The organism is Pseudarthrobacter sp. GQ63 (assembly GCF_059758765.1).
The window spans coordinates 1-51,901 of record NZ_JCAXEF010000020.1; the positions used below are offsets into that span (position 1 = coordinate 1).

42 protein-coding genes and 6 pseudogenes are annotated in these 51,901 nt (G+C 60.4%); 28 read left to right on the plus strand and 20 right to left on the minus strand.

Annotated elements, in window-relative coordinates; all coding sequences use genetic code 11:
- Nucleotides 1-528: 528 nt before the first annotated feature.
- The 5 genes from AC6CHP_RS19755 to AC6CHP_RS19775 all read right to left on the minus strand — a co-directional run bounded on the left by AC6CHP_RS19755 (nt 529) and on the right by AC6CHP_RS19775 (nt 5,386).
- Nucleotides 529-1,482: a zinc-dependent alcohol dehydrogenase gene (locus AC6CHP_RS19755; protein WP_498231759.1), complete on the minus strand. Its 954-nt coding sequence runs from the start codon at nt 1,480-1,482 to the stop codon at nt 529-531.
- A gap of 151 nt (nt 1,483-1,633) precedes the next feature.
- The gene (locus tag AC6CHP_RS19760; protein ID WP_498231761.1) at nt 1,634-2,953 is read right to left on the minus strand and encodes a glycine cleavage T C-terminal barrel domain-containing protein; all 1,320 of its coding nucleotides are present in this window, start codon (nt 2,951-2,953) and stop codon (nt 1,634-1,636) included.
- Nucleotides 2,954-3,023: 70 nt separating this feature from the next.
- On the minus strand, nt 3,024-3,878 hold the full coding sequence (locus AC6CHP_RS19765) for an EthD domain-containing protein (protein WP_498231763.1): 855 nt from the start codon (nt 3,876-3,878) through the stop codon (nt 3,024-3,026).
- Nucleotides 3,879-3,924: 46 nt separating this feature from the next.
- Complete coding sequence (locus tag AC6CHP_RS19770; RefSeq protein WP_498231765.1) at nt 3,925-4,314, minus strand: metal-sulfur cluster assembly factor; 390 nt, start codon at nt 4,312-4,314, stop codon at nt 3,925-3,927.
- Nucleotides 4,307-5,386 carry an amidohydrolase family protein gene (locus AC6CHP_RS19775; protein WP_498231767.1) on the minus strand — a complete coding sequence of 360 codons (1,080 nt, stop codon included), beginning with the start codon at nt 5,384-5,386 and terminating at the stop codon, nt 4,307-4,309. The genes AC6CHP_RS19770 and AC6CHP_RS19775 overlap by 8 nt, the downstream gene beginning before the upstream one ends.
- 120 nt (nt 5,387-5,506) lie before the next feature.
- On the opposite strand from AC6CHP_RS19775, the gene AC6CHP_RS19780 reads away from it, so the two are divergent.
- Nucleotides 5,507-6,409, plus strand: a complete 903-nt coding sequence (locus AC6CHP_RS19780; protein ID WP_498231769.1) for a LysR family transcriptional regulator — start codon at nt 5,507-5,509, stop codon at nt 6,407-6,409.
- 99 nt (nt 6,410-6,508) lie between these two features.
- Here AC6CHP_RS19780 and purU read toward each other — a convergent pair whose 3' ends face one another.
- Nucleotides 6,509-7,381, minus strand: a complete 873-nt coding sequence (gene purU, locus AC6CHP_RS19785; protein ID WP_498231771.1) for a formyltetrahydrofolate deformylase — start codon at nt 7,379-7,381, stop codon at nt 6,509-6,511.
- A 374-nt stretch (nt 7,382-7,755) separates the two neighbouring features.
- On the opposite strand from purU, the pseudogene AC6CHP_RS19790 reads away from it, so the two are divergent.
- Together AC6CHP_RS19790 and AC6CHP_RS19795 are read left to right on the plus strand one after the other, a co-directional pair.
- Nucleotides 7,756-8,112 (plus strand): annotated as a pseudogene (locus AC6CHP_RS19790) (nuclear transport factor 2 family protein); the annotation flags it as partial.
- 317 nt (nt 8,113-8,429) lie between these two features.
- Nucleotides 8,430-9,266 carry an alpha/beta fold hydrolase gene (locus AC6CHP_RS19795; protein WP_498231773.1) on the plus strand — a complete coding sequence of 279 codons (837 nt, stop codon included), beginning with the start codon at nt 8,430-8,432 and terminating at the stop codon, nt 9,264-9,266.
- Between the two features lie 38 nt (nt 9,267-9,304).
- Here the strand turns inward: AC6CHP_RS19795 and AC6CHP_RS19800 are convergent, their stop codons facing one another.
- Complete coding sequence (locus AC6CHP_RS19800; RefSeq protein ID WP_498231775.1) at nt 9,305-10,153, minus strand: IclR family transcriptional regulator domain-containing protein; 849 nt, start codon at nt 10,151-10,153, stop codon at nt 9,305-9,307.
- 81 nt (nt 10,154-10,234) lie between these two features.
- Between AC6CHP_RS19800 and AC6CHP_RS19805 the strand changes: the two genes are divergently transcribed.
- The 4 genes from AC6CHP_RS19805 to AC6CHP_RS19820 are packed head-to-tail and all read left to right on the plus strand — an operon-like array spanning nt 10,235 to nt 13,611.
- Nucleotides 10,235-11,428: a CaiB/BaiF CoA transferase family protein gene (locus AC6CHP_RS19805; RefSeq protein WP_498231777.1), complete on the plus strand. Its 1,194-nt coding sequence runs from the start codon at nt 10,235-10,237 to the stop codon at nt 11,426-11,428.
- Nucleotides 11,429-11,438: 10 nt separating this feature from the next.
- On the plus strand, nt 11,439-12,251 hold the full coding sequence (locus AC6CHP_RS19810; RefSeq protein WP_498231779.1) for a citryl-CoA lyase: 813 nt from the start codon (nt 11,439-11,441) through the stop codon (nt 12,249-12,251).
- A gap of 53 nt (nt 12,252-12,304) precedes the next feature.
- Nucleotides 12,305-13,249 (plus strand): DODA-type extradiol aromatic ring-opening family dioxygenase, encoded by a 945-nt coding sequence (locus AC6CHP_RS19815; protein ID WP_498231781.1) that lies wholly within the window; start codon nt 12,305-12,307, stop codon nt 13,247-13,249.
- On the plus strand, nt 13,246-13,611 hold the full coding sequence (locus AC6CHP_RS19820) for a hypothetical protein (protein WP_498231783.1): 366 nt from the start codon (nt 13,246-13,248) through the stop codon (nt 13,609-13,611). Before AC6CHP_RS19815 ends, AC6CHP_RS19820 begins: the two co-directional genes overlap by 4 nt.
- A gap of 233 nt (nt 13,612-13,844) precedes the next feature.
- Here AC6CHP_RS19820 and AC6CHP_RS19825 read toward each other — a convergent pair whose 3' ends face one another.
- Nucleotides 13,845-15,242: an aspartate ammonia-lyase gene (locus AC6CHP_RS19825; protein ID WP_498231839.1), complete on the minus strand. Its 1,398-nt coding sequence runs from the start codon at nt 15,240-15,242 to the stop codon at nt 13,845-13,847.
- Nucleotides 15,243-15,271: 29 nt separating this feature from the next.
- On the minus strand, nt 15,272-16,447 hold the full coding sequence (locus AC6CHP_RS19830) for an FAD-dependent oxidoreductase (protein ID WP_498231785.1): 1,176 nt from the start codon (nt 16,445-16,447) through the stop codon (nt 15,272-15,274).
- 309 nt (nt 16,448-16,756) lie between these two features.
- Here AC6CHP_RS19830 and AC6CHP_RS19835 point away from each other — a divergent pair, with 309 nt between their 5' ends.
- Nucleotides 16,757-17,488, plus strand: coding sequence for an IclR family transcriptional regulator (locus tag AC6CHP_RS19835; RefSeq protein ID WP_498231787.1), 732 nt, complete (start codon nt 16,757-16,759; stop codon nt 17,486-17,488).
- Between the two features lie 228 nt (nt 17,489-17,716).
- Here AC6CHP_RS19835 and AC6CHP_RS19840 read toward each other — a convergent pair whose 3' ends face one another.
- The 5 genes from AC6CHP_RS19840 to AC6CHP_RS19860 all read right to left on the minus strand — a co-directional run bounded on the left by AC6CHP_RS19840 (nt 17,717) and on the right by AC6CHP_RS19860 (nt 23,583).
- Nucleotides 17,717-18,412 carry an HAD family hydrolase gene (locus AC6CHP_RS19840; RefSeq protein WP_498231789.1) on the minus strand — a complete coding sequence of 232 codons (696 nt, stop codon included), beginning with the start codon at nt 18,410-18,412 and terminating at the stop codon, nt 17,717-17,719.
- 47 nt (nt 18,413-18,459) lie between these two features.
- Nucleotides 18,460-19,980 (minus strand): ABC transporter substrate-binding protein, encoded by a 1,521-nt coding sequence (locus tag AC6CHP_RS19845; protein WP_498231841.1) that lies wholly within the window; start codon nt 19,978-19,980, stop codon nt 18,460-18,462.
- 102 nt (nt 19,981-20,082) lie between these two features.
- Complete coding sequence (locus AC6CHP_RS19850; protein WP_498231791.1) at nt 20,083-21,750, minus strand: dipeptide ABC transporter ATP-binding protein; 1,668 nt, start codon at nt 21,748-21,750, stop codon at nt 20,083-20,085.
- Nucleotides 21,750-22,649, minus strand: a complete 900-nt coding sequence (locus AC6CHP_RS19855; protein ID WP_498231793.1) for an ABC transporter permease — start codon at nt 22,647-22,649, stop codon at nt 21,750-21,752. Before AC6CHP_RS19855 ends, AC6CHP_RS19850 begins: the two co-directional genes overlap by 1 nt.
- Entirely contained in the window at nt 22,642-23,583 is a 942-nt protein-coding gene (locus tag AC6CHP_RS19860; protein WP_498231795.1) for an ABC transporter permease, read from the minus strand. Before AC6CHP_RS19860 ends, AC6CHP_RS19855 begins: the two co-directional genes overlap by 8 nt.
- A 410-nt stretch (nt 23,584-23,993) precedes the next feature.
- On the opposite strand from AC6CHP_RS19860, the gene solA reads away from it, so the two are divergent.
- The 6 genes from solA (at nt 23,994) to AC6CHP_RS19890 (ending at nt 33,758) form a co-directional block, all read left to right on the plus strand.
- Nucleotides 23,994-25,124 carry an N-methyl-L-tryptophan oxidase gene (gene solA / locus AC6CHP_RS19865; protein ID WP_498231797.1) on the plus strand — a complete coding sequence of 377 codons (1,131 nt, stop codon included), beginning with the start codon at nt 23,994-23,996 and terminating at the stop codon, nt 25,122-25,124.
- Nucleotides 25,125-25,160: 36 nt separating this feature from the next.
- Nucleotides 25,161-26,168 carry a succinylglutamate desuccinylase/aspartoacylase family protein gene (locus AC6CHP_RS19870; RefSeq protein WP_498231799.1) on the plus strand — a complete coding sequence of 336 codons (1,008 nt, stop codon included), beginning with the start codon at nt 25,161-25,163 and terminating at the stop codon, nt 26,166-26,168.
- Nucleotides 26,165-27,670 (plus strand): aldehyde dehydrogenase family protein, encoded by a 1,506-nt coding sequence (locus tag AC6CHP_RS19875; protein WP_498231801.1) that lies wholly within the window; start codon nt 26,165-26,167, stop codon nt 27,668-27,670. The genes AC6CHP_RS19870 and AC6CHP_RS19875 overlap by 4 nt, the downstream gene beginning before the upstream one ends.
- Nucleotides 27,671-27,895: 225 nt before the next feature.
- Nucleotides 27,896-29,173, plus strand: coding sequence for an aspartate aminotransferase family protein (locus AC6CHP_RS19880; RefSeq protein WP_498231803.1), 1,278 nt, complete (start codon nt 27,896-27,898; stop codon nt 29,171-29,173).
- An 8-nt stretch (nt 29,174-29,181) separates the two neighbouring features.
- Nucleotides 29,182-32,265 (plus strand): FAD-binding and (Fe-S)-binding domain-containing protein, encoded by a 3,084-nt coding sequence (locus AC6CHP_RS19885; RefSeq protein WP_498231805.1) that lies wholly within the window; start codon nt 29,182-29,184, stop codon nt 32,263-32,265.
- Nucleotides 32,262-33,758 (plus strand): NAD-dependent succinate-semialdehyde dehydrogenase, encoded by a 1,497-nt coding sequence (locus tag AC6CHP_RS19890; protein WP_498231807.1) that lies wholly within the window; start codon nt 32,262-32,264, stop codon nt 33,756-33,758. The genes AC6CHP_RS19885 and AC6CHP_RS19890 overlap by 4 nt, the downstream gene beginning before the upstream one ends.
- Nucleotides 33,759-34,085: 327 nt before the next feature.
- Here AC6CHP_RS19890 and AC6CHP_RS19895 read toward each other — a convergent pair.
- Nucleotides 34,086-34,346: pseudogene (locus tag AC6CHP_RS19895) on the minus strand (helix-turn-helix domain-containing protein); the annotation flags it as partial.
- Between the two features lie 153 nt (nt 34,347-34,499).
- Entirely contained in the window at nt 34,500-35,087 is a 588-nt protein-coding gene (locus tag AC6CHP_RS19900) for a TetR/AcrR family transcriptional regulator (protein ID WP_498231809.1), read from the minus strand.
- A 149-nt stretch (nt 35,088-35,236) separates the two neighbouring features.
- Between AC6CHP_RS19900 and AC6CHP_RS19905 the strand changes: the two genes are divergently transcribed.
- The 4 genes from AC6CHP_RS19905 (at nt 35,237) to AC6CHP_RS19920 (ending at nt 41,629) form a co-directional block, all read left to right on the plus strand.
- Entirely contained in the window at nt 35,237-36,655 is a 1,419-nt protein-coding gene (locus AC6CHP_RS19905) for an MFS transporter (RefSeq protein ID WP_498231811.1), read from the plus strand.
- A 185-nt stretch (nt 36,656-36,840) separates the two neighbouring features.
- Nucleotides 36,841-39,333, plus strand: a complete 2,493-nt coding sequence (locus AC6CHP_RS19910) for a glycoside hydrolase family 2 TIM barrel-domain containing protein (RefSeq protein WP_498231813.1) — start codon at nt 36,841-36,843, stop codon at nt 39,331-39,333.
- Between the two features lie 110 nt (nt 39,334-39,443).
- Complete coding sequence (locus AC6CHP_RS19915; protein ID WP_498231815.1) at nt 39,444-40,655, plus strand: family 1 glycosylhydrolase; 1,212 nt, start codon at nt 39,444-39,446, stop codon at nt 40,653-40,655.
- Complete coding sequence (locus AC6CHP_RS19920; RefSeq protein WP_498231817.1) at nt 40,652-41,629, plus strand: Gfo/Idh/MocA family protein; 978 nt, start codon at nt 40,652-40,654, stop codon at nt 41,627-41,629. The genes AC6CHP_RS19915 and AC6CHP_RS19920 overlap by 4 nt, the downstream gene beginning before the upstream one ends.
- Before the next feature lie 45 nt (nt 41,630-41,674).
- On the opposite strand, the pseudogene AC6CHP_RS19925 reads toward AC6CHP_RS19920, so the two are convergent.
- Nucleotides 41,675-42,154 (minus strand): annotated as a pseudogene (locus tag AC6CHP_RS19925) (SUMF1/EgtB/PvdO family nonheme iron enzyme); the annotation flags it as partial.
- A 527-nt stretch (nt 42,155-42,681) separates the two neighbouring features.
- Nucleotides 42,682-42,963, minus strand: coding sequence for a DUF4862 family protein (locus AC6CHP_RS19930; RefSeq protein WP_498231819.1), 282 nt, complete (start codon nt 42,961-42,963; stop codon nt 42,682-42,684).
- Between AC6CHP_RS19930 and AC6CHP_RS19935 the strand changes: the two are divergent.
- From AC6CHP_RS19935 to AC6CHP_RS19980, 10 genes and pseudogenes are all read left to right on the plus strand, one after another.
- A pseudogene (locus AC6CHP_RS19935) lies at nt 42,881-43,066 on the plus strand (hypothetical protein); the annotation flags it as partial. The gene AC6CHP_RS19930 and the pseudogene AC6CHP_RS19935 overlap by 83 nt on opposite strands.
- A 31-nt stretch (nt 43,067-43,097) precedes the next feature.
- Nucleotides 43,098-43,184, plus strand: a pseudogene (locus AC6CHP_RS19940) (DUF202 domain-containing protein); the annotation flags it as partial.
- 267 nt (nt 43,185-43,451) lie between these two features.
- On the plus strand, nt 43,452-44,483 hold the full coding sequence (locus tag AC6CHP_RS19945) for a LacI family DNA-binding transcriptional regulator (RefSeq protein ID WP_498231821.1): 1,032 nt from the start codon (nt 43,452-43,454) through the stop codon (nt 44,481-44,483).
- A gap of 156 nt (nt 44,484-44,639) precedes the next feature.
- Nucleotides 44,640-45,920 carry an extracellular solute-binding protein gene (locus tag AC6CHP_RS19950; RefSeq protein ID WP_498231823.1) on the plus strand — a complete coding sequence of 427 codons (1,281 nt, stop codon included), beginning with the start codon at nt 44,640-44,642 and terminating at the stop codon, nt 45,918-45,920.
- Nucleotides 45,917-46,858 carry a carbohydrate ABC transporter permease gene (locus AC6CHP_RS19955; protein ID WP_498231825.1) on the plus strand — a complete coding sequence of 314 codons (942 nt, stop codon included), beginning with the start codon at nt 45,917-45,919 and terminating at the stop codon, nt 46,856-46,858. The genes AC6CHP_RS19950 and AC6CHP_RS19955 overlap by 4 nt, the downstream gene beginning before the upstream one ends.
- Complete coding sequence (locus AC6CHP_RS19960) at nt 46,851-47,693, plus strand: carbohydrate ABC transporter permease (protein ID WP_498231827.1); 843 nt, start codon at nt 46,851-46,853, stop codon at nt 47,691-47,693. Before AC6CHP_RS19955 ends, AC6CHP_RS19960 begins: the two co-directional genes overlap by 8 nt.
- Before the next feature lie 31 nt (nt 47,694-47,724).
- The gene (locus AC6CHP_RS19965; RefSeq protein WP_498231829.1) at nt 47,725-49,023 is read left to right on the plus strand and encodes a sulfatase family protein; all 1,299 of its coding nucleotides are present in this window, start codon (nt 47,725-47,727) and stop codon (nt 49,021-49,023) included.
- 277 nt (nt 49,024-49,300) lie between these two features.
- Entirely contained in the window at nt 49,301-49,702 is a 402-nt protein-coding gene (locus AC6CHP_RS19970; RefSeq protein WP_498231831.1) for a YidH family protein, read from the plus strand.
- A gap of 2 nt (nt 49,703-49,704) precedes the next feature.
- Complete coding sequence (locus AC6CHP_RS19975; RefSeq protein WP_498231833.1) at nt 49,705-50,052, plus strand: DUF202 domain-containing protein; 348 nt, start codon at nt 49,705-49,707, stop codon at nt 50,050-50,052.
- Nucleotides 50,053-50,203: 151 nt separating this feature from the next.
- Nucleotides 50,204-50,425, plus strand: a complete 222-nt coding sequence (locus AC6CHP_RS19980; RefSeq protein WP_498231835.1) for a hypothetical protein — start codon at nt 50,204-50,206, stop codon at nt 50,423-50,425.
- A gap of 287 nt (nt 50,426-50,712) precedes the next feature.
- Here the strand turns inward: AC6CHP_RS19980 and AC6CHP_RS19985 are convergent.
- Both AC6CHP_RS19985 and AC6CHP_RS19990 read right to left on the minus strand, forming a co-directional pair.
- Nucleotides 50,713-51,306, minus strand: a pseudogene (locus tag AC6CHP_RS19985) (transposase).
- Nucleotides 51,261-51,779 carry a transposase gene (locus AC6CHP_RS19990; RefSeq protein ID WP_498231837.1) on the minus strand — a complete coding sequence of 173 codons (519 nt, stop codon included), beginning with the start codon at nt 51,777-51,779 and terminating at the stop codon, nt 51,261-51,263. Before AC6CHP_RS19990 ends, AC6CHP_RS19985 begins: the two are co-directional and overlap by 46 nt.
- Between the last annotated feature and the right edge of the window lie 122 nt (nt 51,780-51,901).

Consider the following 51,901-nt stretch of genomic DNA (forward strand, 5'->3'; position numbering starts at 1 on the left):
GGTGGGCGACCCGGCAGCGTCTTCGAGCGGAGGAACTGATAGGGGATGGTGCATTGACGACGTGAGAAGGGCCCACCGTAATCGGTTTTTGTGAGTGGTTCCGAAGGACTGGGGCCGGTGTGGTGACTAACTAACTAACCTGGCCCCTGAGAGCGTATTCTTGATCACGAAGTTGAAGTATGCTCAAGAAGCGCTCTCCAGCTTCGACGCCCACTAACGGCCACTTGACCGGATTCCACCAAGCGCATGGATCGACAATCGTGAATATGGAAGAGTTTCCTTTCATTCAGTTCGTCCCTCAGCCAAATGATGAGTCCATCGTTGGTAGTGCACTCGACTGTTCCGATATAACCACGAGCCGTTGGCACTTCCAGTATCACAATGTCGCCTGGGATAAGACCCTCCCACGTTTGCGGATCACATATCTCTGCCTCATTAGGTGGGAAGTCTTGCATTCGACTTCCCATTAGAGTGACTTGGCGTGTTGATGGTGGTTGTCCCTCCTCCTCGGTGCAGCACTTTTTAGCACTACTCCTTCTTCCATTCGAAGATCGGGGCGGCGTTTGCGCGGCTTCCCGACATTAGCTGCTGATATACCCGGGGGGCTTCCTCGGGTGACTTTGGTGTGGACAAAAGATCCTTCACACTGATGGCGCCGCTGGACGCAAGTCGCAGGAATGTCTCGATATCCCCAGGCGCGCGCTCAAGACGTGCGTTGACGAAGGCGCCTACCAGTTGAAGACCCTTCACGAAAGCGGCACCATAGTCGATTTCGAGCCGGCCTGCGTACCCGGTTGATAAGATAACAGTCCCTAGCGGCGCGGCAATTTGGATAGCCGTGTTGAGTCCGTTTTTGCTCGCGGACAGATCTATGACTTTCCCGATCCCGCCAGTGCTTTGAACAAACCGGGTGAGGTCTTCTTCCGCAGTTGGGTTGAGAGAATCAGTTGCTCCTGCGCGCAGGGCTTCATTCAGCCGGGACGGAAGTAAGTCGAGAGCAACAATTCTTGCAGCACCGGCGGCTTTAGCGACCTGCACAGCGAGGTTTCCAATGGGCCCTTGGCCGACGATTGCGACATCATCTGACAATCGAAGTCCGCACAGTTGAACGACGTGGACTGCGGTTTGTCCTAGGTTGAAAAAAGCAGCCTCTTGGAGCGGAAGGTTGTCGGGAACGCGGTTCAGATTTTTGGCCAGTGAGAGCATGTGTGTTGCATGAGTTCCGTAGGGCCGGCCCAGATTGTTATAGCCCGTGATGACTCGATCGCCCTCATGCCAGCCTTCGACGTCGCGGCCAACGGCCACAATTCTTCCCGCAGCCGCGTAGCCGGGGCGGAAAGGAAACGTGGTGCCGAAGATGAAGTGCGCTTCGTCGCTGCTCAGCCACTCGATTTCGGTACCGGGACTAACCAGTGAGTAGTAGTTTTCAATCAGGACTTCGCCTGCCGCCGGATCCTCTACTTCGAAATCTTCAAGGGTCACTTGGCCGGGGCCAGTCCATAAGACACCGTTTGCTTTCACTTGACTCACTTCTCCATCTGCGTAGTTGATGTTATTGGGTTTGTTCAGAAGCTCTCTGCATCTGAGGCTCTGGAATCACGCCCGATGCTGAGGCAAGAAAATACTGGGTGACTTATGGCAGCGATTCTTGAAGGTCAATTCGCCGAAGCCTGTCATCTGCATAAGGAGCCGCTGCTACTCGCGCCCTAATGCGCTTCTGGCGACCGCCCGGCTCCCCCCAGATGATTTCAACTTCCGTTCCCGGTTCACTTTGACCAACGTCCATGACAGCCAACGACAGCATTTCCCGGAAGTAGTAGCTGTACCCTCGCGATGTGGCCACACCTACTACCTGATTGCCCTGGACGACTTTGTCGTTCCACGCGAACCCGCGCTGGTCCCGGGGCATGTCCATGAAGCGGTACGGTTCTACTTCCCTATTGAAATGGGATTCATACACATCCGCTACATCCCTGGCATCCCACACCAAAGTGCGTATGGTTCGGCGGGGGGATGCCTTCTCCCGCTCGAGCGCGGCGCGTCCGACGAAGTCATGATCAAAATTAACTGTGCGGCCCCAACCCAGTTCAATCGGGCTCCTGTAGTAGTCGGCGATATCGGCGCTCTCGAAACTGCCAGTGAGGTTGAATGTTCGGGAGGCCGGCGGAAGTGATGCCAAGAACGCCTCGCGATACTCTGCCATGTCGTCGCCGAAGATAGCTGGCAAGTAGTCGACAATGATGGTCGGGAAACACGCCTCGAGGTGGTTGATAAAGACCGCACGCCCGCCAAGCTCACGAATGCCAAATTCGTTACCCGCATCCAGCAGCGCTCGACGCACCTCGTGAATATGCTCCCTGGGTCCCTGAAACTCGAAACCAATTGTGCCCGCCATGCCCTGCCGCAGGACACGCACTTCGTGGCCTGCCACCCGGGCGGGAACCGAGTGCATGAACCTAATTTCGCGGAGGCTTTGGCCTGTTGCCCTTTCGGCTGTCTCCAACGCGGTGGGGCCTGACACCTGGAGGACAAAGAGATCCAGCACCTCGGACCGAACATCCATCGAGTTGTCCTTGCTGAGGTAGTGGTCCATAAGAAAGCAGCCACGCCCGAACAACACGAACTCATCCTCGCTGATACGGAGGAGGATGCCCTCGTGAATGACCTTGCCGTCAACATTTGTATGGATTGCGTGCTTAGCCTGGCCGATACTGAATCGTTCGAATGAATTCACTGTGTACTTGGCAAAGAAATCGAGGACATCCTTGCCTGTGTATTTTCGTTCCCACATAAACGACCAATCGCCGATATAGCAGGACTCTTTCCAGGACATGCTTTCGTCAAGCCAGTCGGTATATTCCGGCTCGCCCCACCGCGAGGTGAAGTACCCGATCGGGGTTGTGCGCATGGATGAAACCTGCAAGAGAATCTCCTTCAAGGTGTTCTCACGCATGCCGACAGGGCATGCGCTGGTACGGATATCGCGCCGTCAGAGGCGGCGCAGCTTGAAAACAGTGGAGCCTCTAGATGCTCAGGCTCGGGTCCGTGTTACCGGCCAGAGGGATGTGCCACTCATCCGCCTGGCGCTCGCTGGAGACAACGCGTGATTCAAACGAATCGGGGTCAAAAATGGCCGGCTGCGGACCTGGAATGGTTCGGTCCCACACGATCCGCTCCACCAGAGGCATCGAGAAGCTGGTAGAAGTATCGACGATGCGGCGCAGTGCGGCGTGGGCACCGGCAAACTCATGGCTCGCAAACCGCCTGGCGTCCGCCAAGTTATCGAACCACATCTCCTCAACGCCTGCGTACTGCCCGCAGCCGCCAAGCTCGAACAGGGTTCCACGGAACAGTTCAGGGTTTATGGGTAGTCGAGTGTTCAGCACATACTTCTTGATAATGCCGTCCCCGTCCTCAGCGAGGGTGCGGGCGGCGACCTCGCCGTGCCACTCGCGGACAAATTCGTCGAAGTCCAAGCCGGGCTTTGCTTTGAGGAAACTGACGACCTTAATTCCCCTTTGCAGGTCCGGAGCGTCCTTGGCCACATGCCCTTCCACCAGTTCGATTACGAATTGGGAGTCTCCAAAACTGTGTGGATGCATCCGGCGCATATATTCGGCACTAAACACATCGTTCAAACTCTCGAAGTTCTCAATCCAATGGTCCGACATGCACGACCAGCCCTGGGGCGCGGTGGGGATCCTTAGGTCTTCGTCGGAAGCGCCCGCCAAACTCCGATGTTGGGCGTAGCGATGGAAGGTCCGAACGACCGACTCCGTTGTCAACATGAGTGCAGGGTGTATCACGCCCCACTCGTAGTCGAACATCGCCGGATCCCCGCCCGGCTTCGGTCGGGTCGTGAGCATGAACTTGATCATTTGCGTCTCCTCATTGAGTCGTTCGATGTTTGCGGTAAAGCTGATATCAGTGGGGGGCGGATCGCTGATGCGTTGGGCGGATCAACTGCAGCCGACGTTTGGCGGTCCCTGTCATGTGGGCGGGTGTCCATTCGAACCCGTGATCTGCTGTGCACCTGACGTCATTCACGTCGGGGAGTTGTTGAAGAGCCTCCTGAACCGCCTGCATCATTGGAGCAGCGTTCCAGCAGATTGGTGACGTCAGTCGAAGCTCAACTTCCACAACTCCTGCCCCGGTTCGCTCGGCGCGACGGACCAATCCCATGTGCACCAAACTCAAGGGGGCGCCTGTGGCTGCACTGCAGGGATCGATCACCGTGGAAAGGGCTGCCGCAATGTCAGGCTCGAGGGTAGGGCGGTCGAGATCTTCTCCGTGCCATCGATCGAGGCTATTCATTGTGGCCGGCCGACTGCGTGGTTGAATAAGGCTGGGCCAGGTTGGCCCCCTTCAGTAGGGCGAACTCATCATTTTTGATCCGTTCCATGCGCGTTTCCAGGTCGATTCCAAGCAATCGCGCGTAGTTAAGGCTGAGCACTTTCGCCTTCATCTCCCGCGAGAACTCAGGCAGGCCATAGCGTTCCATGACATCCTGGTCGAACTGGAAGTCCCAGAACCCTTCCAAAAGGGGTTGAGGATGAAATGCCATTGCCCCGGTTCCCCATACAATTTTTTCCACGGCCATGGGTCCACCAACCTGCAGGAGTCCTGCCATAGCGTACTGGAACGCCTTCGGCTTGGAATAGGCCAGAGCGCCGGTGATCTCGAGGTTGACGAACACATTTTGGAATCGGGCAATTTGCCAAGCTGTCTCTTCCAGGAAGGCGGAACCGCCGTGAACGATCTCGAATTGCAGGCCAGGGAATGCGATCGCCGCCCTGTCGATATCGTCAACGCGGTAGGTGTCCAGTGGGTAGGGTCCCAACGGTACCGCCTTGTGGATCGCGACAACTTTCGTGCCGCGCTTAAGAGCGTGTTCAAAGAGGGGAAAGGCGATCTCGGGATCATCCATTTTCCACCCCAGCACTTCCTCGTCCCGCCAGCTGTTCGGATACAGCTTCAAACCCGGCGGGCCATCGAGCATTTCGAACTGACGATCAAACTCATCAATGGCAGCCTGTCCCGCCATGGGGTCGACGCCGCTGTAGACAAGGAACCGATCGGGCCACCTGTCGAGGGCCTCTTTGGTTTTCTCCAGCGATGCCATGCCGTCCTTAAAGGCAGCAACGGGCAGTACATGGTGCGTGGCCAAATCAGTGTCGCTCTCGGCGAACACCATGTTCGCCGTTTCTTCCATGGACCAGTCCCGGATGTACTGCTCGCGTGGCAGGCGGTAGCCCGGTTTTGATCCGAAATAGCAGGCTCCGGTTACCAGTTCCGTCGACGGGCTTCCCCACTGATTGGCATAATTGCTGGGATCCAAGTTGTAAGCGTGGACCACCGCGTCGATAACGGGAATATTGTCAATCATCTTCTTCTCCTGAACGATCGGACGGTTACTCTTAACTGAGTATCCGCGGCCCACGTGATGGATGTCGACGTCGATTCCTGTTCCAATTGTTAACGTCCCATTAACGGTCGAAGGAGACCCATGGAACCAACCCTCAGTGCGTTGAAGGCATTCGTCGCAGTGGCGGAACGACAGCACTTCGCCCGGGCAGCAAGGGACTTATTCCTCACACCGCCGGCGTTGAGCCAACAGATTGCCCGGCTGGAAAAACAATTAGGGACGCTTCTCTTCGACCGGTCGTCCCGAAACGTCGAACTGACCCCCGCCGGTATCAGCCTGCTGCCGCTGGCACGGGACGTTGTAAACTCCAACCTGCGCCTGACAAATTGGAGACGGAAGCTCAGCTCCCCCCATATCCGACTTGGCTTCTCCAACATCGGGCCGCCCGACTTCACCGCCGCGCTCCTGGACACGGTAGCGGAACAGTGCCCGGACCTTTCCGTGGACTTCCAATATGCCCATCGTGACGAAATTACTGAGATGCTGGCTTCGGGCACTCTCGACGTGGGCTTCTTTTGGGGTCCGGTCGCCGTTCCCGGCCTGGAAACCCGCACGCTTGTGTCTGAGCCCCGGGTGCTGGTGCTAAACGAGCGTAGCGCTCTTGCCCTGGACGAAGAGGTGGACATCATGCAACTCTCAGAGCTTGTGATGGTTGCCCCTCGATCAGAGGACCGTGCCTTCGTTGCTTGGTCGCTTGAAGACCCAAGACCCGACGGCACACGGCCACGAGTCGGCTCAAGTGCCGAGAATCTTGAAGAGACCCTTGCCCTGGTCGCCGCAACTGAGGCTGGCGCATTCCTGCCTCTCAGCGTTGCGATGGGCTTTCATCACAGGAGGGTCGCACGCCGCCAGGTTCGCAATTTGAGTCGTAGTCAGTTCAGCATCGGCTATGCCGCCAGTGGTCTCCATGAACCGGCTGCAGGGTTCGTCGAGATTGCCGTTGCGACAGCTTTGGATCACGGCCTCCCCACGTCGGACGCTTAGTCACCAACCCGCCGTTAATCAGCTCTCGCAGCGGCCAACTGACTGACGGACGACGTGCTTCAGGGTTATTTGCCGGTTTCGTAACCGAACGAAATGAGCCTAAAAGACGACGGTGTGATTGCCGTGGGTGATGACGCGGTCTTCCGCATGCCATTGCACAGCCCTGGCAAGAACGGCTCGCTCAACGTCGGCACCCCGTCGCTGGAGATCAGCGGCTGTCATCGCGTGTGTAACCCGCGTGACGTCTTGCTCGATAATTGGCCCCTCGTCGAGGTCCTTAGTGACGTAGTGGGAAGTCGCGCCAATGAGCTTGACACCGCGTTCCTTGGCCTTTCGGTAGGGTGCTGCACCAATGAATGCCGGTAGGAATGAGTGGTGGATATTAATGACGGGCACGCCGATAATGTCCAAGAAATCGCTGGAAAGGATCTGCATGTAGCGGGCAAGGACGACGAAGTCCGCGTTTCCCGCCAGCAGTTCTGCGATTTTAGCCTCTGCTGCGGATTTGTTTGCCCCGAGAGAAGGCACATGGAAAAATGGGATGCCGAAGGAGCGGACGTCTTCGGCGGAATTCGTGTGGTTGGAAATCACCATAGAGATCGTGACGGGCAACTCGCCCCTGCGGTGCCGCCATAGAAGTTCCAGGAGGCAGTGATCCGACTTAGAGGCGAGTATCACCATGCGTTTCGGAGTCGATTGGTCAGTCAGGCGCCACTGCATCCGGAAAGGCGCCAGAGTATCCTCCAAGTCCGACTCGATCTCAGGGATCGCACCTTGGAGATCTGGACGGTGGAACACCACCCGCTGGAAGTATGCCCCTCCTTCGGGGTTATCTGAATATTGGTCGAGGGTTACAATATTTCCCTTGTTGCGGGTGACAAGGGCGGTCACAGCCGCTACGAGTCCATACTGGTCGGGGCCGTGGACAATCAGGCAGGCGTGATCGCGCAGCGCTTCGGTTCGTGTAGTCACAACTCATCTCCTTCACTTGTTATTTCCCGTATGTAGGGGACTCTGCAAGTCGAGCCCCGACGAGATTTCAGTGGACGCCTTTGTCGCGGGCATCAAAGAGACGCACGCGATAACTGACTGACGCGGCCGCTAGGCGGACGCTTGACCACTAGGCGGACATAACTAAGATAATGTCCCGATGATCAGAATCAAAGCCCCTGCTCCGTCTCAACACCGGCGCAATCGGCTCCCTCAATGCCTTGCGAATCCGGGTCGGGTGGTCGGGCGGAACAACTGTAGTTGCATTTGCGGACAGTTTTCCGCCTGGCGGACACCTGTTAGACTCGCCAAATCCGGTAGCTTAGGGCGCCGGTTGCACCCCGAGAGGGAGAGGAATGGGTAAGATTTTCACCTCGAATCAGCCGGCAGGCGAGTTCCCAGTGGGACGGCCCCACGTCGTCGAGATAAAGGAAGTCATTGAGAGTTGGGCGTTGGCGCGAGATACCGGGGACTGGAAACGGCTTCTCTCGGCTTGGCATGAGGGCGGCACCATCGTCACTACATGGTTCGAAGGATCAGCGCAGGACTTTGTCGCCGCGTCGCAACGTTCCTGGGAGTCCGGTGCACGCGCGTTCCATTCACTCGGAGGGTGCACTGTCGACATTAGTGGTGACCGGGCTCTAGCGCAGACACGGATGAGCATAAACGTCCGCGGATATGTCGGGGAGGACGAAGTTGACGTCACCAGCGCTGGCCGCTTTTATGATTTTTTTGAACGTCGAAACAACCTTTGGCTAATTGTGCATCGCCGGGCGTTCTACGACCGCGATCGCCTTGACCCGGTAGTTCCGGGCACAGTTGTCCAACTCGACGCCGAGGTCCTTGCCCAGTGGCCGGAGGGCTACCGCCACCTTGCGTATATCCAATCCGCAGCAGGTGCACAACCGCCCGCAGACCTTCCTGGCCTGCGCGGCCCCGCGGCTCGACGGCTCCTGGAAGAGGGGACCCGGTGGCTCCAGGGCTAGTCGCGTCTTGCCATAAAACATTTAAGTGAAGGACAGAACGAACTATGAACACAGAAATCCGCAGCCGATACGTCATGGTCGACGGGATCAAAACACATTTCCTGGAAGCGGGCGACGGCGAGGAAGTCGTTGTCCTGCTTCATGGCGGGGCCTTCGGCGAGGATGCGAGAGCGAGCTGGGAGCCGAACATCCCTGCGCTTGCGCAGAACTACAGGGTAATTGCTCCTGATTGGCTTGGATTTGGCGGAACTGACAAAATCAGAGACTTCGTCTCGGGATCGGGCCGGATGTTGTCACATATGACTCGATTTCTAGAAATTATGTGTATTGAGTCTGCGCACTTCGGCGGAATGTCCATGGGGGGCACGATGTTGCTGCGGGCCATTGCCACCGGGCGCCCCCAGTGGCCCGCGCGATCCGTGTTTGTAGCGTCCGGAGGGGGCTTTGTTCCCGCGAACGCCGCCCGAGAGGTACTCGTCAACTACGACCAAACCCTTGAGGGCATGCGCCGCCTGGTTGCGACCGCCTACGCAGATCCGTCGTGGGCAGCTGACGATAAATTTGTGCGAACACGTTGGGAGAACTCACTGCGGCCGGGCGCCTGGGAAACGATCGCCGCAGCACGGTTCAAGGCTCCTCATGTTCCGGAACGTTCGGATTTTGGCAACGCCGACGAAACCCCGTATGAACGGATCGAAGTTCCGGTGCTGTACACGGCTGGGGCTCTTGATCCGCTGCGTGAACGCGGCTATACGCTTGAACTCGCTCGGCGAACTCCGAATGGAAAGACCGTGGAGTTCGAGAACTGTGGTCATGTCGTCAACGTGGAGGCCCCAATGCAGTGGAACGCGTTAGTGTTAGATTTCTTGAATTCGATTTAGCATCGCCTACAACCACTGCATGGCCGTATACGGCGCGTTCAGGGTTTCAGTGACTCCGTGGGACGGGACTGCCAGAGGGCCCAGTCCCTACTCGTTGCGTCGGCGGCGGTTTGGAGCATAGGCAGGTACTCACCAGTCAGCTTCTCGATGCTTGTTTCCTGCGCGTGGACGGTTACATTCATGGAAGCTCTGGTGATGCCTTCATGGTCCCGGACGCCCACCGAGATGGATCGCACCCCAGGGGCAAGCTCCTCGTCGGCGAGCGCCCAACCCTGCTCGCGCACGCCTCGGAGAACTTCGTGAAGATGTTCGGCAGAAAAGCCCGTTGGGGCAGCTACGTCCGAGCGCGTCGGCTGGGCGAGCCTGGAAACGACGTCGTTCTCAGGCAGCTCAGCCAGAAGGACTTTGCCCTGCGAAGTGAGCATCGCGGGGAATCGCGTGCCGACATCCACGCGCAGGGCAATCAGCTTCGGAACAGCCACCCTGGCGACGTAGATAATGTCTGAGCCTTCAAGCTGTGCCATCGAAGAAGACTCACCAGTTTGCCGCACCAGACGTTCCATATGCGGCCGGGCCATTTCCCACAGCCCCAAGGCCCCGACGTAAGCCATTCCCAAATCCAGCACCTTAGGCATCAAGGTGTATGACCCTTCGGTAGCGCGGACATATCCAAGCTCCTCCAAGGTCAGCAGGATTCTACGAGCCGTAGGACGAGCCAAGTCTGCAGCTTGGGCAACCTGGCTCAGGCTCATAGCGGGCTGTCCAGCCGAGAAGCTGCGCAGGACGTCCAGACCCCTCGCCAGCGCCTCGATGAAATCGGGGCCCTTTCCCCGTTGCGTCATGCGTTCCTCTATCTCTCGGTTGAAGATCTTGACACGTGCGCTCAAGAGTCCCATTCTATAAGTACACCCACCCTTTCGGACAACTGTCCGCCCCACGGACACGCGCTCGAGACTGAAAGGAAACTCTTGACTCAATCTGCACCGAATGAAAATGCCTGTCGGAAGCTCCCGCTCGACGGCGTCGTCATCGCCGATTTCTCCCGGGTTCTCGCGGGACCCTATGCCACGATGCTGCTGGGCGATATGGGGGCCGAGGTCATCAAGGTCGAGAGTCCTGCTGGGGATGACACCCGTTCCTGGGTCCCTCCGGTCCGTCCCGATGGCGTCTCGACTTACTATGCGGCTATCAATCGCAACAAGAAGTCCATCGTCCTCGACTTTAAGAACGTAGAAAACCTGACGGTGGCGCAAGCCCTCGCTGCACGGGCGGATGTGGTCATTGAAAACTTCAAGCCTGGAGGGTTGGAGCGCTTCAAACTTGACTACGGCAGTGTGAAGGAGAACAACGAGACCGTCATTTATTGCTCGATCAGCGGTTTCGGCACAGCCGAGGGTTCCACGCTGCCCGGTTACGACCTGATCGTCCAGGCGATGTCCGGCCTGATGAGCCTTACTGGCGGCCCTGAGGGTTCCCCATACCGGGCAGGACTCAGCGTGTTCGATGTCATGGCAGGACTGCACTCAGCCATCGGTATCCTCGCCGCGCTTCGGCACCGTGACTTGACGGGCGAAGGGCAAAGCATCGAAACGTCCCTGATGGCCTCGGCCATGTCCGGGCTGGTGAATCAAACTTCGGCTTACGTTGCAGGCGGCGTGACCCCACACCGGATGGGTAACGCCCACCCAAGTCTTTTTCCTTATGAGCCCTTGCCCACTTCCGACGACGATCTTATAGTTGCCGCCGGCAACAACGCCCAGTTCCGCAAATTGTGCGCGGTGCTGGGCGTCCCGGAACTGGCTGACGATCCCCGGTTCGCGGAAAACAAGAACCGCACCGAACGTCGCGAAGAGCTTCGTCCGCTGCTCGCCGACCGGCTCAGTACCCGGTCGGCGGGGTACTGGTTCGACAAGCTCAATGAGGCCGGTGTCCCCAATGGTCCCATCAACAGCATCAAGCAAGGTGTCGAGTACGCCGAGAAGCTTGGCCTGGAACCCGTTGTCCAGGTAGGGCGAGCCGGCCGCACCGTACCCGGGGTGCGAAACCCCATCACGTTCTCCTCGACCCCGCTCCGATACGATCTCGCACCGCCGATGCTGGGTGAACACTCGGATGAAGTCCGCGCCTGGCTCGCTGCACCCGCCCAGTCGTCACAGCACTGAAAGAACGGTCATGAACATCCCGCCCGAAATCGAAACCACCACTTTCCCCACATCCCTTGGCACATCTTCCGCGACCGAGATCCGGCTTCTGGGCCAGGACCTGGCCCAGGACCTGATGGGTAAGGTCAGCTTTGGGGAGCTCTCGTTCTGGCTCGTAGCCATGCGCCGTCCCACCGCAGCGGAGCTGCGGGTCTTTGAATCAGTCCTCGTTGCATTGGCCGACCACGGTTTTACTCCCACTGCCATTGCCGCCCGGCTGACCTACCTCAGCGCCCCGGACTCACTCCAAGGGGCAATGGCTGCCGGTCTGCTCGGCGGGGGCTCCCGCTTTCTGGGTGTCACAGAGGACTGCGCCCAGTTCCTCGCCAGTGTCCTTGCAGCACACGATGGAGAGCTTCCCGCCACGGAGACCGGCTGGGACCAGGTGGCGCTGGAAGCCATTCGGACGCAACGGGCCGCCGGGAAGTTTGTGCCTGGCCTTGGCCATCCGAACCACAAAGACGGCGACCCGCGCACCCCGGTTTTGATCGGCATCGCTGAACAAGAAGGACTGCGCGGGCCCCACCTGCGGCTCTTCGAAGCGGTCGGAAGAATGAGCGAAGAGGCACTGGGGCGAAAGCTTCCTCTGAACGGTGCCGGCGTCTGCGGCGCCGCATTGGCGGACCTCGGCCTTCCCCCGGAGCTACTGCGCGGATTTGCGCTGCTCGCCCGGGCAGCGGGATTGCTCGGCCAGATCGCCGAGGAACGCCGAAACCCGGTCGCTAACGACGTCTACATGACGGTGGACCGCAATGCGGTCTACAAAAGCCCCGACCAAGAGTAACCATAATGCACAATCCGCTGCCAGCGACGGCAGAAGACTTCTAGGAGAGCACCATGGCGGAACTGACAGCCGTTTTGGCCAGCACGCACCACCCGTTCTATCTGAAAGCAACCACCGCACCGCCCCAGGAGCGGATGCCACAGGCGGACGAGTGGAAACGGAAAGTCGAGGCCTACCGCGCGACACTCACAGCTGCTGAGCCGGACATTCTGGTCATGGTCGGCGCCGACCACTTCCACCAGTTCTTTCTGGACAACTACCCCACCTTCCTGATCGGCAAGCAGGAAAAATACGATGCGACGTTCTACAACGAAGAGCGCGAATTCGGGATCCCGAAGTACGTCCTCGACGGCGACGTCAAGCTCGCAAACTTCATGCACCAAAGCCTCCTAGACGAGGGCTTCGATTTCTCCTTCAGCCATGAACTGAAGATTGATCACTCCATCATCTGCCCCATCATCACCGTCCGGCCGGACGCCGACCTGCCGATAGTGCCCATCTACACGAACATCTTTGCCCCGCCGCTGCCGTCGCCCAAACGGTTTTGGGATCTAGGCCGTGCCATTCGCAAGATCATCGAGGCATACCCGTCCGATAAAAAGATTGCGGCCATCGGAACCGGCCACCTGTCCCTGGAGTTGGGCGGGCCGCGGATGTTCGGCGAGCACGGCCCCGATCCTGAGTTCGACGCCCAGGCCATCGAGTGGCTCTCCACCGGCAACATCGAAGCCATCCTGGACAACGTCACCCACGAATCGATGTCCGGTTCGGGCAACGCCACCCACGGCTTCATGGACCTTATCCTCATGATGGGCATCGCCGGCCCCGAGTCAGCCGACTACGTCGACCAACTTGACCTTTACCACACGCGCGAAATGTTCATGACTTGGTATCCCAACAAGAACGAAAAAATGGCCGAGACGGCAACCCGCTCAGCGGCAGAAGCTGGAGCTGTCACCGGACCGGTGTACGCGGACAAGGCAGGAGCAACAGCATGAGCAAGTACTACGTGAACAAGTTCCTCTACACCGTCGACCGCGACCCCGAATGGGTCTCACGCTACAAGCTAGACCCCCAAGGAACCCTCGACCGGTGGGAACAGGAAGTCGGAGGGTGGCTCAACTCTGCGGAAAAAACCTCCTGGCTCTCCTTCACGGAAGAAGAACGCCAGGCTCTGATCTGTTACGACTACGAATGGCTCTTTGCTAGCGGGGCGCACTTCTTCCTGTATCTGACCCTGTTTATTGGCGTCTTCGAGGAAGACTGGACAAAGGAAAAGGGCCCCCTGTCCTACCAGCTCGAATGGGCCCGCCGCCTTGAACCCTGGACAGGCAAGAAATACCCAACCGTCGCCCTTTAGTTTGCCCGTGGGGGTGGAGTAGCTGAAAAGAGTGTGTCTCCTTTCAGCGTTCGTGGCGTTTTTCCGGCTTCCAGAATTCAGAATTGCTCAACCGGCCGGTACCAAGCTACAAAGTCGAAGTTCGCTTGGCGGTCCGGCTCTAATGTGCCAGCTTCGTCGACTGGGCGTGACGGATGGTCATGAGATTGCGGTTCTTCATGAGAACTACGAAACGTGTGCGGACGCCAACCATGCTAACTGTTGAGGTTGGCGAGGCGCTCGGGGCTGAGGAGTTCCTGGAGCTGTGTGTTGGTGAGGAGTCCGTGTTCCAGGACGAGTTCGGCCACGCCCTTGCCGGTTGCCAGTGCTTCCTTGGCGATGGCGGTGGCGGTGGCGTAGCCCAGATGGGGATTGAGGGCTGTGACCAGGCCGATTGACTGCTCCACTGTGCGGCGCAGGTGCTCGGTGTTCGCGGTGATGCCCCGGATGCAGCGCGCCGTCAGGGTGCGGCAGGCGGCTTCCAGGTGGGAGATGCTCTTGTGGAGGCTGTGGACGATGACCGGCTCGAACGCGTTCAGCTGGAGCTGCCCGGCTTCGGCCGCCATAGTGATGGTGACGTCGTTGCCGATGACCTCGTAGGCCACCTGGCTGACCACTTCCGGGATCACCGGGTTGATCTTGCCGGGCATGATGGACGAGCCGGACTGGACAGCCGGCAGGTTGATTTCGCCGAAGCCGGCGCGCGGTCCGGAGGAGAGCAGGCGCAGGTCGTTGCAGATCTTGGAGAGCTTCACGGCCACCCGCTTGAGCACGCCGGACAGGTGCACGAAGGCGCCAACGTCCTGGGTCGCTTCGATCAGGTCCGGCGCGGTCACCAGCGGCAGGCCGGTCACTTCGGCGAGGTGCCGGCAGGCAGCTTCCGCATAGCCCGCGGGTGCATTCAGGCCGGTGCCGATGGCGGTGGCGCCCAGGTTGATCTCGTGGATGAGCAGATCTGCTTCAGCCAGGCGGAGCCGGTCCTCGCCGATGGTGATGGCGTAGCTGCCGAACTCCTGCCCCAGCGTCATGGGCACCGCGTCCTGCAGCTGCGTGCGGCCCATCTTCACCACCGTGCGGAATTCCAGCGCCTTAGCTGCGCAGGCCTCTTCCAGTTCAGCCAGGGCATCCAGCAGTTCCCGCGCGGCGAAGATGGTGCCCAGCTTCACCGCGGTGGGGTAGACATCGTTGGTGGACTGGCTGAGGTTCACATGGTCGTTGGGGTGCAGGCGGGCGTAGTCGCCCTTGGGGTGGCCAAGGATTTCGAGGGCGCGGTTGGCAATGACCTCGTTGGCGTTCATGTTCGACGACGTCCCGGCACCGCCCTGGATGACGTCCACCACGAACTGGTCGGCGAGTTTGCCGTCGAGCACGTCCTGGCAGGCCTGCTCGATGGCGTCCGAGCGCTCGGCATCCAGCAGGCCCAGTTCCCGGTTGGTGCGGGCGGCGGCCAGCTTGACCGCAGCGAGGCCGCGGACCAGGTGCATGTTGGATGACAGCTTCTGGCCGGTGATGGGGAAGTTCTCCACGGCCCGGAGCGTGTGCACACCCCAGTAGGCCTCGGCGGGGATATCGCGGTCGCCGAGCAGGTCGTGCTCGGACCGGACGTTGGGCATAGTGGGGGCAGAGGTGATCACGGGTGCCTTTAGTCGGCTATCGGTTCGGGTTGCAGCTCCGCCGGGCCCTTTGATTCGCCGGTGGTTGCGAGGTCGCGGAGGAGAAAACTGATGTCCACTGCGGGTTCCTCTCCCAACGCGAGGTCCGCGGCGACCTCACCCAATACCGGGGCAAACTTGAACCCGTTGCCTGAAAACCCCAGCGCCAGCGTCACGCGGTCGGATGTGCGCTGCATGATGAAACGGGCGTCATCGGTGTAGCCCTCAAAGTATGCGTTGACACGGACCGGTTCCGGGTGGAGGCCGGGAAAGTATGTCTCCACGATATCGGTGAAGTGTTCAAGCTCCTGAGCAGTGACAAAGTAATCGGAGGGCTGGGGGTAAGTCGGGATGGCGGTCTGACGTGTGCCGGCGTACCCCAACTTCACCATTCGGTGGTCTGCGTTGGGTATGCCGTAGAACTGGCAGGGCGCTGAGCGGCCGAAAACCGGACCCGGTCCAAAGAGACCGCCATCATCTTTGGGTACAAACCATCCTGACACTGGCTTGTGGACGTGGACGGTCGAGGCCACGTCCGGTACGAGCTGATGGGCCCAGGCCCCGGTGGTGATGATGATCTGGTCAAACTCGTACACGGCTTCGTCGGTTGTGATGGATACTCCGCCCGCGTTCTCCGATATCCCGAGCACTTCTTCCCGGGAATGAATGTGAGCGCCAAGACCGGCGGCCGCCCGGGCAGCGAGGAGGTTTGCAAGTTCTGATCGAATGACACCACCGTCCCGGTCCAGCAGTCCGAGGTCGTCGTCATGAAAGTGCTGTAGAGGATAGAGCCGGCGTAGCGCCTCGGGGCTGAGCGATTCCAGTCCCAATCCAGCAGTGGAAGCTTCGGACAGCATCCTTTCCGCGTAGGTCGAGTCGCGGGGGGTGATAGTCAGGGAACCTGTGAACATTCTAATTCTGCGGCCGGCAACCTGCTCCAGCTTGTCCCAGAGATTGGAAGCCCGGTCTATAAGCGGGCGGTATCCGTCCAGTCCGCCGAGAACCCGACGGAAGATGCGCCCTTCTCCCCCGGCCGCCCCGTTGGCATGGCCCGGACTGTACTTTTCGAATCCGTGCACTTCAATATCCTGGCGGCCCGCCAGGGAATACAGGGCCTGCACGCCAACGGTACCTACGCCGATAATCGCGACTTTTCTCCGGGCCATGAATATCTACTTCCTTCAGCGTCAGCGCTCAATTGTGATGTGAATTCCATGGAGCCTAGCAGTCGGATGCCGAAATTGGAACAGCATGCTACAATGTGGCATGACCATGAAGGATTTGATGGGTCTCCGAGGACCAAGGCCTTCCCTGGATGAAAGCCCAGGTAGGGCGTCCGAACGTTGAACCTCGCTTAGGGTTGTTACGTGTTCTTGCTCGCCGATGGGTAAGAACGCATTGAGCCCAAGTGTGCGTCGACTGCGGTCCTTTACCTCACGTCTACCGATCGATTACGTACTTTTGCAGGAGCGAAAATGAAAAGTGTCCTTCGCACACTTGAGATCGTGAAGTTGGTTTCTGACCATCAGCCGATTGCCCTCAACGAGTTGACGCGAATGCTCGACATACCCAAGTCAACGATTCAGCGGACATTGATGACGTTGAAGGAGGCGGGCTGGCTGCAGAACTCCAGTCCTACCTCGACCAAGTGGGAAATCAGTCACCGGATTTTGGAGATTCGTCCGCTCGCTCTTCGGGGCGGACGGCTGTATGCGGCAGCTCAACAGCCGATGACGGAGCTCCGGGACGCGACTAACGAGACCATCCACCTTTGCGTGCCCAGTGGTGATGAAGGTGCCGTCCTCATCGCCCGGGTCGATTGTGATCAACCCGTTCGCACCTATAACCCCTTGGGTGAAGTGTCGCCCTACGCCACTACGGCAACGGGCAAGTCCCTTATGGCGCATTTCCCGGCGGCAAGGGTTCAGCAAATCCTTGATGCGACTCCGGAAGACCAGTTTGAGCGGGCGCATACTGACAAGGCGCAGGTCCTGAGCCAGTTGGAACAGGTAAGGGAGCAAGGATACGCGTTGAACATGCGGGAGTACCGGCCTGGCGTGTGCGCCGTGGCTGCTCCTGTTCTTGACGAGAACGGCCAGGCTATTGCGAGTATTTGTATCTCCATGCCCGAGGTCCGGTTCGACGAAACAAGGGTCCAGGAATGGTCAAAGCTGGCAAAGTACGCAGCATCGCTCATTGGGCGGTGACTCAGGTCCGCCTGGAACCCGTGGATAGGGTGCGGTGCGTAAGTGCTCTGGAACCGCTGAAATTCCTTTAGGCCTCGGCACCTGCCGCGCCAACTCGACGGGGCACTGGGGGATTCTGGATTGACGCAGTTTGTTGAAACGCCGCTTTCATAGCCCGCAAAAGGGGGCCTTCGCAAATGGGGGGGCAGGGAACCACTGTTACCGTGGTTCCCTGCCCCCCTTTCTCAGTTAATAAGTGAGGTTGGGAAGGGGCTTCGGTGAGACACCGAGCAGCGCAGGGAGCTCCCTTAGGTTGGGGAGCTCATCGTAGGGCTGGAAAGCGGAGCTTCCGGGGAGTCCCGTCCGGTTAATCCAGACTCGGCGGGCGATATCCAGGTGGTACGTGGGAAGCATGTCGTACTCCCAGCCTTGCGCAACGTGTATCACCTCGTGTGGCTCGTAGCCCATCAGGTCCCATGCCTGGGTGAACGCTTCGAGCTTGGGCTTAAAGGCTCCAACCTGTTCGGCACTGACGACAAAGTCAAATTCGACGCCGATCAGGTCGACGTTGTGCTTAAGGATGTCATCATCGGAGTTGGAGATAATCCCGATGCGGTATTTCTCCTTGAGGCTGTTGAGGGCTGCAGGCACTTCAGGGAAGGGGCCGAATGTTTTTACGGCCTCCACGAGGGCTTCGCCATCGCTGGCCCGGTACGGGAGGCCATGCAGTGTCATGGAGTGCTCAAGGGTGGTTGGCAGCATCGTGGAGTACCGCATGTAAGGCTCGAGGCAGGCCTGGTAGCGCATGACGCGGAAGTCGTTGAAGAAGGCCTCTATGTCCAGTTTGTCCTGGGTCAGACGGTCGCTGAGGACTCGCTCCACGGTTGGCCGGAGATTGAAGTCCACGAGCGTTGCGTAGCAGTCGAAGGTCACAAGCTTTGGCATTTGTTTTCCTTGGGTAGGGCAACAGGTTGTTGCTTACTGGGACGGTGTTACTTGGTGGTCTTGATTTGGCTGGCCATGACGAGGCCGGCCACGTCACGGGTCATGTTTGAGACGTTCGGTCCCCAGAAGGGTGTGAAGTTCTGCTCCCACAGTGGAATCAGCAGAGCTTCTTCAGCGATGTAGTCAGTGAAGTCTGCGACGATCGCGGATCGCGGTTCAAAGTCGGTGACGGATGCCTGCTGGAGGACGTATTCCTGGACTTTGGGGTCTTTGGAAGGCTGCAGCACGTTGGCAATTACTGTGGGCTCCGGGCCGGTGAACCAGCTGACCCGCATGTCGAAGTTTCCTTCGGCCATCCTTGCCGTTTCGTCGTTGGCCGTCACTGGCGTAAGGGTCAGCTCGAGGCCGATCTCTTTCAGTTGCTGCTTTGCCAATTCCATGACGGGCTGGGCCCCGGGGGTGTAGAAGATGGTATCCACCGAAAGGCGTTCGCCGTTCCGGCTGCGAATACCATCGGCACCAATCTCGGTCCATCCATCCTGTTCCAACAGTTCTACTGCCTTTTGCTGGTCAAAGGTGACCTTCTCTGACTGGTCCCTGTAGAACGGGTGGGCGCTGTTGAGGATGCCGGTAGCCGGCTGCTGCGTCTCGGGCCGGGTCGACAGGAGGTACTTGCGGTCCACGCCAAGCATTAGCGCCTGACGAATGGCCGCCTCTTTACCTACCAGGCTGTCCCAGTTCACAATCCAGCCAGCTGAAAGTGCCGGCTCGGGTTTCTCGGCGTTTTGCCACCCTGCGGACTCCAAAGTGGCGATTCCTTGTTCCTCGATCCCCCAGGCGATGTCGAGTTCACCGCCGGCAGCTGCGCCGACAGCAGTCGCAGAGTCGGGAATGATGTTGAATATCACCGTTTTGAGGTATGGGGCGCCCTTATTTTCCAGTGCTTCCGGGCCCCATGCGTAATCGTCATTTCGGTTCAAGGTGATGTGTTCGTTGGGAACGTATTCGCCGACAGTGAAGGGGCCGCTGGCTGCGAACTTCCCTGCGCACAGTTCCTTTGCATCCAGGCTGGCTGTCTCCGCGGAGTAGATTCCCAGGTTGGGTGTTGAGAGCCCATAGAGGAACTGGGCGTTCGGTTCGCTGAATTTGATGATCGCTGTGGTTGGATCGACAACATCAGTTTCAACGTATTTGGCGAGGTAGCTGGAGGCGACAGCCGCAGTGCTGCCAGCGGCTTTCAGCGCGTCCATGTTCGCTTTTACTGCTTCAGCATTAAGAGCGGAGCCGTCGGTGAAGGTGACATTGTCCCGGAGCTTGAAGGTGAACTCAGTTGCGGTGTCATTGACACTCCAGGAACTGGCGAGCCACGGGGAAAAGGTTCCGTCCTCAGTTTCGTAAACCAGGGAGTCGACAATCTGCCGCCCCCATTGAAGGGCCTGCCGTAGGGAGAACTGGTGCGGGTCCAGGCACCCGGGGTCCACTTGGATGGAGGCCCTGAGGTTACCGTCAACCACGGGCTCCCCCGATCCCTCGGATGGATTGGAGCTGCAGGAAACCACACCCACCATTGCGGTGCTGATGACTGCGGCTGCCCCAACGGCACGCCGCAGGCGCCTTGAAAAATAAGTCACTTGTCTGCCCTTTGTTTGAACGAATGTGAAAAATGAAGACTAGAGATTGAAAGCTGAGTCGAGGAGAATCTTTGTGTATTCTTCCTTCGGCTGTGAAAAAACGTCTTTAGTGCTGCCGGATTCGACCATTTCGCCTCGATTCATGATTCCGACGTAATCGGCGAAGTGGTTCACGATTCCCAGGTCATGGGAAATAAAAAGGTAAGCCACACCAAGATCGGCCTGGAGCTGCAGCAGCAGCTCCAGAACCTGGGTCTGCACCAGTACGTCCAGTGCCGAGACCGGTTCGTCACAGACGACGAGCTCCGGGGACAGGGCAAGTGCCCGCGCGATCGCGACGCGCTGCCGCTGCCCCCCGGACAGCTCCACCGGCCGGCGTTTGATGTAGGTATCGGGGAGACCTACGGCGTCCATGAGTTCCCGGACTTTCCGGTGACGCTCATTTTTGGTGCCGACCTTGAACGCCCGAAGGGGTTCTTCGATGATCTCCCCGAGCCGCATTTTTGGATCGAGCGATGCAAAGGGGCTCTGATAGATGACCTGCATTTTCCTGCGCAGCTGGCGAAGCTCTTCGCCACGGAGGGACGTGATGTCCCTGCCCATGAAATGGACTGAACCGGACGTGGCTTCCTCAAGCCGAAGGATCATTCGTGCTGTCGTGGATTTACCCGATCCCGATTCGCCCACGATTGCCATTGTCTTTCCGCGCGGAATGGCGAATGAAACGTCATTGACAGCCACGTGCTTGTACGGAATGCGGCTCCCGAAGTGGAAGTCTTTGACAAGGTGTGAAACCCGGAGAATGGCGTTCTCGTTCGAGACGTCGAACTCCCACGCATCAGTTCTGGGCCTGCCAACAGGATGGCTTGATTCGACGCTGGAGTACCCCGTCTGCCCGGCAGGATGGAAAAGGTGCGGCGCACTGGCTACGAGCTCCTGGGTGTATTCGTGCTTCGGCGCCCTGAGTACCTCGTTGGCTAAGCCAACTTCAACGACCTCCCCGGATTTCATCACGACGATCCGGTCGGCTCTGTGTACTGCCAGAGCCAGGTCATGCGTGATGATGATGAGAGCGGTGTTCGTCTCCTGAACCAGTTTCTGCAGATGATCCATGACGCGCTTCGCGACCGTCATGTCCAGGGCGCTGGTCGGCTCATCGGCGATGATCAGCTCAGGCTCTGCCGCAAAGGCCATAGCTATGAGTACACGCTGCTTCATGCCGCCGGACAGCTCGTGCGGATAGGAATTGACGACGGTTTCGGGGTCCAGCAAGCCGGCGTCCCGGAGGAGGGAAAGGACTCTGGCCTTTGACTCCTCTTTTGAGGTAACACCATGCAGGAGCAGGGGCTCCTGCACCTGGACACCAATTTTCTTGGTCGGGTTCAGCGACGACATCGGGTCTTGAGGGATGATGCCGATCCTCTTGCCGCGGATCCTGCGGATCTGGGAATCCCGCAGGCTGCCGATGTCTATGGTGTCGAATTTCAGCGAGCCCGATGTGACGGTGGAGTTTTCCGGCAGCATGGCTGCAACGGCGTTGGCCAGTGTCGACTTTCCCGAACCGGATTCGCCGACGATGGCTATGACTTCACGTGCCGCGACGGCGAGGCTTACTTCACGAAGTGCCTGTGCACGTTTGCGTCCTATTTGGTAGGTGACGGATACATTCTGCACATCAACGAGTGGTGCCGTGCTTAGGGTAGGCATTATTTGCTCCCGCCTTGGCCGATTACCCGGGAAATTCGATTCACTGCAAGGACGACGACGACGAACACGACGCCGGGAAGAACCCCAAGCCACCATGCGTTCCGGACAAACTTCTGTCCGTCTGCAATGAGAGCTCCCCACTCCGCGTTGGGCGGTTCGGCACCGAAGCCCAGATAGCCCATGGCGCCGATGGTGAGCATGGCTACGCCGAATTCGAGTGCAGCCAGGGAGATGAGAGGGGTGATGGAGTTGGGGACGATGTGCCGGGCCACCACGCCTAAGGGCTTGACGCCGAGGGCCCCCGCAGCTTCGACGAAGGTCGAAGCCCGAACACTCATGACTTCGGCTCTCATTACCCGGCCAAAGGACACCGACCCGGCAATTCCGATGGCAAGGGCGATGTTCATCACCCCGTTGCCCAGGATGGTCAGGAACGCGAAAACCATCAGCAGGCCCGGGATAGCCAGGACGGCGTCAAATATCCGCATTATCAGGGCATCGATCCATCCTTTGGATACGCCGGCGATAACGCCAAGAAGCGTGCCAATCGCAAAAGACAGCAGGACAGCGAAGGCTGCCGCTCCCAAGGAGATCTGGGCTCCGTAGACCACCCGGGCGAAAAGGTCCCGTCCGAGTTCATCGGTGCCGAACCAGAACGAGGTGTCCGGGGCGCGAAGGGAAACTGTTGGATCCGCCTTCAGCGGGTCCTTACCGGTGAACAGTGAAGGGCGGATGGACATCACGATCAGCACTGCAACTACGAGCAATGAGAGGAATAAATCCAGCCTGCGGAACACAAATGACAGTGTGGCCCGCCGGGCGAGAGCCTTCTCAGTGGGGGTCTGAGGTGTGTCTGCTTTCTCCACCGACGGCGCCTTGCTGGTCAATGTACTAGCCAATTGCCTTGCTCCTTCGTATTCTCGGGTCAATCAATGGGTAGGCCAGGTCAACCAGCAGGTTCACCACAACAAAGACGACGGCGCCGATCAGAACGACACCCTGGACCACCGTCAGGTCCACGGTCTGCACGCCTTCCAAAATGACCCGTCCAAGACCTGCCCTGGAGAAAACAGTCTCGGTTACCACGGCCCCGGTCAGTAGGCCGCCGGTGAGCAGCCCCGTAAGGGTCAGCGTTGAGATGGACGCGTTGCGAAGGCAGTGAACGACAATGACACGGAGACGGCTGGCACCCTTTGCATACGCGGTGTAGGCGTACTGGGCTGTCCTGGCACTCTCCAGTGAACCGGCAAGTACCTGCGCGATCATGGATGAAGGAACAACGGCGAGAGTAATCACTGGCAGAACAAGAGCGGCCGGCCCCGAGGATGTTCCGAACGAGGGAAACCAGCCAAGGCCGAACGCAAACACCGAAAGCAGAATCAGGCCTACCCAAAAGGTCGGCACAGATACTCCCACCGCGGGAATCGCGAGGAGCAGCGACCGGAGCCAGTACATCCGCGTGTAGACAGCAGCTACAGCAATTGCAAAGCCGACGACGACGGACACAACCAAAGCCAGCGAGGCTATGACCAGCGTAGGTGGAATCGCAGCTCCCAGCATCTCGGCGACCGGGCGTCCCGTTCGCAGGGACGTTCCCAGATCGCCCCGCAGGACTCCAAAGAGAGCGTCAAAGTACTGGACATAAAGCGGGCGGTTCAAACCCATCGATGTCCGCAGATCGTCAATCTGCGCCGGAGTCAATGAAGCCTCCGTCCCCATCCGAGCCAACGCCGCATCACCGGGGATGATGAAAAGCAGGAAAAAAGTAACGGTAAAAGCCAGCCACAGAACAAGGACTGACTGAAGTACGCGCCTGAAGATAAAAGATCCCATTGTGACCTCACGGGTTGAATAGGGTGGTCCACCAAAAGAGCCCAGCATCCGCAAATCGCGCTACTGAGGGACGAAAACCTTGCGTGCCACATCGTGGGCCGCCGTACCAATTTTTACCATCGTACTGTAACCCACGTCATACGGCAATGAACGATGTCGCCGCCTGCAGTGAGCGCCATCTGCGCAGCCCGCCCGTCGGCACCCCAGGGAGACCAGCCCCCAGAGGGCCCCGCGGCCGACCCTGGGGCACGTTGCGGAGGTGGGAACCAATTCATCTTTTCGCCACCCAGCGCGCCCCCACGCGCGAAGGTCTCAGAAAAAACCTCCCGCCACTCGGGCTGGTGTGCTACCTTTGCTATTAATTGGCACGGCATGCCAGATTGTGGCACACGACAACCGTAGGGTTTGCAATGGAACGAATACGCGTAGCAGTTATTGGCCTTGGAACGATGGGTTCACAGGTCCTTAAGACACTGGCTGAAGAAGCCGGCGTGGAAGTGGTGGGCTTCGAGCAGTTCTCCCCTGGCCATGACCGCGGAGCGGCCGGTGGTGAAAGCAGGATTTTTCGCAGCGCCCAGTTCGAAGATCCCCGCTACGTCCCCATCCTTCAACGGGCCGATGAGCTGTGGGGAAAGCTTGAAGCCCAGACCCAGAGGGAACTGCGGAGCATGACCGGGTGTGTCCTCATGGGACCGCCCAGTCATCAGCACATTAGGAATGCCCTCGCTTCAGTCACGGAGTACGGTCTCGACTATGACCTTCTCGACCGTGAGCAAATGAAGCGGAAACTGCCCCAGTTCACCATGGACGTGGACGACATGGCCATCGTGGACCACCGGGCGGGAATGATTCGTCCGGAGCTGACCATCCTCTCAACGGTTCTTCTGGCGGAGTCCCTGGGTGCTGAAGTGCGCCGGAATACCCAGGTACTGGACATCGTGGACAACGGCGCAGGGGTCACAGTCGTCACGGACGCAGGCGCTCTGGAGTTCGACCGGGTTGTCGTTTCAGCGGGACCCTGGGTGACCAAATTGCTGCCTGGCCTGGGACAGAGCATCAGCATCCGGAGGCCTATCTCTGTCTGGTACGCATCACGTCCGGGCGCAGAAATGCCGTCGGGGCCGGCATTCATCCGGCTGGGCCCGCGCCACTTCTACGGGGTCCCCTCCCCTGATGGCATCAGCGTAAAAGTCGGGCTGTCCGTCGTGGATCACCTTGTTGTGAATGAACCCAACGACGAGGCTCGCAGCGTCAGTCCCGGGGATTTGGCCCCTTTTGATGAGATCCTCGCGGGATACCTCCCCACACTTCAGCCTGATCCGATCAGGGTCACTACCTACTTCGAAGGCTACATGGACGATGCCCGGCCCATCGTTCAGCCAGCGCCCGGATCCGAAAACGTCATCCTACTGGCAGGATTTTCCGGCCACGGCTTCAAGATCGCACCGGCCATCGGTGAGATCGGTGCCTTGTTGGCCCTCGGCAAGCCCACGCCAATGAACCTCGATTTCCTCCACCGCGATTTCGCGGCCACCCCTTAAGCACACCCTCCTTTAGCCCTAATGAAAGGCAGCACGATGTCAACACTGACCATGCTCAAAGCTCCCCGCACGGGAGAATCCTCAACTGACAGCTACTCCATCGGAACAGTCACCCTGGACCCGGGAACCCGCGGAACAGGCGCTATCCCGGTAGCTGTCGGCGCGAACGGCGAAGAGATCAATATCCCGCTCTCGGTCGTCCACGGGAAATACCCCGGTCCTGTCCTCGCGGTTGGAGCAGGAATCCACGGAGACGAATATGACAGCATGCAAGCCGTCAGGGACGCCATTGAGGCTATCGATCCCGAAACGCTGCACGGCACTTTCGTGGGCATGCCGTGCATTAACACTGCAGCCTTCGCCGCCGCTACACGAATCAGCGGCCTGGATTACTTGAACTTCAACCGGATCTTTCCGGGTGACTCCGACGGGTCCATCTCGATGCGCCTGGCCGCGACGTTCATCACGGATGTTGTTCCCTACGTGGACGCTTTCATCGACCTGCACACCGGCGGAACCTTCGGCGAGATTACGCCTCTGGTCGTTGTCCAGCGCGGCTATGAAGACATCGCCACCGAACTCGGCATGGCTTCGGGAAATCCCGTTATCTGGAAGGGCGGCAATTGGGGTGGAACGGCACGTTCATCCTTCCTTGCGGTCGGAAAACCGGCGGTCACCCTGGAAGCCGGCGGCGGCACCTACAAGGGCTCCGTCGTAAAGCACCACTTCGACAGCATCATGAACATCGTCCGACACCTCGACATGATCGATGGTGACAGCAAGCTGGGCGAGAGCTACGCAGCAGTCAACGCAACATTTGCCAGGGCCAGTGTGGGAGGGTTCTACATTGAAAAGGTCGAACCCGGCGATCACTGCAAGGAAGGCGACGTCATCGCAGTCATCGTCGATCACCTCGGCGTTGTCCGTGAAACGGTGACCGCACCAGAAGACGGAATCGTTCTCTGGATCCGCCGGCTTCGGACCGTGAACCCGGGCGAAGAAACCATGATTTTCGGACCAATCGAGGAGACACTGGTACCGTGACGCCCAGCGAGCAGGAAACTTCAGTTCTCGGCCTGGATGTTGAACAGCTGCTCTTCATCGACGGGGCCTTCGTCCCTGCCCGTGACCGTTCAACGTTCACCGCCTTCAACCCCGCCACCGGAAAGCCGCTGGCCACTCTTGCCAACGGTGGGGCCGAAGATATTGCCGACGCAGTTCGTGCGGCACGGCGGGCGTTCGAAACAGGGCCCTGGCCCCGCCTGAGGGCATCGGAGCGCGGCCAGGTACTGAACAAGATTGCCCTTTCCATCCGCGCCAACGCAGATGAACTGGCTCGGCTGGAGTGCTATGACGTGGGCAAACCCCTCAAACAGGCCTACGGGGATGTCGAAGCAGCCGCACGGTATTTTGAGTTTTACGGCGGACTGGCGGACAAAATAGCAGGCTCAACAGTGCCTGTTGCTGACCACATACTTGACGTGGTTGTCCGTGAGCCGATAGGCGTGTCCGGCCAGATTCTCCCCTTCAACTACCCTCTGCAGAACACCGGGCGGAGCGCGGCCCCCGCCCTCGCTGCCGGTTGCACGGTGGTCCTGAAACCCTCGGAAGAAGCATCGCTGACACCATTGCGGATTGCCCGGATAGCCCAGGAGTGCGGTCTGCCCGACGGCGCCCTGAACGTCGTTACCGGTGGTGGCAAAGCGGGTTCTGCGCTCTCATCCCACCCTGATATCGACCAGGTCACGTTCACCGGCTCTGTTTCAACCGGAATCAAGGTAGCTACGGCGGCGGCGGAGAACATTGTTCCATCCGTTTTGGAACTGGGTGGAAAGTCCCCGTCGGTGGTGTTCGGCGACGCGGACTTCGAGAAGGCTTTACCGGCCGTTATGGCGTCGATCTTCCTCAATAACGCTGGCCAGACCTGCTCGGCAGGGAGCAGGCTTCTGCTCCAGCGGGGCGCCGGGGGTGACGCCTTCCTCAACTCACTCATCGCCCGTGTGAAGGCGCTGCGGATGGGGCCCGGGATCGATGATCCTGACATTGGTCCCGTCGTCTCCCAAACGCAGCAGGACAAAATTGTCGCCGTCCTCCAGGACGCGCGAAATGACGGAGTGAAAATCCACACCGGCGGCCAGGCTGCTGCAACCAGCGAACTCATCGACGGCTACTTCATTGAACCTACGATCATCGAAGTGACGAGTAACAGCGAGCGGATGGCTCAGGAGGAGGTCTTCGGGCCGGTCCTCACACTCGTCCGCTTTGACACTGTCGAGGAGGCCCTTGCCATTGCCAACGACACTCCGTTCGGCCTGTCGGCTTATGTCTGGAGCCGCAACATCGACCAGGCGCTCTACCTGGCAAAGCGGATCCGGTCCGGCCAGGTCAACGTCAACAGCTATGACGCCGGTACGGGAATCGAAATGCCGTTCGGCGGCTTCAAGAAAAGCGGCTGGGGCCGGGAGAAGGGCATTGAGGGCATCAATAGCTACCTGGCCGTGAAAAACATTTGCATTGGCATCTCACATGATCTGGATGCCACCTAAGCAGGACAAAGATCCTCACCACGGCTTCCCCGGCCATGAGGAAAAGCGGTGGCACTGCCGTGACGGGCTCCCCCCACGCCACGGCAGTGACCGCCCCGCTGGCCGCGGTTGCGGCTGTCATCGGGCCTGAGGTGCCCCTCACCTTCGGCTCACCAGATCCGTTTCACGATGATCTCCACCGGGCTGTGCCGCAGCCACATACACACCAGATCGGGACAACATCCAATGACCTCTCTTAGCCCCCTCCTCAAACAAGCAACACCCCTTGTTGTGGACCATGCCCTCGGCAGCTGGATTCACGCCACTGACGGCAATGCCTACCTCGACTTCACCACAGGAATTGGCGTAACCAGCACGGGCCACTGCCACCCGCGCGTCGTGGAGGCAGCCCGGGAGCAGGTGGGCAAGATCATCCACGCCCAGTACACCACCGTGATGCACAAGCCGCTGCTGGCGCTGACCGAGAAGCTCGGCGAAGTCCTCCCCGAAGGCCTGGACTCCGTCTTCTACGCCAACTCCGGGTCCGAAGCCGTCGAAGCCGCGATCCGGCTGGCCCGCATGGCCACCGGCCGGCCGAACATCGTCGTTTTCCAGGGAGGATTCCACGGCCGCACCGTTGCCGCGGCCTCACTGACCACAGCGGGAACGCGTTTTTCGGCCGGGTTCTCCCCGTTGATGTCCGGCGTGCACATGTCCGCGTTCCCTTACGCCTACCGGTACGGCTGGGACGAGGCCAGCACGGTCGCCTTTGCCTTGAAAGAACTCGATTACCTGCTGCAGACACGGACCGCGCCCAACGACACTGCCGCGTTCCTGATCGAACCGGCCCTCGGTGACGGCGGCTACCTTCCCACACCCCCGGCCTTCCTCGAAGGGCTGCGCGAACGCGCCGACCGCCACGGCATCCAGCTGATCTTCGACGAGGTCCAGGCCGGCGTCGGACGCATGGGCAAATTCTGGGGCCACCAGTACTCCACCGCAACACCGGACATCATTGTCACCGCCAAGGGCATCGCGTCCGGCTTCCCGATCTCAGCGATCGCAGCCTCCACCGAGACCATGGCCAAGGGCTGGCCCGGATCCCAAGGCGGAACATACGGCGGCAACGCCGTGTCCGCCGCGGCCGGCGTGGCCACCCTGGACGTCGTACGGGACGAAGGCCTCGTGGAGAACTCCCGCGTCCGCGGCGAACAACTGCAAGCCGGCCTAAAGGACATCCAGGCGCGCTTCCCGGTAATCGGCGACGTACGCGGCCTGGGCCTGATGCAGGGCATCGAATTCACCGCCGAAGACGGCACGCCGGACTCCGTGACCGCCGCCGCGGTCCAGCAGGCCACCACCGCCCAGGGCCTGCTGACCCTCACCTGCGGCCCGTCCGGCAATGTGGTCCGCCTGATCCCGGCACTCGTGGTCACCGCGGAGGAAATTTCCACCGGGCTCACGCGTTTCGAAGCGGCCGTGGGCGCGGTCCTGGGCGCAGTTTCCGCCTCGACCGGATCCTGAGCCAATCCATGATTGATGCCGTTCAGTCCTCAGCGGACCCGCAACCGGACACCGGCCGGCCCCGCAACCTGTCCCCCACGCCGGCGGTCCTTGCCCGCCTCGCGTCGGCCGGCCTGGCTGCGGACAGCTCACCGCGCCGGCTCGCCGAATACTCCTACGATGCCTCCAACTACCGGGTGGCCCCGCTTGCGGTGCTCTTTCCCCGGACTGTTGATGACGTCGTCGCCGCCGTTGCCGCCTGCCGTGAAACTTCAACGCCGCTTATCGGCCGTGGCGGCGGAACGTCCATGGCCGGAAACGCCATGGGCCCCGGCGTGGTACTGGACTTTTCCCGCTACATGAACGGCATCCACACTATTGACGAGTCCTCCGGAACGGTGGCTGTTGATCCCGGGGTGGTGCTCGCCGCCCTCTCCCGCGAGGTGGAAAAAGCGACCGAAGGCCGCCTTACCTTCGCCCCGGATCCATCGTCAAAGAACCGAGCCACAGTGGGTGGTTCGCTGGGCAACGATGCATGCGGTAATCATTCGGTCCGCTATGGACGGACATCGGACCACGTGTCAGAAATCGACGTCGTGACGTCCGAAGGCTTCCAGCTCACCGCTGCAGCCTCCGGGGTAAAAGCCACCCATCCTGAGGATGACGCCTCGGCGGCCAAGGCGGCCGCCCTGACCACTTCTTTAAAGGACTTGACCTCCAGTCACCTGCCCGAATTCCGCCTTGAACTCGAACGCATCCAACGCCAGGTCTCCGGCTACCATCTGGCAAACCTGCTCCCGGAACGCGGTTTCAACGTCGCACGCGCTTTAGCCGGCTCCGAGGGAACGTGCGCCATCATCGTCGGCGCGCGAATGAAGCTCGTCGCCAAACCTGCCAGTGCACTCCTTGTCTGCCTCGGCTATGCCGATGTGGTCGAGGCGGCGCGGGACATCGAAACCATCCTGGAGTTCTCACCCGCCGCGGTGGAAGGCATCGACGAGGCCATCGTGGATACGATGCGGTTCCGCCGGGGTGACGGCTCGGTACTGGGCCTGCCCGAAGGCAAGGCCTGGCTTTACGTGGACCTCGACGGCGACAGCCCGGAGAGTGTCCGTGCTGAAGCGGACCGGCTGCTCGCCCGCCTGAAGGAGAACGGCCGGCTGGTGGACGGCCGCCAGGTCCCCAACCTCCAGGAACGGGCATCGCTCTGGCGCGTCCGGGAGGACGGCGCCGGACTCTCGGCCCGGCTCTCCACCGGAGGAGAATCCTGGCCCGGCTGGGAGGACTCCGCAGTCGAACCCGCCAAGCTGGCCGATTACCTCTCAGACTTCCGCGAACTCCTCGCCCGGCACGACCTGCAGGGCGTCATGTACGGCCACTTCGGCGCCGGCTGCATGCACATCCGCATCACCTACGATCTTCGAACCGACGCCGGACGTACGGTGTTCCGGGCCTTCACGCGGGAAGCCGCGGAACTGGTTGTCCGGCACGGCGGGTCACTTTCCGGCGAGCACGGGGACGGCAGGGCCCGTTCCGAACTCCTGGCCTACATGTACTCTCCCCGTATGCTCGCTGCCTTTTCAAGCTATCGCCGCATCTGGGACCCCGTCGGCATCCTCAATCCGGGGTCGCTGACCGAGCCGGACGCCATGGACGCGAACCTTGCCCTGCAAGGAATCCCCCAGCGGCAGTGGCGGACCAGCTTCGACCTTCGCCCGATTGGTGCCGGCGGCGGCTCCACGGCGGAAACCGACTCCCCCGAGACCAGCACGGGCAGCGGGACGGACCCCTGGGTCCACGCGCTCCAGAGCTGCATCGGTGTCGGCCGCTGCCGCACCGATTCCGGCGGTGTGATGTGCCCCAGCTTCCGGGCCACCAAGGACGAAAAGGACTCCACGCGCGGCCGCTCCCGCGTCCTCCAGGACATGGTCCGTGGCGCCCGCAGCGTTGAGGAAGGCTGGAAATCTGAGGAGGTCCGGGAGGCGCTGGACCTCTGCCTCTCGTGCAAGGCCTGCTCCACTGACTGCCCCACCGGCGTTGACATGGCCACCTACAAATCCGAATTCTTCTCCCACTACTACGAGGGCAAGCGGCGCCCGCTCTCGCACTTCTCCCTCGGCTGGCTGCCCCGCTGGCTCAAAATCACCGGCCGCATCGCCCCCCTGGTCAACGCAGTGATGTCCACACCCCTGGCCAAGGCCGCTGCCGCCCTGGGCGGGCTCACCACCCACCGTGCGCTGCCCCGCTTCGCGGGCGCCGGGGAGTGGCGCCGCGAACTGGCCGCAGCCGGCGTCGGACCCGTACGCAAGTACGACCGCGACGGCGACCGCGAAGCACCGGACGGTGTCGTCCTGTTCGTGGATACATTCACCCGCGGCTTCCGGCCAGAGGTCGCCGGCGCCGCGGCCCGCGTGCTCACCGGATCCGGGACCACCACAGAATGCTCAGCTGACGCCTGCTGCGGCCTGACCTGGATTTCCACCGGCCAACTGGACACCGCAAAGAAGCTTCTCGGACACGCCGCCTCGGCACTGGACGACGGCACCGACCGCCCCATCGTGGTCGTGGAACCCAGCTGCGCCGCAGCACTTCGAAAGGACCTGCCGGAACTCGTGCACACCGAACAGGCCCGGCGCGTGGCAGCACGGGTACGGAGCTTCGCGTCCCACATTGAAGAGCTCACCAGCTCAGGCTGGAGTCCGGCACCGGCCGAGCCTCTGCCGGAGCACGTGGTGCTGCAGACACACTGCCACGAATATTCCGTCTTCGGAGCCGGCACCCAGAAATCAGCGCTCCAGGCCGTGGGTGTCACAGACGTCACGGACGCCTCAGGTTGTTGCGGTGTCGCCGGCAACTTCGGCTTTGAAAAGGAGCACTTCGACGTCAGCATGCTGGTGGCCGAACAGTCCCTGGCCCCGGCGCTGCGCGGGACGGATGCGACGTCAGTGGTGCTCACCGACGGTTTCTCCTGCGCCATGCAGGTCCAGCAGCTCGACAACTCCAGACCCGGCCGCCACCTGGCCGAACTTCTCGACCCCGGCAAACCAGGGGCAGCAAGTCCTCCACCCCGCCGTGCAGCAGTGCCTCCCACCAAAGAAAAGGACCCTTCATGAGCATCCAGGCGACAACAAACTCCCAAACCTCACAGAAGGCGCTGGACGCCCTCACAAAGGTCAGCACCGGCCTTTACATTGACGGCGAATGGGTCGAAGCAGCGTCCGGCGCGCGGTTCGACGTCATCAACCCCGCCACGGAAGAAGTGATCGCCAGCGTCGCCGACGGTGGCGCCGAGGACGCCCGGCGGGCCATCGAAACAGCCGGCCGGGTACAGAAGCAATGGGCCAAAACGGCGCCCCGGGAGCGCAGCGAAATCCTGCGCCGCGCCTTTGACCTCATCATGGCCCGGCAGGACGAACTGGCCCTGATCATGACCACAGAAATGGGCAAGCCGTTCGCTGAAGCCAAGGGAGAGGTAGCCTACGCCGCAGAATTTTTCCGTTGGTTCTCGGAGGAAGCCGTACGCATCGGTGGCGACCTGACCACCACCGGGGACGGCAAAAACCGTATCCTCGTCTCCAAGGAGCCGGTAGGCCCCTGCGTCCTCATCACACCATGGAACTTCCCGCTCGCCATGGGCACACGCAAGATCGGACCGGCCATCGCTGCCGGCTGCACCATGGTCTTCAAACCGGCGAACCTCACCCCGCTGTCCTCCTTGGCCCTAGTGGACATCCTGATCGAGGCAGGCCTTCCCCAGGGCGTGCTCAACGTCGTGACAACCACCAAAGCATCCGACGTCGTGACCCCCTGGATGGAAAGCGGCATCGCACGCAAGGTCAGCTTCACCGGCTCTACCGGGGTCGGCGTCCGGCTCCTTGAACAAGCAGCAAAGAACGTCATGCGCTCCTCCATGGAACTGGGCGGAAACGCCCCCCTGATCGTCTTTGACGACGCCAACCTTGACCGCGCCGTGGAAGGCGCGTTCGCCGCCAAGATGCGGAACATGGGCGAGGCCTGCACCGCGGCCAACCGGATCTTCGTCCAGCGCTCCGTGGCCGCCGACTTCTCCGCACGGCTCGCCAAGCGTCTCGGCTCCCTTACAGTGGGGGACGGGGCAAAGGAAGGGACCGACGTCGGCCCCCTCGTTGAACAGAAGGCTCTGAACAAAGTCCAGGAGCTCGTGGATGATGCCGTTGCCAAGGGTGCCACCGTGGTATGCGGCGGGTCCCGGCCGGAACGCAACGGCTACTTCTACTCCCCCACAGTGCTCTCCGACGTCACCCCGGATGCGGCCCTGATGAGTGAGGAAATCTTCGGCCCCGTCGCCCCGATCGTCCCCTTTGACACCGAAGAGGAAGTCGTCCGCCTCGCCAACGACACCCCGTGGGGCCTTGCCAGCTACATCTTCACACAGGACCTCGACCGCGCCTTCCGCGTCGGTGAAGAACTGGAGGTCGGCATGGTGGGACTCAATACCGGCATCGTCTCCAACCCAGCAGCACCCTTCGGCGGCATCAAGGCCTCCGGCCTGGGCCGCGAAGGCGGTCGCGTGGGCCTGGACGAATTCCTGGAAATCAAATACATGGCCATCCCCCGCAATCAATAACACCGGGCTGTGGTAAGGCAGCAAGCGCCTAATAGCCGCGTCAGATATCCGATACTGATATCCACTCAACCAGTGTGCTCCGATACCTTCGACCCCATTGCTGTCAAGGTTAGCGGCACCCTGGGCCGCTCTCGACGGCCGTGCGTCCTGGTCGCGGCCGCGGGCTTCCTGTTGGCCGCGGCCAACGCCGCAGCGTCATTCCTTGGGCAGTTCCCCTGCCGGTGGTCTAGGCCTTCCTGGCCGTCGCCTGAGCGCTCTCTCCCTTCTACATAGCCGGGCTTTCCAGCTCCGCGGCGGACTAGATGTACTGAGTCAGGACGTTGGTTAAATTGTGAATAGGTGAAGACCTCTTAGGGGAACCAGCAGATATCCAATCCGTGCCGGTCCCCACCGGCGGTTGACCCTGATCGCGATAATCCGCCGCTCCCGCCGCACGGAGGTCCTCCGCGCGGACCTGACGGGCCGGCTGGAGCGGTCTTCCATTCCGGCCTCACCAAGAGCCCGGTAACGGGCAGCCCACCGCGCAGCGGTCGTGACGGACACCTGACACCGTTCAGCTGCCCGCCGCAACGGGCATTTGTCTTCCACTGCCCGGAACTGCCCCCCCGAGTCGCAGCGTCGTCTTGATCTCTGATGACGGCGTTGATACCCACATTCGACACGCAGACAGTGGTCCAACGAGGAATGTAATACGGCCGGAGAGCTCCTCCCATCTACCGGCGCTTTTGCTGGCCTCGATAGTCAGTGCCTAACGAAGAATCGTTCCGCAAAGTTGTCCCACACGGCCATGAAGTCGGTGGACGGGGTTAGGATCCACTGACGCTCGAGGCCATTCCAGAACGCCATCAGTTCGCGGGCGGCGAGTGAGGGGTTGCGTTTCCACCCGAGCAGGGTTTCGAATGCAGCTAATGTCCTTCGCTCGCGGTCCACGAAGTAGTCATGTGCGGGGTGCCCGGGGTCGATGGCTTCGGCTGCGAGCACCACATACAGGCGAACCAGTTGCACACGATTGAGGTTGCGGGATGCCGACGAGCGCATGAATGCGCTCACTCCTTCCGGTGTCGCCAAGGACTCTTTTGCCGGCGGATCGGCGGCGTCGACCTCGTCACGATACGCAAGGACGGCTGCCAGCAGGTCGGCCATCGAGGGGAAGTAGTGAAGGACTGATGGTCCCCGGATCCCGCACGCTTCAGCAATGTCCATGAGGGACACGGCGTTGAAGCCCGAAACGGAGATGAGGCGTGTGGCCTCGGTAACTATCTGCCGGCGCCGGACGTCAGGCGCCAGGCGCTTCTGCACCCTTTTCTCGACTGCTGGCGACGTGGTCAAAGTCACTCCCTTGCTGGACGGATCGATTTAAAGATTGTAATCTACCACTCACTAGATCTAATCTAGTGACCACTAGACAACTGCAGTATTTCTCGTAGTTCCCTTTGAGGGCCGCGAGGACGCGACAGTCACCTCAATGGAGAGATCAAATGTCACAAACCCCACTTCCCTCAGCAGCGGTCCTGGAAGCGGACGCGCACGCTGCTGCGAAAGCAGCCGCGGCGCTCCCACGAGCTTTCTCACTGAGATTCTCGACGCGCGGTATCGCCCTCGCGGTCGACGTGCTCGTTATGATGCAACTGACCTTCTACGCGACGGACGTCGTGGGCCTGCCGGCTGCGCTCGTGGGAGGCCTGTTCCTTGCGGCGAAACTCTTTGATGGAGTTACTGACCTGATGGTCGGATTCATCATCGATCGAACGAACACACGGTGGGGCAAGGCACGGCCCTACGAGCTGTTCATAGTGCCCTCGTGGTTGCTGACAATTGCAATCTTCTCCACCCCGGAGATGAGTACCTTCTGGCAGGCGACGTACCTATTCGTCCTTTACGCGCTCATCCAGTCGGTCTGCCACACATTCCTCAACGGGTCCGAAGGCGTATACCTCAAGCGAGCTCTCCGGGGTCAGGTCCGTTACGCGAAGGTGCTCTCGCGGCAGGGTGTATTCGTCATTCTCTTCGCATCTGTTGCGAGTGTCATGCTGCCGCAGCTGATGGCGACGTGGGGAACTCAACCAGGCGGATGGACGCTTATAGCCCTTGTCTACGGTATTCCGATGATGATTCTAGGCCTTATCCGGTTCTTCACTGTGAAGGAGCTTCCCGAGGACGAGGTAGACCACACCACTGAAGAGCGTGTGCACGTCAAGGATGCCCTGAAAGCCCTCATCCGCAACAAGTACGTCTTCGTTCTCGCCTCCCTTGTCTTGGTGGCAAACATCATCACTCACATGAGCACCATTGTCGGCGCCTACTACTTCAAGTACGTTTTCGGCGATTTGGGATTGCTCTCACTCGTATCAGCAGGTGGTCTCGTCATACCCTTCGTCTTCCTGCTGTTCCCCCTTGCAGTGCGCACGATCGGGGCGATCAATTTTCTCCGTGCCGGCCTCGTCCTTGCGACCATCGGCTACACGCTCGTGCTTGTGTTCCCCACCAACCTCGCCGCCGTGGTAGTTGGACAGATCTTGGGTTCCCTTACGGCGGTCGTGACGCTGCTGATCGGCTTCTTCGTGATTCAGGCTATGCGGTACGGGGAATGGAGGACTGGCCGGCGGATCGACGCAGTAACAAATTCGGTTACCAACTTCACATCGAAAGTAGGGTCAGGACTCGCTTCGGCTGGGGTCGGCATCATGATGGGAATCGTCGGCTACAACGGGCTCGCCGAGGTGCAGACGGAACCAGCGCAAGCGATGATCTTGAGCCTGTACTCACTCGTTCCACTTGTCCTCGCAGTGATCATGCTCGTGATCACTTTTCTCTACAAGCTCGACAAGCACATCGTGCATATCAACCAGGACCTCGACGCCGGCATCCACGCGGATACCAGCACGCTGAAGTTCTAACCCATTAGTCACTCAGGGACTCCACAGGTTCGCACCTCGATCGCCGACTACGTGTGGGGCTGCCCGTTCATGTCGACGACGGCGTCGCCCGACGACTGGGAAACAACATGAGCCGATCGCCAGGAACCGATAGGCGATCGAAAGCACAACGCACCACTTATTGATTCAAAAGACAAGGTAAGCAATTGACACGCTCATCGTTCAACCAAGGATGGCTCGTCCGTCCAAAGACAAGCATCTATGCCCAGCTGCAGGGCGGCGGTTCCGAGGGAACGGCCGTGTCATTGCCACATGACGCGATCCTTGCCTTGCCGAGGTCTGCAGATTGCGCCGAAGGGTCACGCACCGGTTTCAGCCCGGGAGGGGTTTTTGAGTACACGAAGACCTTTGACGTGCCGGAGGAGTACCGTCAGCACCGCGTTTCGGTCGAGTTCCAAGGCGTGCACCGAGATGCCATGGTGTACGTAAACGGTGCCTTCGCCGCGCAGCGGCCTTTTGGCTACTCCACTTTCACCGTCAACTTGGGGCCGTTCCTGAGGTACGGGGAGACGAACACGATTCGTGTCGATGCCCGGGCCCACGAAGACTCGCGCTGGTACACCGGCGCCGGTATAACGCGCGATACCTTTCTCGTCGTTACCCAGCTCATCCATTTGGAAACCAATGGAGTCAGTATCACTACTCCGGATATTGACGCTGAACGCGCCGTGGTTGAGGTTGCGGTGACCGTGACCAACAACAGTCTCACGACCGAAACCGTCACAACCGATTCCGAGATCCGGGGCGCGGAAGGAACAGTGGTCGCCCGCGGCAGTGCTCCCGTCACCTTGTCGCCGGGCGCATCAGCGACCACCCGGCACCGCCTTTACGTACTGGAGCCGGCGTTGTGGAGCGTGGATGACCCCAATCTTTACACCGCCACTGTGAGCGTCCGCGACGTAACCGAGGTCCTGGATACTCGCGATGTGACCTTCGGCATCCGGTCTCTGAAGCTGGATCCGATGTACGGGCTGCGCATCAACGGCAGCAGTGTGAAGCTCCGAGGGGCCTGCATTCACGCGGACAACGGTCTGCTTGGTGCTGCTGTGATCGGCCGCGCCGAGGAACGGCGGGTCGAACTACTCAAGGCCGCAGGATTCAACGCCATTCGCAGCGCCCACAATCCGATCAGCCAACCCATGCTGGAGGCCTGTGACCGAATCGGCATGCTGGTCATGGACGAGACCTTTGATATTTGGACCGATGGGAAGGCTTCGTTCGACTATTCTCTTTCCTTCCCGGAATGGTGGGAGCGCGACGTCGAAGCGATGGTCGCCAAGAACTTCAACCACCCAAGCGTCATCTTCTACTCGATCGGGAACGAGATTCCCGAGACGGGGGCTCCCTTGGGCTCGGAGTGGGGCCGGAAACTTGCCGAGAAGGTCCGCGCACTCGACAGCACCCGTTTTGTGACCAACGGTATCAACGGGTTCGTCTCGGTGCTTCCCGAGGTGACAGCCATGATGAAGCAGCGCTCGGCAGATACCCAGCAAGGCGGTGTGAACGATGCCATGAATGCCGGGGACCTGATGAACCAGGTCAGCGCATCGCCGCTGGTTACGGCGAAAACTGAGGAGTCCTTCTCGGTTCTTGATGTCGCAGGAATGAACTACGGCGACAGTCGCTACGTGCTGGACCGGGAACTCTTCCCCAACCGCGTCATTGTCGGGACTGAGACCTTTCCGCCACACATCGGTGCGAACTGGAAGCTGGTGGAAGAGAACCCGCACGTCCTGGGAGACTTTACCTGGACAGGTTGGGATTACCTCGGTGAGGCCGGTGCCGGCAGGATTCAGTATGTCGATCAAGGCACGCCCACGTTCGAAGCGGACTACCCCTGGCTCACTGCGTGGACCGGCGACCTCGACATCACTGGATTCCGGCGGCCAATCTCGTACTACCGCGAGACCGTGTTCGGCCTCCGCCATGAGCCGTACATCGCCGTGCACCGCCCTGAAAACTACGGACGCCCCGCCCTTCAGGGCCAGTGGGCCTGGAGCGACTCCATCTCCAGCTGGACATGGCATGTCTCAACTGGGACACCCATCAAGGTCGAGGTCTATAGTGACGCTGACGAAATTGAATTGATCCTGAACGGAGACTCCGTTGGCCGGCTCCCGGCTGGACGAACCAATTCCTACATGGCCGTGTTCGATCTCAGCTACTCTCCGGGCGAACTCATCGCAGTCGCCTACACCGGCGGCCAGGAGCAGGCACGAACGGTCCTGCAGACCGCCGGTGACGCCGCGGTGCTCTCGGCTCTTCCCGACAGGACACAAATCAATGCCGACGACTCCGACCTCTTGTACGTGATCATTGGGCTCCAGGATCAGGCAGGCACGATCAGCCCGGCAGGCGACCGTGTTGTGACAGTCCAGGTCGAGGGGGCAGGGATCCTCCAAGGCCTGGGCACCGGCCGACCGAACACGGAGGAACGCTTCGACGGACCGACGTGCACCACCTTCAACGGGCGCGCCCTTGCCATCGTCCGGCCCGTGGGCCCGGGAGCCATCACGGTAACTGTGATGGCCGAAGGACTCGAACCCGTGATCGTCCATGCCACGGCGGCCGTACCCCGGAAAGACCCTGACGCCTCCGGCATGCCAGAACTGGTCATGAACGCCGCACAAAGAATCTGATGAGAAGTGGCCAGCACCATGGTGACCAGAGCCGCAGCCAGCCGCAGGTGGGAGACCAGGGTCTCTTCGCGAACAACCAAGAACAGTCACACCACAAAGGGGACCAACAGATGACAACGCTACCGAACACATTCCTTTGGGGAGCCGCCGCAGCGCCACACCAGATCGAGGGCAACAATGTGAACAGCGATTGGTGGCTGTACGAGCAGTTAATGCCGCACCTGGGTTCCAGCGGCGACGCTGTAGACAGCTACCACCGATTTGAGGAAGACATGCGGCTACTCGCCGATGCGGGACTCAAGGCTTACCGGTTCGGGATCGAATGGGCACGCGTGGAGCCGCTCCCTGGCGAGTTTTCACGGGCCGAACTCGCCCACTACCGGCGGATGATCGACACCGCAATCGGTCTTGGGCTGACACCGGTGGTGACCTTGCACCATTTCACGAGCCCGCGTTGGTTCGTTGAAGAGGGTGGCTGGCTCGGAGATACAGCAATTGACCGTTTTACGGCATATGTCACCCGCGTCACCGAGATCCTCGACGGCGTCGAATGGATCTGCACCATCAACGAACCGAACATGCTCGCTCTCATGGTTCTCATGGCCCGAAGAATCAACCCGGACGCTGTACCGGATTTCGTGACCCCAACGGTCCAACCCGGCGAAGGGATCCTGATCCCCAGACCTACCCTCGAAGTAGGTCGGCGGCTTGTTGAAGCGCATCATGCCGCACGGGCAGTGCTGAAGGCGAAAACGACCGCCAACGTCGGCTGGACTACCGCCAACCTTGCTCTGTGGGCTAAGCCGGAGAACTCTGAGTACCTCGAATCGGAGCGGTATGCCAGGGAAGACCTCTACCTCGAGGGTGCTCGTGGTGACGATTTTATAGGCGTGCAGTCGTACTCGACCCAGGAGATCGGACCGAACGGCATGATCCCAGCTCCACCCAGCCCGGACAACACCCTTACCGGAGCCGCTTACCGGCCGGAGGCGCTTGGCATCGCCATCCGCCATGCGGTCCAGGTCAGCGGGGCCCCCGCGCTGGTCACGGAAAACGGCATCGCCACGGCGGATGACGAGGTTCGCATCTCTTACACCACCAGCGCCCTGCAGGGACTCTTGGAGGCAGTCGCCGACGGAATCGACGTGCGCGGATACCTTCACTGGAGCGCACTGGATAACTTTGAGTGGGGTCATTGGGAGCCCACCTTCGGCCTGATCGCCGTCGACCGCGAGACCTTCACCCGCTACCCCAAGCCTAGCCTGGCGTGGCTTGGGAAAGTCGCCCAAAGCAACGCCGCGGTTCTGACGGTACAGGTATGACAACGCAACGTTGGGCCGCAATTGGAACCGGCGTGATCTCGAGGAGCGTCGTACCTGATCTGCAGAGCTGCGAAGGCGCTGAGGTCGCCATGGTGCACAGCCGTGACGCAGGCAAAGCCGCGCAATTCGCTGAAGAGTTCGGCATCCCAACACCAACTGACGACTACGACGCGGTCCTGGGAGATCCATCAATTGAGGCGATCTACCTAGCGACCCCGTTCGCGACGCATCACGCCATGACCCGCGCCGCCCTGCTGGCCGGAAAGCATGTGCTGGTCGAGAAGCCGATAACCATGAACGCCGCTGAAGCATCGGACCTGTTTGCCCTGGCCGGCGAACAGGGGCTTTTCTTGATGGAAGCCATGTGGATGAAGTTCAGTCCGGTCTTTATCCGGCTTCATGAGGAGATTCGGGCCGGGACGATTGGCCAACCGAGAAACCTGCGGGCGACCTTCTCGATCCCGTTCCCGAACGACGGCGAAAGCAGCAAGTGGGATCCCACCCGCAGCGGCGGTGCGTTACTCGACCAAGGCATCTACCCCATCACACTCGCCCATACCCTGTTCGGCGAACCTGCAGCCATCCATGCAGTCGGAACAATGCGGGAAGACGGACTCGATGTTGCGCAGCACTTCACCCTCGAATACTCCGATGGGCGCTACGCACAGTGCGCGAGTTCCATGGCAGAGTTTGGTGAGCTGACGGCCTCGGTGGGTGGTCAACGCGGTTGGCTGACGCTCACACCGCCGTTTTGGGCCACCACCGACCTTCAAATCCATGCGGGTGGAATGCAGCAGATTCTCCGCACACCCGACCTGGTCAAGTATCCACGCGAGGGCAGCGGCTACGTTCCAATGCTGCGCGCCGTGATCGATGCCATCGGGCACGGACTGATCGAGCATCCCGTACACCCGGCTTCTGACACCATAGCCGCCTTTCGAACAATTGACGGAATCTTCGCGCAGATGCAATAACGCCTTCTCTTCATCGACACCGAACGAAAAATTGAAGCGTTATTGCTCCAAACCCACCCGGGCGGCGTACTCCCATTCGGCCTCTGTCGGCGGGCGTCGTCCAGCCCAGCGGCAATAGGCGAGGGCGTCGTCATGGGAGACCTGGACGACCGGGTGGTCCGGGATCTCGGACCAGTGCTGCCCTGGCCCTGCAGGGTGGGCCCAGTCGGCGCCTTTGACTGTCAGCCACCAGGGTGACCCGGAAGCTGTACCCAGGATGTCCTTCCTCTTGGCCTGCACTGCAAGATGGAAAACGGCCGACGTGCCGTACGTCTCCGCTTCGGTCTTGTAGACCGTGGCGTCTACGAAGGCAGCGAACTGCTTGTTGGTCACCGCAGTGGTGTCCATACGAAAAGCCTCCAGCACCACCGCATGGACCGGGAGTTCCCCGTCTGCGGGATAGCCTTCATCGAAGGAATCTCCCATCATGAAGGTTCCGGCGGGGATAGGCACGTCGAGATAACCGGCTCCAGCGGCAGCGTTGATCGTCTCCTGCGTTTTCTGCTCTTCGGGGGCCGGTCCGGTTCTGAACGGGGCCGAACATCAGCTTGCTACAGAAGCTGTGGTCGTATTATCCAGGGCATTCTCGTCAGTCATTTTGGCCCTGATCGCTCAGTGCTCCGTGCTTCGCGCACCGGTTCGTTGAAAGGTTTCGCCGAGTCCGGCGGCCATCTAATCCCGGCCTCTGGAGCCGGGCCTGCTCCGGACTGTTTATGTGCCGCACTTCTGGTGTGCACCATTTGTCATGTGTGCCAGTGCTGGCGCTTCGATTCGATGGCTTCAGGTTTCGAACCCCATTCGAAATTGCAGCCACCTTTTAACCCGCGACTTGCAAACTCAGTGCCCCAGAGCCTCTGGCGAGAGTTAAAGGCCTGAGCAAGCCCGTTGAGCTGCGACGGGCGTCTGAGATATCACCGCTACCCTTTCTTCCACAGTCGCGTCCGGCGGTGCCCCGACTTTGATGGCCCGGAACCCTGATGATTGTGATGTGCCGGCAGCCTGCAGACATTCTTTCATCCGGTCAACGTGAGCAGGGAGGCGGGCTCCAAGAGCCCATCACCCGGCCCGGTTGTGCCGAGACTCTGCATTGCTGCCGCTTCTGGTGCCGGAGGGACATGAACGTCGGCCCAGGCTTTGCCATACCTGGTGTCCTCACCGGCGCATCCGGAGAAGACGAGACCGCGTAGAAGGCCACGGTCACGGGGATAGGCGGGCCTCGCCATACTTCTGCTGCTGCTCGGCATGCTGCTAAGTACGGGCTCCGCTCTGCGCTGGCTTCGGGTGGAACGCAGCATGCGCAACAAAGCACCGCTGCCGTTGCCCTTGATCGTCCCGCTGCTGGCAGGGGCAGGCGCGCTGGCCGCCGCCGTCGTCCTGGTCTTCATTCTCTGGCGCTGAGCGCGTGGCCCGCAACAACCAATCCTCAGGAATGCACGGAGACCCGGGCCTCCAGCCGGAACGGACCACCCTCGCCTGGGGCCGGACCATGAAGGCCCTAGTGACCGTCAGTGGAATCTTGTCGTTGTCCCGTGGCAATACGTGATGCAGCCACGGCGCTTAAGTAGCCGGGCGATAGAGACATCCGGCTGGCTGGACGTCCTTGTCACCATCGCCGTCTTCTGGGACAAAAGTCTCTGAAGATGACCGAGGGCGGCTCCCCTGCCGGCCACCGCGGCCCACCCGGTCGCTTCACCACGATTACCAAAGCTCTGCTCGTTCTTACGAAGGCGGTAAATTGTAAGGCCTATACTAGGATCGATCTAAACAGGAGTGAGGGCCAGTCATGCAGAAGACGCAGGGGCAACGAGGGATCACGTTGGCTGATGTGGCCCGTCATGCCGGCTACTCCAGGTCGACTGCATCACTGGTCTTTCAGGATAGCCCGCTCGTGGCTGGCAAAACCCGCGCCAAAGTGCTCGCCGCTGCTGAAGAGCTCGGATATGTTTACGACCGGCGGGCTGCGAGCTTGCGCATGCGGCGAAGTCATAGTGTTGGGCTCCTGGTCGGCGGGTTAAGCAATCCGTTCTTTGCAGAATTAGTTGAAGCCGTAGAGGAGGGTCTGGGTCCCTCCGGCTATCGGGTGCTCCTTGGCAACAGCTCAGAAGATCCGCACAAGCAGGATGAACTCCTGAAAACACTACTGGAATACCGGATAGACGGATTACTGGTGGTTCCCGCAATAGGTTCGACGAAGGCGTCCCTGAAGCCACCGGCCCAACTGGGCGTTCCTGTGGTTGTCCTCACCAGGAAGCTTCAGGGATTCAGCTCGCCGTATGTTGGTTCTGACGATCGAGCTGGGGGGGAGCTGGCAGCGAGGCACCTGCTCGATCACGGTTGCACAACCCTCGCATATTTCGGGGGTCCCGAACACGTCCGCGTCCGGGAGGAACGCCGCCAGGGATTCGAAGACATTACGCGCGGCGCAGGAGCTTTGATCGACCCCGATTGGTCGGTACCCAGCAAGACCTCCAGCACAGCGGGCTACGAAACAGCGCTCAGATTGTTGGGAAAGTCAAAATTGCCGGACGGCATTGTCTGCCACAGCGACGCCATAGCGTTCGGCCTGATGCGCGCGCTGCGCGACGCCAAAATCGACGTTGGCATGCAGACTCGGGTCATTGGCTGGGACGATGTCGAGCACGCCCGGACATGGTCGCCTTCACTAAGCTCCGTAGCCGTCGGCGCTCGACATATGGGCGTTGAGGCGGCCCACCTCCTGATCAGGCTGATTAACGGCGATGCCGAAGGTAATCCCAACATTGTTTTCGGTCCCGAACTGAAGGCTCGCGAGTCCTGCGGGTGTGGAGTTCGGTGAAAAACCGTTGACACCCCCTCAAGTCTGCACCTATTCTATTTGGACCGATCTAAAAACGTGGTACTGACCACACATCTCCCACCTCTCACTGATACCAAGATTACGTGTAGATTAAGCGGAATTTCATAATTGGATCGATCTAAATAGGAGTAGTCAATGCTGACCATTCGGAAAATTGCGGCGGCTGTTGCTGCCGCGCTTGTCTTGACGGGGAGCTTATCGGCCTGCAGTCCGAGCTCGAACCAGGACCAGGAAGACGTCAAGGAACTGAATCTGGCCACGGCTGAAACTCCGTGGCTGGCCAGTTACAAAAAAATCGCCGCGGAGTACGAGGCCGAAACGGGTATCAGGGTGAACCTGACCACCTTCCCGTTCGAAGGTCTCCTGACGCAACAGGCCAATGCAGCCCAGACTGGTTCTAACGCTTTTGACCTGTTCCAGATCAACGAACAGTGGGTGGGCCAATTCTATGACGGAGGCTGGGTGCAGCCTTTGAAGGACATCGACCCCGACTTTGAGTGGGACGAAAACCTCATTGATTTTGACGGCGTCGGGAAGTGGGATGCCGAGAACAGGACCACAACCCCTGAGGGGGAGGCATACTCCCTGCCGATTAATGGCAATATCCATCTCTTCAACTACCGCAAGGACCTGTACGAGCAGCTGAACCTCCAGGTACCGAAAACCTGGGACGAGGTCGTGCAGAACAGCGAGACGGCGATGGCCTCCGGGGCCGTAGCAAGCGGCTACGTACTTCGCGGCAAGACCCCGACCTATGACTGGAGTTCGCTGCTGTTCAGCTACGGCGGGTCCTGGTTCAAGGATGAGAAGAATGGCGACTGGACTCCTAACATCAACTCGCCCGAGGCGCGGAAGGCCCTTGAGGAGTTCAAGCGCCTTGCGGAGGTTGGTCCGCCGGCACCCCATACCATTGCCCAGGCTGAGGCGACCTCGCTTATGCAGGGCGGCAGTGTCCTGAACGCCACTTTCGTCGCAGCAGTGGCAGCGGCTCTGGAGAATCCTTCAGGCTCCAACGTGGCCGGAAAGATCGGCTATGCACCCGTGCCCGGCAAGGCACCAGTGAGCGGCACCTGGACATTGGGCGTTCCCACCGGCCTGCCGGAGGGACGTTCCAGGGCTGCCTACGACTTCCTCACCTGGCTCACAAGCAAGGACACCATGCAGAAGTGGGCCGAATATGGTGGGGTGACGACCCGCACGGACATCACGACTGAACGCCCCGAGCTTCAAGCGATCGTCAACTCGGCCGAGGACATCCGCGGCGGCCTGCGCTACCCCTTCACCCCGAAGATCCTTGAGACAACGGACCCGGCAATCAGTCAGTATCTCGCCGGGACGATTTCCGTTGATGAGGCCCTGAATCGGATGGACAAGGGCGTGCATAAAGCGGTCGAGGAAGCCGGGTACCTGAAGTGACGACCGCTGTCGAAAACCGGGCGCGGCGCGGCCAGGAGTCCGCGCTGCGCGCGCCCCGGAAGCCCATTCCCTGGTTCAAGTACCTGACGCTCGCCCCGCTGGGACTGTTCTTCCTGGCTCTGGTGGCGTTCCCGGTGATCCAGCTCGTCTGGATGTCCCTGGGGCGGGTGCGGGTGGCCGCCGGCAGACTCCTGTGGACTTTCATCGGCGCTGACAACTACGCCCAAATGCTCTCGGACGAGACATTTGCGATCTCCCTATGGAACTCTGCGGTGTTTATCTTCTTCACCGTCGCACTGACACTGATCCTCGGCATCGCCCTCGCCCTTGCCACCGACCGGCTCGTCAGGGCACAGAAATTCGTCCAGAACATCCTCATCTGGCCTGCGATCCTCGCCCCGGTGGTCATCAGCGTCATCTGGCTTCTAATCCTCAGCCCCCAGATCGGTCTCCTCAACCGCATCCTGGAAGGGCTTGGAATCGCTCCCCAGGCATGGCTGGGAGACCCGGCCGGAGCGATGGCCAGCATCATCGTCCTCGACGTCTGGCACTGGACACCTATCGTTTTCCTCTTCGTATACACGGCACTCCGGGGGCTTGATTCGTCGGTCCTGGAGGCCGCAAGCGTAGACGGTGCGAAGTACCCGCAGACCCTGCGCTACGTGATCCTGCCGCTGCTCATGCCAGCCATCGCAGGAGCCGCAGCAATCCGCATCGTCATGGGCGTGAAAGCCTTTGACGAGATGTACCTGATGACATTCGGCGGTCCCGGCACGGCCACGACCGTCATCACCATTTACCTGCGCAACGTTTTCTTCGGATCATTCCAGTACGGCTACGGGGCAGCGCTCAGCGTTACCGTCGTCCTCCTGGTCACCGTCGTCCTCCTGCTCGCCTTCGCCTTCCAAGCCCTCATGAGGAGGTCCAGCCGTGGCTGATACCCCCGTACGCCGCTCAAGCGGAAAATGGCTCGTCACCGTCGTCCTCGCCGGTGCCGTGCTGGCCACTGTTATCCCGATGATCTGGATGGTCGTCATTGCTTTCCAGCAACCGCGGGCGATCATAACCCCTGGCTGGAATTTTGAGTTCTCACTCGAAAACTTCACCGAGGTGTTCGCCCCGGGGCAGATATATGGACCGCAGGTCTTCAACAGCCTCGTCCTTGTGGTCAGCGCAACCTCGCTGTGCCTCCTTGTCAGCACCTTTGCCGCGTACAGCCTCTCGCAACTCAAATGGTCCAACCGCATGGTTGTCGTCGTCTTGTCGGTCGCAGGCCTGCTGCAGGTAATTCCGCCGATGACACTGGTACCGGGACTCTTCGTCACGCTCACCACCTTGAACCTCGGCGGCACGCTGATGGGGCTGATTCTGCTCAACACGGTCTTCAACCTCCCATTTGCGACCATCATGACGAAGTTCTACTTCGACTCCCTGCCCGGGGAACTGCGCGAATCAGCCTCCATCGACGGTGCAAGCGAGTACGGCACATTCCGCCGGATCATGCTGCCCCTTGCGATGCCAGGGATCGCCTCCGTCGCGATCTTCACCGCCATCCAGATATGGAATGAGTTCCTCTTCGGCCTCGTCTTCACCACCGGCGGAACCCAGTCCCCCATCACCGTCGGCATCGCCACGCTCATCCAGCCTCAGGAAATCAAGTACGGCGGTATGGCTGCTGTCGGCGTCGTTACCGCAATCCCGATCATCATCCTGGCCGTCGTCGCAAACCGCCAGATCGTCGCTGGCCTCACGCGCGGTGCCGTGAAGGGCTAAACCAAAAATGTCACCACTGGGAGTACACGATATGCATCGCCCCGACCTGCCCAACATCGCCCTTATCCACTGCCACGACCTTGGCGACTGGCTCTCCTGCTACGGCCACACATCAGTTCCCACCCCCAATCTGCAGCGGCTGGCCGAAGACTCCATAGTCTTCGACAACGCCTTCGCCACCTCGCCCCTGTGCACGCCGGCACGCTCATCGCTTTTCACCGGAAAGTCCCCCCACGCCAACGGGCTCATGGGCCTCAGTCATGCCGGCTGGCACTACAACCCCGATGTCGTCACTCTCCCCGAAGTGCTGGCCTCAGCGGGTTACCGCACCGCCCTCATCGGGCTCCAGCACGAAGACCTCGACTCCCGCGTCCTGGGCTACGAAGAGGTCCACGGACTCGGGTTCATCCCCCGCGCCCTGGAAGTGGCCAAACTGACCAAAAACTGGCTCACCCACCAGCCTGACCAGCGCCCGTTCTTCGCTTCCATCGGTCTGTGGGAAGTCCACCGCCCCTGGCCTGTCGAAGACTACGAACCGGCCGATCCGGCAAAGGTCGAGGTCCCGCCGTACCTGCCTGACAACGAACACACGCGGGGCGACATCAGCCAGTTCCATGGCGCGATCCGCCAGATGGACGACGCGGTCGGGCAGATCCTCGAGGCACTTGATTCTGACGGGAGCGGCAAAGAGACCCTCATCATCTTCACAACAGACCACGGCGTTGCCTTCCCCAGAGCCAAGAGCACGCTCTACGACTCAGGAGTTAAGGTCGCGCTGCTCCTGAGACCCCCGGCTTCATGGAACATGGTGGCAGGGCGCCGGGAAACTCTTGCCAGCCACCTGGATGTCCTGCCCACTCTGGCGGAAATCGCCGGCGCCGAACCTCCCGCCAGCATAGAGGGCATCAGCCTGCTCGGCGCGCTCCGTGAAGGGCACCATAACCAGCCGGACCGGGCCCTGTTCCTAGAGAAGACCTACCACGACCGGTACGATCCAATCCGGGCTGTCCGCACCAGGACGGCGAAGTACATCCGGAACTTCACGGACGCGCCTCGGCTTCCACTGCCCCTTGACCTTGAGGACAGCGAAACGCGCCGCGGGATGGACGACCAGCACCTCCAGCCCCGTCCTGCCGAAGAACTGTACCTCCTTGACACAGACCCGTGGGAGCTGGACAACCGGTCAGATGACCCAAGCCTGCTCCCCCTGCGCAACGAACTCGCCGAAAAGCTCACAAACCATCTTCTGGCAAGTGCAGACCCTGTGCTCGACGGGACGGTGCCATCGCCGCCTGCACCGTCGCGGAACAAGGTCAAGACACGAGGCTGAAATAACTGCAGCGTGCGGTGTCCTGTTCCGTGCCATTGGGACAGGACACCGCAGCCGAAAAGGAGGGACGCATATCTTGCGCGCCATAGTCGTTATGTTCGACAGTCTCAAGCGAAACTCCCTTGAACCGTACAAAGGCAGCGAAGCCCCTCCCATACCGAGCTTCGCACGCCTGGCAGGATCAGTGGCGTCCTTCGAGAACTGCTATGCCGGCTGCATGCACTCACGCAGTCAGCACGCACAGCCACTCCCAACCGCTTCAGAGAAGGAATTACGCTTGCCTGTTCACGCACCCGCAGATGATGACTCTGGTCGGACTGGCATATCCGCCAGGATCCTCAGAGGCGGAATCGAGCCAGACCCTCGGTTCACCCTGGCGAACGAACGAACCTTCCTTGCCTGGATCCGCACCTCTTTGGCGCTGCTCGCTGGAGGCGTCGCAGCGGAAGCCTTTATGGCTGACCTCTTCGACCCGGTGCTGCGCAAACCCGTCGCGGTGCTGCTGCTGGCTTTGGCCCTCGTTATCGGGGCCGGTTCGTTCTTCCGCTGGCTCAACATAGAACGCTCCATGAGACACAAGACCCCGCTGCCCCTGCCCTTGATCGCTCCCCTGCTCGCCACCGGCGGCACCCTCGTTGCCGCAGCAATGGTCATCTTCGTGCTCTCCCGACCAGCCTGATAATGCCCCGGAAACAGGACCAGCCCACGCACAGCGACAGTGGTCTGCAACCGGAACGAACGGACCTCGCCTGGCGCCGGACCATGCTTGCACTGGTAGCCGTTGCTGCGATGTTTCTGCGCTGGATGACGCACCACGGCTGGTTCGCAGGCATACTGGTAGCCAGCGCCAGCATCACTGCCCTAGCCATCGGCGTCAGCAGCCGACGCCGTTTCCACCGGTCAGTTCACGGCATCAACCAGGAACACATGCCTCCAGCCCTTGGGCCACCAGCAGCCCTTGCCGCCAGCGTCGTAACCCTTGCCGTCCTCGGCCTCTACACCGTTCTCTACCTACCACTCGAACGCTGACCCCCGATCGGTCAAACCCAACCGCCTCGGCTGGTACGGACGCATGAGATGCGTTTCTGACCCAGCAGATGCACCCAGTTCTAATGAAGACACCTCAGTTCCTGGCGCGACACCTTCCGCGGCCCGCAAGAACCAAAACTAAGGAAGCAACATGCCTGACTTCAATACCATCACCTGCCCAACCACAGTCCGGATCACTCGACGACGCGATTTGGAAAGCACACTGGATCGAGCAGTCTCCCAAGCAATCGAACAAGCCCTGGTCAGCCCCGGTAAGGGAATAATGGTGACACGGCAGAGCCATGCAACCTTTACCATCGAACTCACCGAGGACGTGGCCCCAGGCCTCATTGTTGAAAAATCGAGCCCATGAAGCCCCCCGTAGTGGCCTTTTACATCGTGCAGGTCTGACTAGACCCAAACCGCGACATCCGGCTTGTCCCCGCGGTCGCCCGCACAAAGGTACCTAGCTCTACTGTCCCGGCAGGTTGCTGACGCGCCAGGACTGTCCGATTTTCGGTGGATTCTGGGTTGGGATTTAGTTGATTCTTCCGTCGAAGCTGATGGCGAAGGTGTTTAGAGCCAGCTTCCGACGTGCGGCCCATCGCACCCTGCCTTTACCTTTGGGGTCTAGTGCCCGTGTGGCGAGGTAGAGGCATGTCAGGGCCGCCTGCTCGGTGGCGAAATGGCCTCTGGCCGGACCGCGCGCCGGGTAGCGGGCGCTGACGGATTCGATGGCGTGATGCTGCAGATGACCCGCCGGATTTCCACGTCGTAGTCCAGGAACGGCACGAACTCGCTCCAGGCGTTCTCCCACAGCCGGATGATCGCCGGGTACTGCTCGCCCCACTTGCCCGGGAACTCAACGAAGCGCCCCTTCGCCGCAGCCTCGGCCGGTGCCGTGAAGACCGAGCGCAGATCACGGGACAGTTCATCCCAGTATTGCCGAGCCGGATACCGGAAGGTGTTGTGGATCAGGGGCACGATGCACAGCTGGGCTACCGCCAGGGCCCAGACCGTGATGCAGACGTCCTCGACGCCGCGGTTCTTGATTTCAGTCAGCAACGAGAGTCAGAACTTCGCCCATTCGCCTCCATCCCCGGCCCACAGCCCGAGGATGTCGCGTTCACCATTGACACTGACGCCGATCGCAACATACACCGGCCGGTTCGTGACCCGACCGTCAGGGACCTTGTACGTGGATCGTGTCAATGAACACCACCGGGTAGAGCGGCAAGGGGCCGGTTCTGCCACTCGGTCATCTCCCCGATGACCTTCTCAGTAGACCGCGAGATGGTGTCCTTGGAGCCCACCCTGGCACCAAACACCTCGGCAAAGGGCGCTGCAATCTCCCCGGTCGTGAGCCCTTTCCCGCTCAACAACAACACGATCGCATCAAAACCGGTCAGCCGACGCTGCCGCTTTTCACGACCTGCCGATCGAATGTCGAGCCGGTGTCCCGTGGCACGTCGATCTCCACCGGCGCGATCCCGGTCAACACTGTCTTCGTGCGTGTACCGTTGGGGAATTCCCGCTCCCGCAACGGTACACGTCGTGCTTTTCGTAGCCGAGGTGTGTTCGTCCATTTCCGCTTCCAAAACGGTCTCCAGAACGTTCTTCGTCAACCGATTCAACAGCCTGTCCGGTCCGACGAGGTCGATGCCCTGCTCCCTGGCCTGGGCCAGGAACTGCCGCGCGAATTCCTGCTGATCCACATCAGTCGCCATGAGACCCATGCTTCAGCTCATGATCAGTCTTCCCCGCCGGGAAACACTCGGAGTTCAGGCCAAGCACGGATCCAACGATACTCAGACAGTCCCGCTAGCTTTGTTGATCTGAGAGGTTGGTG

Excerpts from the sequence above, each read along its gene's own strand:
- AC6CHP_RS19760 (WP_498231761.1), bottom strand. The coding sequence starts at position 2,953 with ATGCGTGAGAACACCTTGAAGGAGATTCTCTTGCAGGTTTCATCCATG.
- AC6CHP_RS19765 (WP_498231763.1), bottom strand. The coding sequence starts at position 3,878 with ATGATCAAGTTCATGCTCACGACCCGACCGAAGCCGGGCGGGGATCCG.
- AC6CHP_RS19770 (WP_498231765.1), bottom strand. The coding sequence starts at position 4,314 with ATGAATAGCCTCGATCGATGGCACGGAGAAGATCTCGACCGCCCTACC.
- AC6CHP_RS19775 (WP_498231767.1), bottom strand. The coding sequence starts at position 5,386 with ATGATTGACAATATTCCCGTTATCGACGCGGTGGTCCACGCTTACAAC.
- AC6CHP_RS19780 (WP_498231769.1), top strand. The coding sequence starts at position 5,507 with ATGGAACCAACCCTCAGTGCGTTGAAGGCATTCGTCGCAGTGGCGGAA.
- AC6CHP_RS19795 (WP_498231773.1), top strand. The coding sequence starts at position 8,430 with ATGAACACAGAAATCCGCAGCCGATACGTCATGGTCGACGGGATCAAA.
- AC6CHP_RS19810 (WP_498231779.1), top strand. The coding sequence starts at position 11,439 with ATGAACATCCCGCCCGAAATCGAAACCACCACTTTCCCCACATCCCTT.
- AC6CHP_RS19815 (WP_498231781.1), top strand. The coding sequence starts at position 12,305 with ATGGCGGAACTGACAGCCGTTTTGGCCAGCACGCACCACCCGTTCTAT.
- AC6CHP_RS19820 (WP_498231783.1), top strand. The coding sequence starts at position 13,246 with ATGAGCAAGTACTACGTGAACAAGTTCCTCTACACCGTCGACCGCGAC.
- AC6CHP_RS19825 (WP_498231839.1), bottom strand. The coding sequence starts at position 15,242 with ATGCCCAACGTCCGGTCCGAGCACGACCTGCTCGGCGACCGCGATATC.
- AC6CHP_RS19830 (WP_498231785.1), bottom strand. The coding sequence starts at position 16,447 with ATGGCCCGGAGAAAAGTCGCGATTATCGGCGTAGGTACCGTTGGCGTG.
- AC6CHP_RS19835 (WP_498231787.1), top strand. The coding sequence starts at position 16,757 with ATGAAAAGTGTCCTTCGCACACTTGAGATCGTGAAGTTGGTTTCTGAC.
- AC6CHP_RS19840 (WP_498231789.1), bottom strand. The coding sequence starts at position 18,412 with ATGCCAAAGCTTGTGACCTTCGACTGCTACGCAACGCTCGTGGACTTC.
- AC6CHP_RS19845 (WP_498231841.1), bottom strand. The coding sequence starts at position 19,980 with ATGGTGGGTGTGGTTTCCTGCAGCTCCAATCCATCCGAGGGATCGGGG.
- AC6CHP_RS19850 (WP_498231791.1), bottom strand. The coding sequence starts at position 21,750 with ATGCCTACCCTAAGCACGGCACCACTCGTTGATGTGCAGAATGTATCC.
- AC6CHP_RS19860 (WP_498231795.1), bottom strand. The coding sequence starts at position 23,583 with ATGGGATCTTTTATCTTCAGGCGCGTACTTCAGTCAGTCCTTGTTCTG.
- solA (WP_498231797.1), top strand. The coding sequence starts at position 23,994 with ATGGAACGAATACGCGTAGCAGTTATTGGCCTTGGAACGATGGGTTCA.
- AC6CHP_RS19870 (WP_498231799.1), top strand. The coding sequence starts at position 25,161 with ATGTCAACACTGACCATGCTCAAAGCTCCCCGCACGGGAGAATCCTCA.
- AC6CHP_RS19880 (WP_498231803.1), top strand. The coding sequence starts at position 27,896 with ATGACCTCTCTTAGCCCCCTCCTCAAACAAGCAACACCCCTTGTTGTG.
- AC6CHP_RS19885 (WP_498231805.1), top strand. The coding sequence starts at position 29,182 with ATGATTGATGCCGTTCAGTCCTCAGCGGACCCGCAACCGGACACCGGC.
- AC6CHP_RS19890 (WP_498231807.1), top strand. The coding sequence starts at position 32,262 with ATGAGCATCCAGGCGACAACAAACTCCCAAACCTCACAGAAGGCGCTG.
- AC6CHP_RS19905 (WP_498231811.1), top strand. The coding sequence starts at position 35,237 with ATGTCACAAACCCCACTTCCCTCAGCAGCGGTCCTGGAAGCGGACGCG.
- AC6CHP_RS19915 (WP_498231815.1), top strand. The coding sequence starts at position 39,444 with ATGACAACGCTACCGAACACATTCCTTTGGGGAGCCGCCGCAGCGCCA.
- AC6CHP_RS19920 (WP_498231817.1), top strand. The coding sequence starts at position 40,652 with ATGACAACGCAACGTTGGGCCGCAATTGGAACCGGCGTGATCTCGAGG.
- AC6CHP_RS19930 (WP_498231819.1), bottom strand. The coding sequence starts at position 42,963 with ATGCTGCGTTCCACCCGAAGCCAGCGCAGAGCGGAGCCCGTACTTAGC.
- AC6CHP_RS19945 (WP_498231821.1), top strand. The coding sequence starts at position 43,452 with ATGCAGAAGACGCAGGGGCAACGAGGGATCACGTTGGCTGATGTGGCC.
- AC6CHP_RS19950 (WP_498231823.1), top strand. The coding sequence starts at position 44,640 with ATGCTGACCATTCGGAAAATTGCGGCGGCTGTTGCTGCCGCGCTTGTC.
- AC6CHP_RS19965 (WP_498231829.1), top strand. The coding sequence starts at position 47,725 with ATGCATCGCCCCGACCTGCCCAACATCGCCCTTATCCACTGCCACGAC.
- AC6CHP_RS19975 (WP_498231833.1), top strand. The coding sequence starts at position 49,705 with ATGCCCCGGAAACAGGACCAGCCCACGCACAGCGACAGTGGTCTGCAA.
- AC6CHP_RS19980 (WP_498231835.1), top strand. The coding sequence starts at position 50,204 with ATGCCTGACTTCAATACCATCACCTGCCCAACCACAGTCCGGATCACT.
- AC6CHP_RS19990 (WP_498231837.1), bottom strand. The coding sequence starts at position 51,779 with ATGGCGACTGATGTGGATCAGCAGGAATTCGCGCGGCAGTTCCTGGCC.